We start from the raw sequence: 56,178 nt of genomic DNA, 5'->3' as shown, positions 1-56,178 counted from the left end.
GCGAAGGCGTAGCCCATCACCAGCACACTGCCCAGGATCGAAAACAGCCAGAACACCGGCGGCGGTCGCTCGCCGCCGCGCAGGACGCCAAAGACCGCCGTGGCCAGCGGTAGCAAGCCGATGAACACGATGGAGTGCGCGGAAGTCACGTATTGCAGCGCCAGGGCGGTAAGCAGCGGGAAGCCGATCACCACGCCCAAGGCCACCATTACCAGAGGCACCCACTGGTTGCGCGCGGGGCGTTGCTCCTTGAACAGCCACAACAGGAGCAACCCCAGCACAGCGGCAATGGCGGCGCGAAGCATGGTGAGGAACACGGGGTCGAACTCCATCACGGCCAGGCGCGTGGCGGGCAGTGAGCCGCTGAAAATCAATACGCCGATAAAACCGTTGATCCAACCCTGGGTGCTGCTGCCCAGGCTGCCGAGCGGTGAGGTGCGTTCCATGGAGGTGGTCCGAGAAAAGGAGGCGTTGCGTGCGAGCCATCCTAGGGACCAAGATTGAGACAATCAAAAAATTGTCATGGATACATCGCCGATGCCGCGCGCCCGCTACAAGTCGTTGGTCGACACCTTTGCCTGCGCGATTCGCTGCGGGGAAATGCCCCCCGGCACGCGTCTGCCCACTCACCGCCAATTGGCCGTCGACCATGGCCTTGCTCTGGCCACCGCAAGCCGTGTGTACGCCGAGCTTGAGGCCATGGGCCTGGTCAGCGGCGAAACCGGGCGTGGCACCTTTGTGCGCGAGGTCGGGTTGCCGCCGGGGCAGGGCAGTGGGCAGATGACGGTCGCGCCGGGCATGGTTGACCTCAATTTCAACTACCCGTCGTTGCCGGGCCAGGCCGACTTGCTGCGCACTGCGTTGCGCCAGTTGGCGCTGTCTGGCGACCTGGAGGCGTTGTTGCGTTATCAGCCCCATGCCGGTCGCCTGCATGAGCGCGCTGCGGTTGCACGCCATCTTCTGAGCCGAGGGCTGACGGTCGCGGCCGACCAGGTGCTGGTGGTCAGCGGCGCCCAGCACGGCCTGGCAGTGACCCTGATGGCGCTGCTCAAGCCGGGGGACGTGATCGCCGTGGACGCATTGACCTACTCGGGCTTCAAGGTGCTGGCCGAAACCCTGCACCTGGAGATGGTCGCGATCCCGGTCACGGCGGTTGGCCCGGACCTGGATGACCTGCACACCCTGTGCCGCAAGCGCCCGGTGCGCGCGGTATACAGCATGCCGACCCTGCACAATCCGTTGGGCTGGGTGATGGACCTGGCCCAGCGCGAGCAACTGGTGGCCATTGCCCGTCAGCACAACCTGATGATCATCGAAGACGCGGCCTACGCGTTTCTGGCCGAACACGCGCCAGCGCCCGTGGCAAGCCTGGCGCCGGAACGCACGGTGTATGTGGGTGGTTTGTCGAAGAGTGTCGCCACCGGGCTGCGCGTAGGGTTCATTGCCGCGCCCGTGGCCTGGGTGAAGGTGTTGGAACGCACGATCATGGCCACCACCTGGAACGTTCCCGGCGTGATGAGTGCCATTGCGGTGGCCTGGCTCGAAGATGGCACGGTGGCGCAGCTGGAGGCGCAAAAGCGTCAGGACGCCCAGGCGCGGCAAGCCTTGGCCGCTCGGGTACTGAAGGGCCTCGCGTATACCAGCCACCCGTCATCGTACTTTTTGTGGTTGCCGCTGGCTGAGGATGCCCGGGCCGACCAGGTCGCCATGGCCTTGCAGCGCGAGGGTATTTCGGTGTCCACCGCCGAACCATTTGCCGTGTCGGCCCATGTGCCCCACGCGCTGCGCCTGGCCTTGGGCTCGGTGGACATGCCGGCCCTGCGCGACGCATTGACGAAGGTGCGCAGGGCGGTGGCGTGGTGAGCCAGGACGTCCAGCCAGCAGCCTTTGCGCTTCCTGCGCCACCGGTACATCGCTATGCTGGCGGCAAGCCCCCAAACCGTGCGAGCGACAAAAATGGTTATTGACTGGCACAGCCACCCGATCACCCGCGCCACCCCTGTGACCCCACACTACAAAAACACCCAGAACGTGCGCCGCTTCATGCTTGCACAGTGCGGCCCCAGGTTTAAATTCGACCGCCCCTTCATGGCCTGGATACGCAACGAAACGCCCAAGACCCTGGGCGATGTGGTGGATGAGTGGTTACGTCGCAACCCTGTCTGATCTGAATGCACTAAAAAATGTGAGAGGCCTCACTACCTCTGTGGGAGCGGGCTTGCTCGCGAAAAACCCGAGAACGCCGCGGGGGGATCAGGTTTCCCGCGTTATCGTTGAGGTTCTTCGCGAGCAAGAACTAGGCGTCCCCCTCGCTCCTACACTTCGATTGCAGTGACTCAGTTAGTGTTGGGCCAATGGCGGCGTACGCGGCGGAATCAGGCGCTTGTTACCGGTCGCCTCGTAAGCCGAAGCAAAGCGCAGCAACGCCGAGTCATCATAGGCCCGCCCGGCAAACGTCAGCCCCACCGGCATGCCGATGTCCGCCATCACGCCCATCGGCACGGTAACGGTGGGCACGCCCAGGTGGCGGATGGCGAGGTTGCCGTTGGCTACCCAGATGCCGTTGCTCCAGGCGATGTCGGCGCTGACTTCGTTCACATCGGCGTCCGCCGGACCTACGTCGGCGACGGTGGGGAACAACACGGCGTCGAGGCCGAGCTTATCCATCCACTCTTCCAGGTCGATGCGCCGGGTTTGCTCCAGGCCGCGCAGGCCATCAGGAACAGTGTCGATCTCGTCCCACGGCTTGATGCCACGCTGGGCCATGCGCACGTATTCGTCCATGCCGGCGGCCAGGTCGTCTTCGCGGTTGGGCAGAGTGCCGGGGTCGTGGGGGAAGATGTTCGGGCCGTCCACATCCGCCAGGCAGTTGAGCGCCGGGTCGTTGTTGGCGCGCAGGAAGTCATCGAAGGCCCACGCAGAAAGCTCCCACAACTCGTCGTGCAGGAATTCCTTGGACACCAGGCCACGGGTAAACACCGTCGGCGCGCCGGGGCGGTCGCCTTCGCAGTTGGACACCAGTGGGAAGTCCACTTCGATGACTTCGGCGCCGGCGGCTTCCAGGGCCTGGCGGGCGGCGTTCCAGAGGTCGATCACACTGGCGCGGGTGTTGATCTTTTGCCCGGTCGGACCGCCGATACCAGGTTTTTCACTGGTGCCGGCGTCGGGATCGGCGTTGATGTACATGCGTGGCACGCCAAAGCGTTTGCCGGCAAGGTCGCTGGCGTCGACAGCCAGTTCAGCGTAAGACGCGGGGCGCACCGAGGCGACGCTGGGGATCGGCACCCAGGGTTGCAGGCGCCACAGGTCGCCACGGGTGTTGGGGTCTTCGGCGACCACCACGTCAAGCACTTCCAACAGGTCGGCCATGGTGCGCGCATAGGGCACCACCACGTCCATGGTCGGGGTTAATGGCCAGTTGCCGCGCACCGAAATCACCCCACGGGACGGGGTATAGGCGCACAAGCCATTGTTGGACGCCGGGCCGCGCCCGCTTGACCAGGTTTCTTCCGCCAGGCCAAACGCAGCGAAGCTGGCGGCCGTGGCGGTGCCGGCGCCGTTGGACGAGCCGGAGGCAAACGGCGCGGTGAGGTAGTGGGCGTTGTAGGGGCTTTCGGCGCGGCCATACACGCCACGCTGCATGCCGCCATTGGCCATCGGCGGCATATTGGTCTTGCCCAGGCAGATCGCGCCACCGGCCCGCAGGCGTTCGATAGTGAAGGCGTCGCGCTGGGCGACAAGCCTGGCAAACGCCGGGCTGCCGGAGGCCGCGGTCAGGCCCTTGACCAGGTAACTGTCCTTGGCGGTATAGGGAATGCCATCCAGTGGCCCCAACGTTTCGCCCTTGGCGCGACGCGCATCGGATGCCTCGGCTTCAGCGAGGGCGGCGGGGTTGCGCACCACCACGGCATTCAACGCCGTAGCAGTCTGCGGGCCGTCGTAGGCATCGATACGTGCGAGGTAAGCCTTGACCAGTTCAACGGCAGTGGTCTGGCCGGATTCAAGCGCAGCGCGCAATTGGGCAATGGAGACTTCGGTAACTTGCATGACGTTTTCTTCGCCGCCTTCAGTTGAGGTATCGCCGCAGTCTACGTACAGATATTTCACAAAACCAGCGCTGAATAATCGGCGAAAGCGGCGCGCATCACTTGCCAGGTCGCGCCGTCGGCGGGAACGGTGGAGCGGCTAGAGGTTGGCCAATCGAGCAAAGCCTGGGCGACTGATCTGGAAAATATCCCGCTGTTCTTTGTGCTGGGCGGGCTGTGTGTGGCGCTGGAAACCTCAACCGTGGCGATGGCCTGGTGGCTCGGCGGCTTCACCTTGGCCAGGCTGGTATGAAAGCCCCCACCAGCCGCCACGCCAAGCGTCATTGGGTAACCATTAGCCAGGCATGGCCCTGTTCGTCCGATCCACCACACGAAGGCTATCGCGCCCCCCACGCTTGGACTCATACAACGTCGAATCCCCTTGCTCAATCAAGGCCGCCAGGCTCGCCGGCGCCTGGTCGAACAGGTTCGCGCCAATACTCAAGGTCACCGGCGCCGGGGTGCTGAAGCTCTGCGCGGCCAGTTGTTGAAACTGCTCGCGCAAGCTGCTGCCCAGTTCGACAATCTGCTCGGTTGACGCCGGGCACAGCAGGATCACGAACTCATCGCCACCCAAGCGTGCCGCCAGTGCGCCTCGGGGCACGACGCTGCGAATCATTTCGCTCAAGGCGATCAGCAGACGGTCGCCGGCGGTGTGGCCGTGGAGGTCGTTGACCCCTTTGAAATGGTCGATGTCGATCAGCAGCAGGGCGCCGGGTTGGGCCGGGGAGACCTGGGCCAGCAGGCGCGGCGCGCGCAGGTCGAGGGCGCGACGGTTGTAGAGGGCGGTGAGTGGGTCGCGGGCGGCGAGGCGGGCGATCTGTTGCTCGCGGCGGTAGCGCTCGGAGCCGGTCATGGACAGTGCAATCAACATGATCGCCATCGCGCCTTCCACCAGGGAAATCTGGATGATTTCGCCCTTGAACGCGGCGAGGTCGATCAGGGTGCCGGGAATGACCACCGACAGCGCCTTGGCCAGGTAAAAGATGCCGTGGATCAGCAGCACATAACGCAGTTGCACGGCGCCCACACTCAATGAACTGCCATGGGGCCGCAGCAGGAAACTGGCGCGCAAGGTGGGCAGCGCGACCAACAGGGACTGCACCGCCAGCATGGCTTTGGACCATGACGGGTCGGCCGGCAATGCCAGCATGCCGAACCAGGCGACGAGTACCAGGTACCAGCCTCGCGATACTCGCACCTGGGTAAACCGCACCACACCGAGCAAAAACAGCAAATGTGCGGTCACCAGCAAGCCGTTGGCGAACCAGATGCCGATCACTAAAAAGCCGTGGATGCGCAGCAGCGCCAGGAAGGAACCGAGCGTGATGGTGGCGAAACCGGTGCTCCACAGCAGCAGCGATGGTTCCCGTACGCTGCGCCATTCAATCAGCAGGTAAAGGGCGGCAGCGGCGGCCAAGGCAACGGTCAGTGCCAGAATCGTAGGTGGGTCGAGCGTCATGTCTGCCTGGTGTGCGTCTAAAACCGGGATTGTAAGCGCACACGCAGGTTTTTCAGAGCATAAAGGGTGGTGGCATACGGCCAGCTGGTAATCGGCAGGTCACACGCCTTTGGTCGACGGCAGCAAGATCGTCAGGATGCCCACCAACGGCAGGAACGAGCACAGCGTGTAGACATACTCGATGCCATGGCTATCGGCGAGCAAACCGAGCAACGCCGCGCCAATCCCGCTGAAACCGAACATCAGGCCGAAGAATACGCCGGCGATCATGCCCACATTGCCCGGCACCAATTCCTGGGCAAAGACCACGATGGCCGAGAATGCCGAGGCCAGGATAAACCCGATCACCACGCTGAGGATGGCGGTCCAGAACAGGTCGACGTAGGGCAGGGCCAGGGTGAACGGTGCGGCCCCGAGGATCGAGAACCAGATGACTTTCTTGCGGCCGATCCTGTCGCCAATCGGGCCACCGAAGAAGGTGCCGGCGGCCACCGCGCCGAGGAACAGGAACAGGTAGAGCTGCGAGCTGGCCACCGACAGGTTGAATTTTTCGATCAGGTAGAAGGTGAAGTAGCTGGTCAGGCTCGACATGTAGAAGTACTTGGAAAATACCAGCACGGCCAGCACCACCAGGGCAAAGGTCACCCGGCCTTTTGAAAGACCATGGGTGGCCTGGCTGCCTTGCTTGAGCTTGAACAGGTTGAGGTGGTTGCGGTACCAGCGGCTCAAGCCGTAGAGCACCAGGATCGCAAACACGGCAAACAGCCCGAACCAGGCGATATGGCCCTGGCCGTAGGGAATGATGATCGCCGCCGCGAGCAGCGGGCCCAGGGCACTGCCGGTGTTGCCACCGACCTGGAAGGTCGACTGCGCCAGGCCGTAGCGCCCGCCGGAGGCCAGGCGCGCGACGCGGGAGGTTTCCGGGTGGAAGGTCGACGAGCCCACGCCGACCAGCGCTGCCGCGAGCAGGATCGCCGGAAAGCTGCCGACAAATGCCAGCATCAGGATGCCCACCAGGGTGCACACCATGCCCGCCGGCAACAGCCACGGCTTGGGGTGGCGGTCGGTGTGGTAGCCGATCCACGGTTGCAGCAGCGAGGCGGTCAGTTGGAAGGTCAGGGTGATCAGGCCGACCTGGGTAAACGTCAGCCCGTAGTTGGCCTTGAGCATCGGGTAGATCGACGGCAGCACGGCCTGGATCAGGTCATTGATCAGGTGCGCCAGGGCGCAGGCGCCGAGGATGCGCATGACCAGCGGGCTTATTTGGGGCGTAGTGCTTGCAGCAGCGGGTGACGCGGTGAGTGTCGACATGCAGGCATTCCATACAAGGCAGCGAACAGAGGCAGCCAGTACTTGAGCCGGCTGCCATTTCAAATTGTTTCGATGTTTATGCTAGATTCACGAAAAATGCCTGTCTCGCGTAATTCGGGAGCCAACCCTCGCAAAAAGGGCGAAATGATCAAATCCCTGGATAAATTCCTGCAAGAGATCGACGAGGGCGAATGGGCCGTCATCAGTTCGGCCACCGACTACCCGGAAAACTGGGTGATCCCCGCGCACAGCCACGAGAAGCATCAACTGTTGTACGCCACCGAAGGCGTGATGGTCGTGCAGTGTGCGCATAAACAGTGGACGGTGCCACCCAATCGCGGCTTCTGGATGCCCAGCGGGCACGTGCATTCGCTGCGTTGTGTGGGGCCATTGAAAATGCGCAGCGTGTTTGTGCGCGCCGACAGCTTCCCCAACCTGCCTACCGAGACCAAGGCGGTGAGTATCTCGCCGCTGTTGAGTGAACTGATCAAGGCCTCGGTCAGCCTGAAACCGCCGTATGCCGAGGACTCGCGGGACGCGCGGATCATGCACCTGATCCTCGATGAACTGGCCATCTTGCCAGCCCTGCCGTTATCCCTGCCGCAGCCCGCCGACCCGCGCATCAGGCGGGTTTGCCAGGCGTTGCAAGCCGACCCCGGCGACGCCTCGACCGTGGCGGATTGGAGTGGGCGGTTGGCGCTGGATCAAAAAACCATCCAGCGCCTGTTCCGCAAGGACACCGGCCTGACGTTCGGCCAATGGCGCCAGCAAGCGCGGTTGCTGCTGGCGCTCGAGCGCATTGCGGTGGGAGAGAAGATTATCGACGTGGCCCTGGAGCTGGGCTATGAAAGCCCGAGCGCTTTTACCAGTATGTTCAAGAAACAGTTTGGCAAGACGCCGAGTCATTTCTTCAAATAGGCCGGAGGCGCTGGCGATCGGCAACCAACAGCTCGTTGAAGGCGTTGATATCCAAGGGCCGACTGAGGAAATAGCCCTGGCCCTCATCACAGGCCACGGCTTTGAGCAGGGTCAGGTGCTCGGCGGTTTCGATGCCTTCGGCGGTTACGGTCAGTGCCAGGGCGCGTCCGAGGCCGACGATGGCCTGAATGATGGCTTTGTCGTCTTCGCTGTCCTCCAGTCGGGTGAGGAAGCTGCGGTCTATCTTCAACCCGTCGAACGGGAACGCGCGCAGGTAGCTCAGGGATGAATAGCCGGTGCCGAAATCATCCATGGCAATGCGCAGGCCCAGTTGTTTGAGGGTGTGCATCACCTCCAGGGCGCCGACGGCGTCTTCGAGCATGACGCTTTCGGTAATTTCCAGCTCCACCCGCGCCGCGTCGATCCCCGAGGCACTCAGGGCATGGCGTACGCGTTGCACCAGGTGGCCGCGCTTGAACTCGATGGGCGACAGGTTGACCGACACAAACAGGTTCTCCGGCCAGTCGGCGGCACAGGCGCAGGCGGTTGCGAGCACCCAGTCGCTCAACGACAGGATCAACCCCGACTCTTCGGCAATCGGAATAAAGGTGTCCGGGGCGATCAGGCCGCGCACCGGGTGTTGCCAGCGTACCAGCGCTTCAGCCCCGACCATCTGCCCGTCGACAATGCGATAGCGCGGCTGGAAGTGCAGGCGCAACTCCCCATGTTTGATCGCGTAACGCAGGTCGCTCTCCAGGCGGCGACGTTCGATGATCCGCGCATTCATTTCACCGGAATAGAAGCGCCAGGTATTACGCCCGGCGGCCTTGGCCTCGTACAGGGCGATATCGGCGTAGCGCAGCAGTTCGGTGACGTCGCGGGCGTCATTGGGCGCCAGGGCAATGCCGATGCTGGCGCTGATAAACACTTCCTGCTCATCGATGCGGATGGCCCGCTCGACCGATGCAATCAAGCGCCGGCACAGGTTCTCGACTTCGTCCTGGGCGCCCGCATCGGTGAGGATCAGCATAAATTCATCGCCGCCGACGCGCGCCACCAGGTCACCATGGCGCACACAATCGGTCAGGCGGTTCGACACTTCATTGAGCACGCGGTCGCCGGCGGCATGCCCGAGCAAGTCGTTGACCGGCTTGAAGCGGTCCAGGTCCAGGCTGAGCATGGCCAGCGGGCGTTCCGGTGTGGGCAACGTCTTGAGTTTGCCGTCGAGGAAGGCTTGCAGGCGCGTGCGGTTGGGCAGCCCGGTCAGGGCGTCATGCTGGGACAGGAATTCAATGCGGCGGCGTGCCTCGACTTCTTCCGTGACGTCGGTGGCCGTGCCGCGAAAACCGCCACAAGACATTTGTCGCGCCGACAACCGCGTGGTGCGCTCTTGCCCCTGGCCATCGACATACACGCACTGCACGCTGAGGTCCGGGCGGCGTCCGGGGGTGCACAGCCACTGTGACAACAACCCGGCGTCGGTGCCCAGCAGGTCGTTCATGGCCGCGCCTATCCAGGCATCACGGGTCAACCCGGTGACGCTTTCGAAGCGCTCCGACAAGTAGGTGAAGCGCCAATCGGCATCGATTTCCCAGACCCAGTCGGAACTGGCCTCCACCACATCACGAAAGCGCGCTTCGCTGGTGGCCAGGGCGCTCTGGCTGTGTTGCAGCGATTCATGGCTGGCATCCAGAGCGAGCGCGGCGGCAGTGGTGCGGCGCAAAATCACCCAGGTCATCAGGCACACCAGCAGCGCGGCCAGGCCCAACAGCGGCAGGCCCACGCCCATCAAGCGCAAGCCGGGCCGTGCCGGCTCCCAGTACAGGTTGCCGGCGGCACCCCGATCGCCAAGGGGGAATACAACGGTCTTGTCGATTTCATCGTGGCTGGCGACATGCAGGTTGCCCACGCCGAAGTCGTCGCCAATTGCCGCCAGTTTGGTGCTGTTGAGGATGTCGATGAAGATCAGCACCGAGGCCTGCCGGTCGTCCGGTACCACCGTGGGGTCGGTGCCGGGGGTAATCGCGGCGGCGGCCACGAGGGCTGGGCTGCCGCGCACATTGATAAAGGCGGTGACCGGTGTTTCGTTTTCAGCGCCTGCGCGCGCCTGTTCGATGAGTTCGGTGATGGGTTGGTCGAGCCACTGCGCCAACTCGGCAGTGTACAGCTCGCCCTTGACCACCGAGTAAGCCGTGCGGTTGTTGTCGTCGACCACAAACAGCCCCTGAAAGCCGAAGTCTTGATACAGCGTGGCCCCGACATTGCCCCGTGCGTAGGCCCAATCGGTGTCGACTTGCATGTGCAGGTGCTTGTAGGCATCGCTCCAGAATGCGTAGTCCTTGACGGTGACACGCAGCGACTTCTCCAGCGATTGCATGGCCTTGCGGGTGTAGAACGCGCTTTCAGTCTGCTCGGAGCGGTCCAGTTCCTGGGCGAGGTAGATCAAGGAGTAGGTCGCTGTTGCAAACACCAGGGCCAGCAAGGCCATGAATTTGAACAGTGAGGTACGCGCCAGCGATAGGCTGGTGCGCTCGGAGAATGTGCGCAGGGTCGGGGTGAGAGCGTTCGGCATGGTTTCCAGCAGGGTGTCGCTGCAAGTCAGGGGTATAAAGGGTTATCGGCGCCGCCGGTAAAACAATTAGTCGTTCGAAGGCTGCGTGCGCTGTGCCCTCGGGAGGACGGCCGCTGTCTTCGCCCCGCCATCGGCGTCGCCCCAGTGCGCGGGCCTTTGCAGTCACTGCGCAGACGGCCCGCGGTGGGACTTCTACGAACCCTGTCATTACCGGCTACAGCCTCACCCCGGACTTCGGCAGATCATCGACAGCGCACGCTGACCGGCGCGTGCGGCGAGCCACGCAAGCACTGCGGCAACGCAAAGCAGCGCAGCGCTGAGCCCAAACGTCGCCGGGTAACCCGAAAGATCAACCACCACACCCCCCACCATGGCTCCCGCAGCGATGGCCAGTTGGATGATAGCGACCATCAAGCCGCCCCCTGCCTCGGTATCGTCGGGCAGGGTTTTGGCCAGCCAGGTCCACCAGCCTACTGGTGCGGCAGTGGCCACCAGACCCCACGCAGCCAACAGCACGCCGGTGATAACGCTGGAGGCGCCGAACGCAATCAATGCCAAGGCAAGCACTGCCATCAGCAAGGGAATGCCAATCAACGTCATGAACAGGCTGTTCTTCAACAAGCGCTCGATCAGCAGCGTGCCCACCAGGCCGGCAAGGCCCAGCACCAGCAGCATCAACGACAACAGCGATACACTGACCTGCGTGACGCCTTCCAGAAACGGCCGCAGGTAAGTGAACAGCATGAACTGGCCCATGAAAAACACACTGACGGCGAGCATGCCCAGCGCTACTGGCGCGCGCCTCATCAGGTGCAGCACATCGCGGCTGCCTGCCGGGCTGTGCCTGCTGATCGGTGGCAGGCTGAGCAACAGCCAGGCTGCCGCGATTACGGCGACGGGCACCACGCAGAAAAACGCCCCGCGCCAGCCGATCAAACCGCCGAGAAAACTGCCCAGTGGTGCCGCGATGACCGTTGCCAGGGCATTACCGCCGTTGACGATTGCCAAGGCGCGCGGCACCTGGGGCTCGGGCACCAGGCGCATGGCGGTCGCCGCCGACAGCGACCAGAAGCCACCAATGGCCATGCCGATCATCGCGCGGCCCAGCATGAATACCGGGTAGCTCGGCGCAAAAGCCACCACGCTCCCGGAGACAATCATCAGCAGCGTCAGCGCCACCAGCAGGCGCTTGCGCTCCACACGTGCCGCCACGGCTGCAATCACCAGGCTGGTCAGCAACGCGAACAGGCCGGACACCGAAATGCTCTGGCCGGCCTGACCCGGGCTGACACCCAGGTCAGCGGCCAGCGGTGTCAGCAGGCTCACCGGCATGAACTCGGAGGCGACCAGCGCGAACGCCGCCAGGGCCAGGGCGAATACCGCGCCCCAACGGGGCGCCTGAAGGGCTTGCGAGATCATTTCAAGTAACTTTTGAAAAAGTGGGTGAGCTTGGCGAACGGGATCAGGTCGGCCCGATCGTACAGGTCCACATGACCGGCGTTCGGGATGATCAGCAACTCCTTGGGTTCGGCCGCACGCTGGTAAGCGTCCTCGCTGAACTCAAGGGAGTGCGCATCAGCGCCGGCGATCAGCAGCAGCGGGCGTGGCGACAGCGTCTCGATGGCATTGAACGGGTAGAAGTTCATGAACTTCACGTTGCTGGTCAGTGTCGGCATGGTGGTGGTTTGCGCCGACGCACCGGCCGGTGTGAATTCGCCGCGCGGGGTGCGATAGAAGTCGAAAAACTCATCGCCAATGGGGTCGCCGCTCAACTGGAGCGGCGTGCCGCCGGTGTACAGGGTTTCACCGCCCTGGAATTCCACGTAACGCTGGTTGGCCGCCTGCATCAGCACGTGCTGGCGTTGCTCGACGGTCATGCTGTGCTTGAGGCCGTTGCGGTTGGCGGCGCCCATGTCGTACATGCTGACGGTGGCGATAGCCTTCAGGCGTGGGTCGATCTTGGCCGCCGCGATGGCGAAGCTGCCACTGCCGCAGATACCGATCACACCGATGCGCTCACGGTCGACCAGCGGCCGGGTGCCGAGGAAGTCCACTGCGGCACTGAAGTCCTCGGTGTAGAGATCAGGCAGCACTGCATTGCGCGGCGTACCGGCGCTTGCTCCCCAAAATGACAGGTCCAGCGACAAGGTGACAAAGCCTTGCTCGGCCATTTTTGTGGCATAGAGGTTGGCGCTCTGTTCCTTGACCGCCCCCATCGGGTGGCCTACTACCAGGGCGGCATTTTTCGAGGCTTTGGCGAGGTGCTTGGGGATGAACAGGTTGCCTGCCACCGGCATGCCGTATTGATTGTTGAAGGTGACCTTTTCGACAGTCACCTGACTGCTTGTGTAGAAATTATTGGCACCGTTGGACATGTCGGCTCCCAGTGAAGAAAAAGAAGTCACCAGCAAACCCAGGGTGAGCAAGAGGCGTTTCATCGGTTGATCCTTATTGAGTTGGGCCTGTGCATTTTCCCCGCCAGGGGCTAGCTTCTGTAGTGCGTTCCAGTGGATTACTTGCCTGATCCTCTGAGTCTTGACCGTTGCCGCATACACTCAGGTGTCGGCCGAGATACAGTCCACTCATCAGAGGAAAGAACCGGTTATGACGATCAATCAAACGCCCCTGCACGCGTTGGTGCAGGCGATCGAGTCGCGCCTATCGACGCCCGGCGACTGGCCCATGCCGATCCCGGGCTTAGGTTTTTATCGGCGTGAACAGCCTGCGACACCCGTGGTGTGCATGGTTGAACCGAGCGTGGTGCTTGTGGTGCAGGGCGAGAAGCAGTTGTGGGTGGGCGGCGAGGGGTACGCCTACGACACCTCGCGCTTTCTGCTGACTTCGCTGGACATCCCGGCCAATTCCCAAGTACTGGTCGCCAGCCCCGGGCGGCCGTGCCTTGGGCTCACGTTCAAACTGGACCTGCGCATCCTGGCCGAATTGATCGCCCAGAGTGAGTTGCCGCCCACCCGTGAGCGGTCCGTGATGAAAGGTGTGGGTATCGGTACGGTCACCGAGGGTTTGCTCGCCTCGTTTGCACGGTTGGTGGCGTTGCTGGATGAGCCTGAGGCGATCGCGATACTCGCGCCGTTGATTCAACGCGAGGTCCACTACCGCTTATTAATGAGTGACCAGGCCGGGCGCCTGCGGCAGATTTGCGCCGTGGACGGGCAGGGCTATCGGATCGCCAAGGCGATTGACTGGCTCAAGCTCAATTACAATGCGGCGCTGCGCGTGGATGAATTGGCGGCGCGGGTACAGATGAGCGCAGCGACGTTTCACCATCACTTCCGCCAACTGACGGCAATGAGTCCCTTGCAGTACCAGAAGTGGCTGCGCTTGAACGAAGCGCGCCGTTTGATGTTGAACGAGCACCAGGATGTGTCCAGTGCTGCGTTCAAAGTCGGTTATGAAAGCCCATCGCAGTTCAGTCGTGAGTACAGCCGCCTGTTTGGCGTGCCGCCCAAACGCGATATTGCCGGGTTACGGGGCAAGGCGGTGCTCAGCGATCGTTCGTCGTGAGGTTAGCGAAGAAGATGCAGCCGATCAGCCGCGCGAACAGGCTCAGAGTTTCCGGCAGGTTGGGGTCGTCAAACAGCATCGCCCTGGAGTCCAGCGCGCACAATGCGCCGAACAGGCGACCGTCAGGCAGGAAGATCGGCGCCCCGGCGTAGCTCTCGATGGCGAACTGCTTGACCACCGGGCGCGCGGCGAAACGGCCGTTTGCGCTGACCTGCGGAATAAACAGGGTGTGGGGGTTGATGCAGAACTCGCTGCACAGGGTGGTTTCCAGGTCGAGTACATCGTCGACGTGAATGCCCATGTCGATGGTGTCGTGCACTGAACACACGATCCATTCCTGGTCGGTGAACTTGGCGATGCCGGCAAAGCGCATGCCGGTGAGGCGGGTAACCAGTTGCAGGATACTGGTGGTGGCTTCTATTTCGGCGATAGCGGCGCGTTCATCGGCGCTGAGTAACGAATGGGCTGCGGTGACGCTGGGAAACATGCTGAACACTCCAAAGGCGTGGTGGCGGGGGCCACCACGCGCGGTCGGTCTTAGTTGATTCGTGGGTGCTGCTGCACCAGGTTCTGGCGCTTGGCCTCAAGCTCGGCAATCTCGGCGTCGATGTCTTCGATCTTCTGCTCGATATTGTCGTGATGCTCCTGCAGCAGTTCCTTGGCTTCTTCCATGTCGGAAGCCGCCGGTGCCGCGCCGCGCAAGGGTTTGTTGGCGGTTTCCTTCATGGTCAGGCCGGTGACCAGGCCGACGACCGCGAACACCATCAGGTAGTAGGCGGGCATGTACAGGTCGTTCGTGCTTTCCACCAGCCAGGCCACCACGGTCGGGGTCACGCCCGCGATCAGTACTGAGACGTTGAACGCGCTGGCCAACGCACTGTAGCGCAGGTGAGTGGGGAACATTGCGGGCAGGGTCGAGGCCATGACACCGATGAAAAAGTTAAGCACGATGGCCAGGATCAGCAAGCCGGCGAAGATCAGGCCGATCTTGCCGCTGGTGATCAGCATGAATGCCGGGATCGACAGCAACAGCAGGCCGATGCTGCCGGCGATGATAAAGGGCTTGCGGCCGATCTTGTCGCTGACAAAACCAATGAACGGCTGCACGAACAGCATGCCGACCATGATCGCGATGATGATCAGCACGCCGCTGTTTTCTTTGTAATGCAGGTTATGCGACAGGTAGCTGGGCATGTAGGTGAGCAGCATGTAGTACGTCACGTTGGTGGCCGCGACGATGCCGATGCAGGTCAGCAGGCTGCGCCAGTGCTGGGTGGCGACCTCCTTGAATGACACTTTGGGGCCGTGGGTCAGGCCTTCGCGGTCGCCTTGTTCGAGCGCGTCCATGTGCTGCTGGAACGCCGGGGTTTCTTCCAGCGCATGGCGCAGGTACAGGCCGATGATGCCCAGGGGCAGGGCGAGGAAGAACGGCAGGCGCCAGCCCCACGCTTCAAACTGCTGCTCACCGAGGATGCTGGAAATCAGCACCACTACCCCCGCACCCAGCACGAAACCGGCGATGGAGCCGAAGTCCAGCCAACTGCCGAGGAAGCCGCGCTTGCGATCCGGAGCGTATTCGGCGACGAAGATCGACGCGCCGGTGTACTCGCCGCCCACCGAGAAACCTTGGGCCATCTTGCACAGCAACAGCAGGATCGGCGCCCAGATGCCAATCGACGCATACCCGGGGATCAGGCCGATGGCGAAGGTGCTGAGCGACATGATCACGATGGTCGCCGCGAGGACTTTCTGTCGCCCGTACTTATCGCCGAGCGCCCCGAAGAACAGGCCGCCAAGGGGGCGGATCAGGAACGGCACGGAGAACGTACCGAGCGCGGCGATCATTTGGATGCTGGGGGAGGCGTCCGGGAAGAACACCTTGCCCAGCACATAGGCGACAAACCCGTACACACCAAAGTCGAACCATTCCATGGCGTTACCCAGGGCGGCGGCGGTAATGGCTTTGCGCACCTTGGTGTCGTCGACAATGGTGATGTCATTCAACCCGATGGGTTTGACGCTCTTCTTACGTAATTTCATGCGGACCACTCTAAAGCTGAACAGGGGAGGTGCTATCACTGCGATAGCACCGCTCTGTCAGTTCAGATACGAGCGGATACGAAATAATTCACCCTTTGGTGTATTTTTTCGCGATTGGCGCAAAACCACGGGTCGCAAACCGGGGGGCTGCTTCGCAGCCCAGCGCAATGCTCAGCGCAACGGCGATCCGCTGTGGCCGCGGCGGCGCGTGCTCGCTCCCACAGCGGCGCTGCGCTTAACACGCCTCAAGTCCAGTGCTGTGCATCTGTCATCCTACAACTGCTCGCGCCTGACATTGTTTATAACTGCCTGAGAGCAAGAAATACGGCAATCTTTTCGATTGACACCGTGTAGGCCTCTCGATATAAAAGCCACAGTTGTACGACGACATATGACGTTACATATGTCCTACCTAACAAAAATAAAAGTGATGCCATGAATCTGAACGAGCCCATCAGTGCCCATCGTGTTGGCCAGGCGGTCGGCAACTATCGCTGGACCATCTGCGCGATGCTGTTTTTCGCTACTACCGTCAACTACCTCGATCGCCAGGTGCTCAGCCTGTTGGCGCCGCAATTGTCGACACAGTTTGGCTGGAGCAACACCGACTACGCCAATATCGCGGCGGTGTTCCAGTTTGTGTACGCGATCTCGATGTTGTTCGCCGGGCGCTTCGTCGACAAGATCGGCACCAAGGCGGCCTACGTAATAGCGATCGCCATCTGGTCCACCGGCGCCATCATGCATGCGTTTTCGGTGCCGATGGGCGAGGGGATCGCCGCCGTCAGCGGTGCCATCGGGTTGGCGGTGATTCCGGTATCGATTGCCGGTTTCATGCTGTCCCGCGCGGTGCTGGCGATTGGCGAGGCGGGTAACTTCCCGATTGCGATCAAGGCCACGGCCGAATATTTCCCGAAGAAAGAACGCTCCCTGGCCACCGGTATCTTTAACTCCGGCGCCAACGTCGGTGCCGTCCTGGCGCCGATCTGCGTGCCACTGATTGCCGGGATGTGGGGCTGGGAAGCCGCCTTTATGGTTATCGGCATGCTCGGCTTCGTGTGGGTGGCGGTATGGGCCGCGGTCTATGAAAAGCCCGAGCAGCAAAAACGCCTGTCGGCGGACGAGCTGGCCTATATCCGCAGTGACCAGACGGTGCAGCCGTTTGCCACGGCGCCAGCCGGCACAGCGGAGAAAAAAGTCGCCTGGTTCAAACTGCTGAGCTACCGCCAGACCTGGGCCTTTGCCTTCGGCAAGTTCATGACGGACGGCGTGTGGTGGTTCTTCCTGTTCTGGCTGCCCACCTACCTGTCGGCACAATACGGCATGAAAGGCGCCGACATCGTGTTGCCACTGGCCGTGCTGTACAGCATGACGATGGTCGGCAGCATCGGTGGCGGCTGGTTCCCCAGCTACTTCATGGCCCGTGGCGACGCACCCTACGATGGCCGCATGAAAGCCATGCTGGTGATTGCGCTGTTCCCACTGGTGGTGCTGTTGGCGCAGCCGCTGGGCTATATCAGCTTCTGGGTGCCGGTGTTGCTGATCGGCGTGGGCGCGTCTGCGCACCAGGCGTGGTCGTGCAATATCTTCACCACCGTGTCCGACATGTTCCCGCAGAAAACCGTGGCCTCGGTGGTGGGGATCGGCGGCATGGCCGGCGGCATCGGCGGGGTAGTGATGACCAAGATCGGTGGGTGGGTGTTCGACTATTACAAGTCCGTCAATGACATCCACACCGGCTACATGATCATGTTCGCCATCTGCGCACTGGCCTACCTGGTGGCGTGGAGCGTGATGAAGATGCTGGTACCGCGCCACAAGGAAATCACTGACCTGTAGGGTCGCCTGATCAGCGTTGAACTCGCCGCAAGGTGTGCGGCCTTGCGGCGGGCCGTGCTCCCGTCAGGATAATTCGCACCGCCATCACCACGCCCGCCAGCACGGCCGTCAGGCCTGCCGCTTCCATGGGGGTTGGCCAGCGCCCTTGAAACCACAGGCCGAGCAGGGTGGCGAAGAGTGATTCGAGGGCGATCAACTGGCCGCTCAGCACCATGGGCAGGCGACGGGTCGCCGCGTTCCAGGCCCAGGCGCCGACCACGGTGGACATCACCGCGATGACCAGGCTCCAGGCATACAGCGGCCCCGCACGCGCGATGCAAAAGCCCAGTGTCGGCAGTTTGAGCAGGCCTAGGCCCAGCAGCAGGGGGAGCACGCACAGCGTGGCGATGCCTGCACCGAGCAGCATCAACGCGCTCCAGAGGCCGATGGCCTGTGCGGGAAGGGTCATCAACTGCTGTTGATTGATCACACTGAAGCCGATCCACAAGGCCACCGCGCTCAACGAAAACAACAGCCCCGCCAGCCAGGACGCGATACCCAATGAAGGCTGATGCACGCTGCTGAGGTTCGACAGCAACAGCCCCACTGTCAGGCAGGCCAACGGCGCCGCGAGTCGGCGCCACTGTACGGTCTTGTCCCGAGCGTTGCCGAGCAGGGCCAGTAACACCGGCACCATCCCCACCAGCGCTGGCGTCAGGACCGGGCCGCCGAACAGGACCCCGGCAGCGATGCACGCTCCATAACCCAGGCAACCCAACGCGCCGAGTGTTGCGCCGAGACAGAGCTGGCCTGGCCGCAGCCAACGCAGTTGCGCACGGTACAGGATGACCCCCACGACCCCCAGCGCCCCCGCGATCAGAAACCGCACCAGCATCAAGTCGTACAGGCTGTAGTCGCCGCTGACATAAGGCGTGATGAAATTCAGCGCCCAGCCCAGGGTCGCCACCACTGCCAGGGTCACGCCGACGAGCATCGAGGTAGGTGGTGTGTTCATTGAGGTTATCCATCAGGTCTTGGACACATGGTGCCGAACCCCATGGCTGTGCTACAAACAAGTCCTCGGCCTTGGATGCATAACTCCAGATTATGAATACACTCGGAAAAACCCTGCCGCCCCTTGCCAGCTTGTTGCCGTTCGAAGCAGCCGCGCGCCTGGGCAGTTTTTCCAAGGCGGGTGATGAGCTGCATATCACCCAAGCCGCCATCAGCCGACAGATACGCGGGCTGGAAGACAACCTCGGGGTGAAGCTGTTTTATCGACGCAACCGCGCGGTGTTCCTCACGCAAGAGGGGTGTGATTTGGCCCGGGTAGTCAGCGGCGCACTGCACAGCATCAGTGACAGCGCCGCCAGCCTGCGGGCCTTATCGCACAGCAACCGGGTGGTGTTGCTCTGCCAGTTGTGCGAAGCGTTTTATTGGCTGATGCCGCGTCTGTCGGCCTTTCACCAGCAATACCCGCATATCGAAATCCAGGTGGTGACCTCCACCCGGCCCCTGGCGGAATTCAACAGCCACTTCGACGTCGCCCTGCAAAGCACGCGACGCGCCAGTGGCGCCCATCCCCTGATGTTCACCGCCTCCGATGAGGTGTTTCCGGTGTGCAGCCCCGCTTATCTGGATACAACACAACCGTTGGCGCTCAGCGAGTTGCAGGCCTGCACTTTCTTGCATCACGGTGCCGAGCCGCCGCATCTGATGGAGTGGGACAGCTGGTTGCAGGTGTTCGGCCAGGCATTGGCCGCGGATGCACGCAGTGCCACGTTCGACAGCTACCCGCTGATGCTGCAGGCAGCGGTGGAAGGGCACGGCCTCGCCATGGGCTGGCAGCGTACAGCGAGCGGGCTGATCGAGAGCGGGGCGCTGGTGCGGCCCTGTGTGGAGAGCGTGTACTTGCCAGAGGCGATTTCGATTTACCGCCATCAGGACATCAGCCCCCGGTCGGAGGTGACGGCCCTGCTGGGTTGGCTGCAAGCACAATTGCAAGACGAAGCCTGAGCGTGTGGTGAACACGCTTGCTCTAATGCCGTTCAGTTAAGCGAACGCAACGAAGATCAAATGTAGGCGCGAGGGGGACGCCTACAAAAGTGACCGGTCAGTGCCCATGCCGAGCGGGTGGCGCGACGATTCGACAAGCCCGCTCGCCACACTGTTTCAACGGTTACGCGTCACCCGCCACACGGTATTGGCCAGGTCATCGGCAATGATCAACGCCCCCTTCGGGTCCACCGTCACGCCTACGGGGCGTCCGCGGGTCTTGCCGTCGTCATCGCGAAAGCCGGTGGCGAAATCGACCGGCTCGCCTGCCGGTTTGCCATTGCTGAACGGCACGAAGATCACCTTGTAGCCCACTGGGTTGTCGCGGTTCCAGCTGCCGTGCTCGCCGACGAACACGCCATCGGCAAATTTCTCGCCCATGGCCGGGATGGAAAAGTCCACGCCCAAGGCGGCCACGTGCGAGCCCAGGCTGTAATCCGGTTTGATCGCGGCGGCGACTTTGGCCGGGTTCTGCGGTTGCGCCCGCGGGTCGACGTTCTGCCCCCAGTAGCTGTACGGCCAGCCGTAGAACGCGCCTTCGCGTACCGAGGTCAGGTAGTCCGGCACCAGGTCGGGGCCGAGTTCGTCGCGTTCGTTGACCACCGTCCACAGTTGCCCCGAATCGGGCTGGATGGTCAGCGCGGTCGGGTTGCGCAGACCAGTGGCGTAAGGCTTGTGCGCGCCGGTGGCGGCATCGATCTGCCAGACCATGGCGCGGTCGATTTCCACTTCCATGCCGCGTTCGGTGACGTTGCTGTTGGAACCAATGCCCACATACAGCTGGCGCCCGTCGGCGCTGACGGCCAGGGATTTGGTCCAGTGGTGGTTGATCTGCGCCGGCAGGTCGGTGACCTTGACCGGCGCGCCAGTGGCCTTGGTCTGCCCGTCGGTGTAGTCGAAGCGCACCAGGGCATCCTGGTTGGCCACGTACAGTTTGCCGTCGGCGAACGCCAGGCCGTAGGGCGCATTGAGGTTGTCGGCGAACACCGTTTTCAGTTCATAGGTGCCATCACCGTCAGCATCGCGCAGCAGGGTCAGGCGGTTACCGCCCTTGACCTTGGTATTGCCTTGGGCCTTGATCACGCTGGCGATCACATCCTTGGGCTTGAGCTTGGCCGCGCTGCCGCCACGGCCTTCGGCGACCAGAATGTCACCGTTGGGCAGCACCAGGGTCTGGCGCGGGATGGCCAGGTCGGTGGCGATTGCCGTCACGCTGTAGCCTTGCGGCACTGTGGGCTTCTGCTCGCCCCAGGGCGTGGGCTCGGCGATCTTCATGCTTGGCAGCAGGCTGCTTTGCTGTTCCGGCAACTTCGGGTCGGGCCCGCGGGCCTGGGTCTTGTCGCCTTCGCCGCCACAGGCACTCAGCAACAGGGCAGCGCTGAGCAGGGTCAAGGTGCGGGACGTGTTCATTTGCCACCTCCCGCGCGCAGGCCGGTCCAGGTTGCCGCAATTGCCAGCACGGTCACGATCACCGACAGCACCAGGCCGGTGGGCATCATGGCGTAGGCGTCCTTGGCATGCTGGAAGGCGTTGACGAGCCCAAGCACCCAGGTCGCCAATAACAGCAGAAAATAGGCGAGGGGCTGCCCGCCCTTGCGTTCGGCGCGCACCAGGTTGACCAGCGCAAACAACAGAGCAAAGCCTGCAAACACCAGCGCCCCGGCGATCAGCCAGGAGGCGAAGTTGGCCCATTGGATCTGGTAGGTCTGGCCGTAGGCAATGTCGCTGAGCAAGGCGCCGAGAAACAGCGGCACGGTGCCGGCGAGCAAGGTCGCGTGCAGCGGGCCTGGCGCATATCGGTAGAGGGGGAGGGTAGTCATGTCGGTGGCGGCTCCTTATCGTTCAGCGCACCTGCGGTCAGGGGCGCGATGACTTCGCATAGGAAAGGAGCGCGACGCTTGTAAGAAAGTTCATCAAGGTTTCGTGTCGAGATGTTTTTCAAACCAAGCCGCATACGGCGTATTGGCGACCTGAAAACAGTTGAAGTCCGGACTGCCGTCGTCGCACCACACTGGCCCGCGCTCGCCGAGTGCGACGTTGGCGCAGTGCACCTGCTGGCGGGCGGCCTTGAGCTGTTGCGGGACCAACGACAACGCACTGCAGTTTTTTGATCACTTCGACATCATGCTGGAAGCCAAGGACAAAAATGTGGCAGCGTTGGCGTTCTACGAGCATTTCAAGCGTCATTTACGCTAGAAGAGGGACCTTATCCATGCCCACCCTGCACCTGCTGTGCGGCAAGATCGCTTCGGGCAAGTCAACCCTTGCCAGCGCCCTCAGCGCTGAACACGGCGCCCTGCTGTTGAGTGAAGACCATTGGCTGGCGCAGCTGTACCCTGGCGAAATTCTGTCGCTGGCGGATTATCTGCGCTGCGCCCAACGCATTCGTGGCGTCATGGGGCCGCTGGTCATCAGCCTGCTGGCGTCAGGCAACGACGTGGTGCTGGATTTTCCGGCCAACACTCTGAGCCAACGGCAATGGCTGCTGGGCTTGGCCCAGGCGGCCCAGGTGCCGCACCGCCTGCACTACCTCGAACTCGACGACGACACGTGTCGCGCGCGACTGCATGCGCGCAATGCTCGGGGGGACCACGACTTCGCTGCGACGGATGCCGAGTTTGAGTTGATCACGCGCCATTTTTGTGTGCCGAGTGAGGAGGAGGGGCTGGTGATCGAGGTGCATCGCGCATGAGTAGATCCTCCGCGGGCATCGATGCCGAGGGCTTTATCCTCACTGTTGCCGATATTCCTTTGCAGCCCGAATACTTGCCCTTGCTCGCGGATGTCCGCGCTTCACTCTCACGTCCGGCTCTGAACCTGGACAGCCTGTACCTGTACGGCAGTGTCGCAAGAGGGGACGCCATTGCGGGGGCTTGCGACCTCGACCTCACGGTGGTGGTGCGCGAGCCGCCAACGGCGGATTTATTGTCGCGGCTGGAGACGGTGCGCTGTGCGTTGGAGCAGCGGCATCCGGAGGTCACCAAAGTTGATTTCGATATAGGCAGCCGTGTGCAAGTAGTGGCCGCTGAAAACAAAAACAGTTGGGGCTTCTGGCTTAAGCACCATTGCCGTTGCGTGTGGGGCAATGACCTGTCGTTGCACTTGGAGCGTTTTCGGCCGAGTCGCGAAATCGCCGTGGCGGTGAATGGTGAATTTGAACAGGTGTTGGCCGGGTACCTCAAACGTATTGCACACGCCGATACCGAGCAGGCACGACTGTGTTTGCAGCGTGAGGCATCGCGCAAGTTGGTGCGGGCTACCCATGTATTACGTTCGGAAGAGGAATCAGCATGGCCACAAACTCTCGAAGAGTATGTGGAGATGTTCGTCCGGCGTTATCCGGCGATGGTCGCGCAGGTGGCGTTCTTTCTGTTTGAAGCTCGAAATCCGCAAGCGCAAGTCGACAACTTCACGATCCGGCTGCATACCTTTCTGGGCTGGATGGCTTCACAACAGAGATAGTGCAGGTGCGGTCCCTCGAGCTTCAGCGAGGCTGCGAATGGCGCCAGGCAGCGCCAAATCGCCGTGTTTATCAGGACTTGAAGCGTCCGACCAGGCCGTTGAGTTCATCCGACAGGTCCGACAAGCGCCCCGAGTCGTCCTGCGCCGAGCTGGCCAGGCTTTCCACCAGCTGCGCTTCGTCGTAGATCTGCTGGATGTGCCGATTGATCTCTTCGGCCACGCTGTGTTGTTCCTCGGCGGCGGCGGAGATCTGCAGGTTCTGGTCGCGGATCTCGTTGACCGACAGTTCGATCCCCTCAAAGCTGCCCCGGGCGCTTTCGATGGACGTCACACTGGCCCGCGACAGGTCCAGGCAACTGTCCATTTTTTGCGTGACTTCCTCGGTCTTGCTGCCCAGCGTGCCTAACAGTTGTTCAATTTCACCGGTTGAGTCGGAGGTGCGCTTGGCCAGCGCGCGTACCTCGTCCGCCACTACCGCGAAGCCACGGCCTTGATCGCCCGCGCGGGCTGCCTCGATGGCGGCATTGAGCGCCAGCAGGTTGGTCTGTTCGGCAATTGCGCGGATGGTGCCGATGATCTGGTTGATGCTGCGGCTGCCAGCTTGCAACTCGACCATGGCCTCGGACGACTCGGTCAGGCGGCGACCCAGGCGGTTGACGTTATCAGTGGTCAGTTCGATCTGCTGCTTGCCCTCGGCCACGCGGCGATGGCCGTTCTCGGCGGACTCCGCCGCGCCGCTGCACGAGCGCGCGACCTCGTTGGCGGTGGCGACCATCTCGTTGAACGCAGTGGACACCAGTTCAACCGCCTCGCGCTGACGCCCGGCCGCTTCGTTCATGTTATGGGCCACTTCGCTGTTGACCTTCGACGCGTTCTGCAAGTTGGCCGACGCCGCGCCGATGTGTTGGATCAACTGGCGAATGGCGGCCAGAAACTTGTTGAACCAGCCGGCCAGTTCGGCGGTTTCATCCTTGCCCTGCACGTGCAATTCGTGGCGCAGGTCGCCTTCGCCCTGGGCGATCGACTGCAAGCCGGTACTCACCTGGCCGATGGGCTTGACGATGACCTTGGAAAACGCCGCCGCGATCAGACCGAAGATCAACACCAGTACACCGACGATGACGGCGGTGATGTAGGTCATGCGCGTGGCTTCGGCCATGACTTCGTTGTGTTCGATCAGCCCGATATAGCGCCAGCCCAGGCCGGGGGAGGTCCACACGTTGGCCATATAGCGCACGCCGTCGATCACCACGTCGGTGTAACCTTGCGGCGTATCGGCCAGGTGCGCATAGGGCGCGCCGAGGTCCTTGAGCGGCTTGAAGTTGTGGGCGGCGTCGCGCGGGTCGACCAGCACCACGCCGTCTTCGATCAGCATCACGTAGCCGCTGTCGCCGAGCTTGATGCTCTTGACCAGTTCGGTGAGGTTCTTCAGTGACACGCTGACCACGAACACCCCCTTGGCCTTGCCGGCGTTGTCCAACAGCGCCCGCGCGGTGCCCACCAGGGCCACGTCGTCTTTGTCGTAGTAATACGCCGGGGTGCGCACGGTTTTGCCGGGGCTGGCCATCGCCGCCTTGTACCAGGGGCGTGCGCGTGGGTCGTACTTGGCCAGTTGCGGGTCATCCGGCCATTTGACGTAGGTGCCGTCTTCCAGGCCAATGGACAGGATCGCCGCCGCCGGGTGGGTCTTGCCAAAGCGTGCGAAGCGGTCGATGACTTCCTGCGCCGCCGCTGGCATCGGCTGGCTGGCGGCGTCGGCGGGCTGGTAGTTCTTGAGGGTGTTCACGGAGGTGTATACAGGATCGGTGGCCATTTGATCGACGTTCTGCAGCGTGCCATCGAAGAACTGGCGGATGTTGCCATCGATCTGGCGGATTTCCCGGGTGCTGCCGTCGATAAACTGGTCGACCGCCTGGGTCCGTGTGTTCATCACGGAGATCACGGCCACCAGGCTTACCGGGATGAACGCGACAGAGACAAACGCCAGCACAAGCTTATTTTTTATTTTCATCGAGACGACCATCAGCGTGGGGGGCGGCCAAGCCGTCGCGCCCGAAAAGGGCGCGGCGAATTGCTATCACCGCTGTTTCGGCCCGGTCCCGAAGAATCTTTAGGGTTTTTTGTACACAATACAATCCACGATTGTTCTGTATCCAATCAGTACACATCACGCAGGTAACGCTTCTGCTCGCTCAGGTGCCGCCAGTACTCGGTGGCGCCTTCTACGTCCAGCCCGCCGTGGGTGCGCGCGACCTGGCGCAGGGCCTGGTCGACATCCTTGGCCATGTGGCTGGCATCCCCGCAGATGTACAGCTTGGCGCCGTCCTGCAGCCAGCGCCAGAGCTCGGCGCCGTGTTCGTGGATGCGGTCCTGCACGTAGATCTTTTGCGCCTGGTCGCGGGAAAACGCCAGGCTCAGATGAGTGAGCAAACCGTCGCGCTGCATACCTTGCAGTTCGTCCTGGTAATAGAAGTCGCTGGCGGCATGCTGTTCGCCAAAGAACAGCCAATTGCGCCCCCGATGCCCCAGGGCCCGGCGCTCCTGCAAGAACGCGCGAAACGGTGCCACGCCGGTACCGGGGCCGATCATGATCATCGGCACATCGCCGTCGCCGGGCGTGCGAAAGTGTTTGGACGGCTGCACGAAGATCGGCACCTCACCGTCGCCGACGCGGTCGGCAAGGAAGGTCGACGACACCCCTTTGCGCTTGCCGTAACGCACGGTCGCCACGGTGAGGTGCACTTCCCGAGGGTAGGCCTTGGCGCTGGAGGCGATCGAATACAAGCGCGGCTGCAGGCGCCGCAGGGTGCCCAGCAGTTCGTCCGCCGAGCAGTCGATGGGGTACTCGTGCAGCACATCCACCAGTTGCCGGCCCCATAGCCAGTCGTTCAGTTCGGCCTTGTGCTCGGGCCGCAGCAATTGTTCCAGGGCGGCGTTGGCGCTGCGCTCGGCGATAAAGGCCAGGGTCTCGCTGCTTGGCCGGGCGATTTCGAAGTGCTGGGTCAGGGCCTGTTGCAGCGGCACATCACCGAAGGTGTCGATGTTCACCGAGGTGCTGGCGTCGAGGCGGGTGAGGTCGAGCAGCTCGTCCACCAGCTCGGGGCAGTTGCGCGGGCGTACGCCGAGGGCGTCGCCGGCTTCATAGGTCAGCCCGGAGTCGGCCAGGTCGAGGGCGAACTGGCGGGTTTCCTTGTGGCGGCTGTGCGGGTTCAGGTGCCGGTTGAGCAACAGCCGCGACCCATGCAGCTTGGTTTTGCCGGCGGGCGTGGCGGGGGCGGCGGTCGGTAGCGGCTTGGCCGGGTTCAGGCTTTGCTGGAAGCGGGCCAGCCAGGCATCGGCACGCTCTTCGAATTCGGTATCGCAGTCCACGCGTTCTAACAGGCGGGTGGCGCCCAACTCCAACAGGCGCTGGTCGAGGCGCTTGCCGTGTTTGCAGAACTGATCGTAATTGGGGTCGCCCAAGGCCAGTACGGCAAAGCGCAGCGACTCCAGGCGTGTCTCGACGGTGCTGAGGCTCTGCCAGAAACCTTCGCCGTTGTCCGGCGGGTCGCCGTCGCCAAAGGTGCTGCTGATCAGCGCCAGGTTTTGCGTGCGCGCCAGTTGGCTGGCCGGGAAGTCCGCCATCGCGCTCAGCTCCACGCTGATGCCCGACTCGCGCAGGCGTGCGGCGAACCGCTCGGCCAGGGCTTCGGCGTTACCGGTTTGCGAGGCCCACAACAACGTCACCGTCGGGGCGGGCGCGGCGCTCGCAGCGGTGGTTTCTGTGCGGCTGAACAGCCCACCGAGCAAGCCGTCGAGCCAGAGGCGTGCGTCCCTGGCCAACGGTGCATTCGCCGGCATCACCGGTACCCCGTCGGCCTGGCGCCCGGCGCTGGATTGCAGGCCACTGAGGAAGCCGGCGAGGTAGGTGCGTTCGCTGTCGCTCAGTGGTGGCGCCGGCACGTTACGGATGCCGGTGATGTCGGCGAAGGCGTCGAGGCGCGACATGGCAAGCTCCTCAGGCAGGGGGAAAAGGTCGTTCGTGACCGGGGCGTCCAGAAACTGGTGGTCGATCAGTTCGACCCGGGCCAGGGCGACCGCGCAGAATTTGAACTCCGGTTGCAGGGAGATCGGGTCGACGGCGTCGTGGGTCACGGCGTTGATCGCCAGGTGTTCGCCAAATACATCGTTCCAGTGGAAGGGCGCAAAACAGTTGCCCTGGCGTACCCGGTCGGTAACCACCGCGGGCAGTACGGCGCGGCCACGCGAGGAGCGCACTTCAACCCGGTCCTGGGCCTTGATGCCCAGGCGCGCCGCGTCGGCGGGGTGGATTTCCACGAACGGCCCTGGGTTGAGCTTGTTCAGCGTTGCGACCTTGCCGGTCTTGGTCAGGGTGTGCCACTGGTGCTGCAAGCGGCCGGTGTTGAGCACGAAGGGGAAGGCGTCGTCGGGCATCTCGGCGGGCAGCCTATGCGGGCGTGGGTAGAACTGGCCCTTGCCGGTTGCAGTTGCGAAGGTGATCGAGCCGTTATGCACATAGCGGATCGGGTTGCGGTCCGGCGCCTCGTTCGACGCGCAGGGCCATTGCAATGGCTGTTCGCGCAGGCGTGGGTAGCTGGCGCCGCGAATGTCATAACCGGTGGCGGGGTTCCAGGCCTGCTTGATTTCTTCAAACACCTCGCTGGCGCAGGCATAGGTGAAGGCCTCGGCGTAGCCCATCGCGCAGGCGACCTGCGCGATGATTTGCCAGTCCGGCAACGTTTCGCCGGGGGCCTCCACGGCTTTTTGCATCAGGGTCAGGTTGCGCTCGGAGTTGATCATCACCCCTTCGGCCTCGGCCCACAGCGCGCCGGGCAGCAGGATATCGGCGTAGCGGTTGGTTTCGGTGTCGAGGAAGGCGTCTTGGGTGATCACCAGTTCGGCGGCCTGCAGGCCGTCGATGACGGTCTGGCGATTCGGCACGCTGGCTACCGGGTTGGTGCAGATGATCCAGCAGGCCTTGATCTGCCCGGCGGCCATTTGTTCGAACATCGCCACGGTGCCATTGCCGGCCTGGCGCGGCAGGCTGTCGTGGGGGATCTGCCACAGGTCTTCGATGAACGTACGGTCGGCCTCGACCAGCACCGAGCGCTGCCCCGGCAGGCCTGGGCCCATGTAGCCCATCTCGCGACCGCCCATGGCATTGGGTTGGCCCGTGAGGGAAAACGGCCCGCTGCCGGGGCGGCAGATGGCGCCAGTGGCCAGGTGCAGGTTGCACAGGGCGTTGGTGTTCCACGTACCGTGGGTGCTCTGGTTGAGGCCCATGGTCCAGCAGCTCATCCATTCGGCGGCCTGGCCGATCCAGTCGGCGGCTTGGCGGATCTGCGCTTCGGCCAGGCCGGTTATCTGTGCGACGGTGTGCGGCGGGTAATCCTCGAGAAACCCGGGCATGGCCTCCCAGCCCTCGGTGAACGCCGCGATGAAGGCCGGGTCGGTGTGGCCATTTTTGACCAGCAGGTGCAGCAGGCCATTGAGCAAGGCGAGGTCGGTGCCCGGTTCGATCGGCAGGTAAAGGTCGGCCTTGTCGGCGGTGGCGCTGCGCCGTGGGTCGACCACGATCAGCTTCGCGCCGGCCTTGACCCGGTCCATCATGCGCAGGAACAGGATCGGGTGACAGTCGGCCATGTTCGCGCCGATCACGAAGAACAGGTCGGCGCGGTCGAAGTCTTCATAGGAGCCCGGCGGGCCGTCGGCCCCCAGCGAGAGCTTGTAGCCGCTGCCCGCGCTGGCCATGCACAGGCGCGAGTTGGATTCGATGTTGGCGGTGCGCACAAAACCCTTGGCCAATTTGTTGATCAGGTATTGGGCTTCCAGCGACATCTGCCCGGACACGTAGAACGCCAGCGCATCGGGGCCATCGCGCTCGAGAATGTGGCGCAGGCGGCCGGCGGTCTCGCTGATGGCCTTGTCCATGGCGATGCGCACCGGGTCGTGGTCGCGGGCCTGGCGCAGGTAGGCGTTCTCCATGCGGCCGGACTCGGCGATGGCTTGCCCGCAGGTGGTGCCCTTGGTGCACAGGCGGCCGAAGTTGGTGGGGTGGGCCTTGTCGCCGATCACCTTGACCACCTTATTGTCCTCGACCTGCATGACGATGCCGCAGCCCACGCCACAATAAGGACATACGCTGCGTACGTTCTGGCTTGCCATCCGTAACCCTCGAACCTTTTTTCTTTCCAACAAAAAAGCGCCCTGCAGACCCCCCGTTTGAAACGGAGGGCTGCACGGCGCCTTTGTCGTGTGTGGGCAATCAGCGTTGATTGCTCTTGAGGTGTTCCTAGCAAGTCACGCGCCAATTTCTCAAGCACAGGCAAATTGGGGGCGGGCGGGGTTGTTGTGGCGAGCGGGCTTGCCCCGCGTTGGGCTGCGCAGCAGCCCCAATAAAAGCGCCGCAGTGTGCCAGGCAGGTCCGGGGCTATGTTTTGGGGCTGCTGCGCAGCCCAACGCGGGGCAAGCCCGCTCGCCACAGGTACCGGTGGCCCGTTCTGTCTCTTAACTGACCGGCATTGGGGGGAGCCCGGTTGCCACACAGACCTCTGTGAACCTTGGGTTTTTATCCGGGGGATGCACTTTTATGTCGCGGGATGCACCAGTTGGAGGCGCCGGATTGAGCATTCTTACTCGATGAGTTCCGCTCAAAGGCGTCGCTGTAAGGCTTGCGGCTAATTGGCACAGAGCCTGCAAGCTCCCCCTCAACCCCACTCGGTCAACGACGATCGACAGGCCATAAAGGTCATGGGCATAACGCGATGGATCCGGCGAAGTCGTCCGAACCGATCCCGCATAAGAACAGGCAAAGACGCCTGGAACCGCAAGGTTTCAGGCGTTTTTTTTTGCTTTTTTTAACCGTGATGAGCGTTGTCGGGTGCTGATATGAATTCCAAGATCGCCAATCTGAAAGAGCTGAAAACCCTGATCGTCGTCGGCAATGGCATGGTCGGCCACCATTGCGTGGAGCAGCTGATCGAGCGCGGCGCGCTGGAGCATTACCAGTTGCATGTGTTCAGCGAAGAGCCGATGCGCGCTTACGACCGTGTGCATCTGTCCGAGTATTTCACCGGCCGCGATGCCGAGTCGCTGGCGCTGTCCGACGCCTCGCTGTACCACATGCCAGGGGTCACCTTGCACCTCGGCGTGCCGGTGCTGGAGATCGACCGCGACCGCCAGGAGGTGATCACCGCAAACGGCTGCGTGGCATACGACACGTTGGTGCTGGCCACCGGTTCTTACCCGTTCGTGCCGCCGATTGAAGGCGCCGAAGGCGATTCGCGGCTGGTGTACCGCACCCTGCAGGACCTCGATGCGATTCGTGCGGCGGCGGGCAATGCCCGGCGTGGGGTGGTGGTCGGCGGTGGCCTGCTGGGCCTGGAAGCCGCCAACGCCCTCAAGAGCCTTGGCCTGGAAGCCCATGTAGTGGAATTCGCGCCGCGCTTGATGCCGGTGCAACTGGACGATTTCGGTGGCCTGGCACTCAAGGCCCAGATCGAGCGGCTGGGCGTCGGTGTGCACCTGTCCCGCGCCACCCAGTCGATCAGCGCGGGTGAGCAGTACCGCTACCGCATGAACTTTGCCAATGACGAATACCTCGAAACCGACCTGATCGTGTTCTCCGCCGGTATCCGCGCCCAGGACGCCCTGGCGCGTCAGGCCGGCCTCGAGATCGGCCCGCGCGGCGGCGTGGTGATCAACGATGAATGCTTGAGCTGCGACCCGCACATCTACGCAATCGGCGAGTGTGCCTCCTGGAACGGCAGCCTGTTCGGCCTGGTCGCCCCGGGCTACCAGATGGCTCGTGGGGTTGCCGCGCTGCTTTGCGGGCAAACCGCCGAGCCCTTCGTGGGCGCCGATATGTCGACCAAGCTCAAATTGCTGGGGGTGGACGTAGGTTCCATCGGCGATGCCCATGCCCACACGCCGGGCGCACGCAGCTACCAGTTCATCGACGAAGCCAGCGCCAGCTACCGGCGCCTGGTGGTGGATGCGAGCGGCAAACATGTGATCGGCGCGGTGCTGGTCGGTGACAACAGCTACTACGACACCTTGCTGCAATACATGCAGAACGCCATTGCGTTGCCGGCCGAACCGGCCAGCCTGATTCTGCCATCGTCCGCCGGTGCCCCGACCCTCGGTCCAGGTGCCTTGCCCGAGTCGGCCACCGTGTGCTCGTGCCACAACGTCAACAAGGGCGCGATCTGCTCGGCGATTGACGCCGGTTGCAGTGACCTCGGCCTGCTCAAGTCGCAGACCAAGGCCTGCACCGGCTGCGGTGGTTGTGCCGGCTTGCTCAAGCAGGTGTTCGAGCACGAGCTGATCGCCCGCGGCGTCAGCGTCGACAAGAGCCTGTGCGAGCACTTTGCCTATACCCGTCAGGAGTTGTATGCCCTGGTGCGTGTGGAAGGGGTGCTGACCTTTGAAGAACTGCTGGCCAAACACGGCCGTGGCCATACCGGTTGCGATGTGTGCAAGCCGGCGGTGGGCTCGATCCTGGCTTCGTGCTGGAACCAGCCGATCATGGACGCCTCGCTGGTGCCGTTGCAGGACACCAACGATACCTTCATGGCCAACATGCAAAAGAACGGCACCTACTCGGTGGTGCCACGGATTCCGGGTGGCGAGATCACGGCCGAGAAGCTGATCGTGATCGGCGAGGTGGCGAAGAAATACGACCTTTACACCAAGATCACCGGCGGCCAGCGCATCGACCTGTTCGGCGCGCAACTGCATGAGCTGCCGGATATCTGGGCCGAACTGATCGCCGCCGGTTTCGAAACCGGGCATGCCTATGGCAAGTCCACGCGCACGGTGAAGTCCTGCGTGGGCAGCACCTGGTGCCGTTATGGCGTGCAGGACAGCGTGAAAATGGCGCTGCTGATCGAAGACCGCTACAAGGGCCTGCGTTCGCCGCACAAGCTCAAGTTCGCGGTGTCCGGCTGCACCCGTGAGTGCGCCGAGGCGCAGAGCAAGGACGTTGGCGTGATCGCCACCGAGAAGGGTTGGAACCTCTATATCGCCGGCAATGGCGGCATGCGTCCACGCCATGCCGAACTGTTCGCCACCGACCTCGACGACGCCATGCTGATCCGCTACATCGACCGCTTCCTGATGTTCTACATCCGCACCGCCGACAAACTGCAGCGCACCTCGGTGTGGCGCGAAAGCCTCGAAGGCGGCCTGGACTTCCTCAAGGACGTGATCCTGCACGACAGCCTGGGCCTGGGCGCCGAGCTCGAAGCGCAGATGCAACTGGTGGTGGATCGCTACGAATGCGAATGGGCCAACGCCCTCAAAGATCCGGAAAAACTCAAGCGCTTCCGCACCTTCGTCAACGACAAACGCCCCGACCCGGATATCCATTTTGTCCAGGAACGCGGCCAGCGTCGGCCGATCATGGCCGCCGAACTCAACCTGATTCCCGTCACCGAGGAGATTGCCTGATGAGCCAGTCCAACACCCAGCGCCAGCTTGCCACCTGGAAAAGCGTGTGCAACGAAACCGACCTGGTGAGCAACTCCGGCGTCGTAGCATGGCTCGACGGCGCGCAAGTGGCGCTGTTCTACCTGCCCGATGCGCCGGACCAGACGTTGTACGCCATCGACAACCATGACCCGGAGTCCGGCGCGAATGTCATCGGCCGTGGTTTGGTCGGCAATCTCAAGGGCGATGTGGTGGTGGCGGCGCCGATCTACAAACAGCATTACCGTTTGCAGGACGGCCAGTGCCTGGAGGCGCCGCACCAGCGCTTGCGGGTGTGGCCGGTGCGGTTGAACGGTGGGGTGGTGGAACTGGGAGTGGACTGACAGTTAAGCCGCATGACTTCCGACATGCCGCACCGCTCCGTGCGGCAGTCGGTTGGTTCATTTCGGCTCAAGGCTAAGCCAGGATTTCCTCGGTCCCGAGCACCCTGGCGTAGTCCATCGCCAGGGTGCTCAGCGACAACGCATGCACGTCCTCTGCCGGCCACAGGCGCCCGGACAGATCGGTTTGATCAAAGGTGTAGCAGGCGTCGGCAGCCACCATCACGTCAAACCCCAGGTTACCGCCCGAGCGCGCGGTGGCCTCCACCGAGTTATTGGTGATCACCCCGACGATCACCAGTTGCCTGATTGAGCGCACATGCAGCCAGCGCTCCAGCCCGGTGTGGGTGAACGCATCCGGGACGTTTTTTTCCACCACGTGCTCATGTGCCATTGGTTGCAGCGCGGCCTGGAACTCACAGCCTGGCTGACCGGGCCAGAATACTGAGCCTGGGGTGCGGGATATATGCCGCACATGCACAACCGGCCTATCCGCCTGGCGCCATGCGCTCAGCAGGCGTTGCATGTGCCGCTCGGCGTCGGGGTTGTTGCGTCGCCCAAGTGCCGGCTGGTTCATGCCTTGCTGCATGTCGATGATCAGCAATGTGGCGTTTGTGGCTAATGGTTGCATGGCACATCCCTTGAATGGCTAGGCACGAAACATAGCAGCCAAAGTATGCAGCCAAACAGGGATTTGTTCGAAGACAGGCAAGTGGACGCAGAGCACCTACCCATTCGTAGGTGCTGTCGCGCTTCAGCGGTTGAAACGTTCTACCAACGCATATTGGGTGGCGGCGGTATTGGTCAGTTCCTTGCTGAGGTCCGTGGATTGATGGGCTTGGATCGAGGTCTGGTCGGCCAGGCCAGCAATGGTGGTGATGTTGCGGCTGATCTCTTCGGCGACGGCGCTTTGTTCTTCGGTGGCGGCGGCGATCTGGGTGGTCATCTCGGTGATGTGCGATACCGCTTCGCTGATGCCGACCAGTGCCTGGTCTGCTTCCAGTACCCGGGCCACGCCTTCCTGGGCCTGGCGATGACCGTTTTCCATGCTCTGCACGGCGTTGTTGGACGACGTTTGAAGCTGGGTGATCAGGGCATGGATCTGGGTGGTCGATTGCGAGGTGCGTTGTGCCAGTTGGCGTACTTCATCGGCCACCACGGCAAAGCCTCGGCCTTGTTCGCCGGCGCGGGCGGCTTCGATGGCGGCGTTGAGCGCCAGCAGGTTGGTTTGATCGGCGATGCCTTTGATCACATCGACCACGCTGCCGATTTCATCGCTGTCCCGGGCCAACTGCGCCACGGTGCTGCCGGTTTCGCCAACCACGGCGGACAAGCGCTCAATGGCTTCGCGGGTATCGCGCGCCACCTCGCGACCGCGCCCTGTCAGTACGTTGGCCTGCTGGGTGGCGTCGGCGGTGCGCTGCACATGGCTGGCGACTTCCTGGGTGGTGGCCGCCATCTGGTTGACGGCGGCCGAAACCTGTTCGGTTTCCACACGCTGGCGGTCCAGGCCTTTGGAGCTGGCGGTGGCCAGTTGATCGCATTGCCCGGCCAGGGCGCTGAGTTGTTCGGCACTGTCCTGCAGGCGGGTGAGGCAGGTTTTCAGGCGCGCATTCTGGCTGAGAAACGCGGTTTCCAGACGCCCCTGGGGGCCGCGTGCGTCGCTGTACATCTGGGCGATCAAGGCGTCCGACGTCGAGGGCTCGACACCCGCCAACAGGCGCAAGGTGCTGCCTTGGCGCCAGCGCGAGCAGAGCACGCCCACCGGCACCGCGACCGCCACGGCGACCGCAACGGCTGCCGGAACGCTGAGAAACAGCCCGCCAAGGACACCGGTAAGTCCAGTGGCTACATACGGCACGCAACCGAGCAGGGTCGGCAGCCAGGAGTCCTGGCGCGGTATGGCGGCCTTGCCCTGGCTGAGGCGTTGGTACAGGGCCTGGGCGCGACGAATCTGATCGGCCGTAGGCTTGACCCGCACCGACTCGAAGCCCACCACCTGGCTGCCTTCGAAGATCGGTGTGACGTAGGCGTTGACCCAATAATGATCGCCGTTTTTTGCGCGGTTCTTGACGATGCCCATCCACGGCAGGCCTTGCTTGAGGGCGCGCCACATGTGCGCAAAAACGGCCGGGGGCACATCGGGGTGACGCACGATGTTCTGCGGCGCGCCAATCAGGTCGCTGCGCTCAAAACCGCTGATTTCGACAAAGGCGTCGTTGCAATAACTGATATTTCCTTGAGTGTCCGTGGCGGAGATGAGTTTTTGCGACGGGGCGAGTGAAATCTCGCGCTGTGTTACGGGTTGGTTGTTACGCATTCCGACTACTCCCTGGTTGCTAACAGTCCATCGGCGTGATCTGCGAAAAGGTTAATGCACTTTCGCTATTTCTCCAGCCATTGGTCAAAAGCCTGAAACTTCCCGATGAAAAACCCCATAATGGCGGCCATTTTTTGTTTAGCTCGTTATTCTGGTGTGCCCGCATGGAAATTAAGGTCAACTTTCTCGATAACCTTCGACTTGAAGCCAAGTTCGACGACTTCACGGTAATTGCCGACCAGCCTATTCGCTATAAAGGCGATGGCTCGGCGCCGGGGCCGTTCGATTACTTCCTGGCTTCGTCGGCGTTATGCGCGGCGTACTTTGTGAAGCTGTACTGCCAGACCCGCAATATCCCCACCGAACATATTCGCCTGTCGCAGAACAATATTGTCGACCCGGAAAACCGCTATAACCAGATCTTCAAGATCCAGGTGGAGTTGCCGGCGGATATTTCCGAGAAGGACCGCCAGGGCATCTTGCGTTCCATCGACCGGTGCACTGTCAAGAAAGTTGTGCAGGCCGGGCCTGAGTTCGTCATTGAAGAAGTGGAAAACCTCGACGCCGATGCCCAGGCTTTGTTGATGCCCGGCAGCACTTCGCAAGGGGGCACTTACATTGCGGGCAAGGACCTGCCGCTGGAGCAGACCATTGCCAATATGTCGGGGATTCTCGCCGACCTGGGGATGAAGATCGAGATCGCCTCCTGGCGCAATATCGTGCCCAACGTGTGGTCGTTGCATATCCGCGATGCGCACTCGCCCATGTGTTTTACCAACGGCAAGGGCGCGACCAAGGAGGGCGCATTGGCGTCGGCACTGGGCGAGTTTATCGAGCGGCTCAATTGCAATTTCTTCTACAACGACCAGTTCTGGGGCGAGGAACTGGCCAATGCGCCGTTTGTGCATTACCCGGACGAGCGCTGGTTCCAGCCGGGCCCTAACGACGAGTTGCCGGCTGAAATCCTCGACGCCTACTGCCTCAAGGTCTACAACCGCGACGGCGAGCTGCGTGGTTCGCATCTGTTCGACACCAACTCGGGCAATGAAGAGCGCGGCATCGTTTCGCTGCCGTTCGTGCGCCAGTCGGATGGCGAGGTGGTGTATTTCCCGTCCAACCTGATCGAAAACCTCTACCTGAGCAACGGCATGAGCGCCGGCAACACCCTGGCCGAAGCCCAGGTGCAGTGCCTGTCGGAGATATTTGAGCGCGCGGTCAAGCGCGAAATCATCGAAGGCGAGTTCGCCCTGCCGGACGTACCGGCCGAGGTGCTGGCCAAGTACCCTGGCATTGTGGCGGGCATTGAGGGCCTGGAGGCCCAGGGCTTTCCGGTGCTGGTCAAGGATGCCTCGCTGGGCGGCGAATTCCCGGTGATGTGCGTGACCCTGATGAACCCGCGCACCGGCGGCGTGTTCGCCTCGTTCGGCGCCCACCCGAGTCTGGAAGTGGCACTGGAGCGCAGCCTGACCGAACTGCTCCAGGGCCGCAGCTTCGAAGGCTTGAATGACCTGCCGCAACCGACGTTCGAAGGCCAGGCGGTGACCGAGCCGAACAACTTCGTCGAGCACTTTATCGACTCCAGCGGCGTGGTGTCGTGGCGCTTCTTCAGCGCGCAATCGGACTACGAATTTGTCGAGTGGGACTTCTCGGGCGAAGGCGCGGACTCCAACGCCCAGGAGGCCGCGACCTTATTCGGCATTCTCGAAGGCATGGGTAAAGAGTCCTATATGGCGGTGTACGAACACCTCGGTGCAACCGCCTGCCGCATCCTGGTGCCGGACTACTCGGAAATTTATCCGGTGGACGATTTGATCTGGGATAACACCAACAAGGCGCTGTTCTTCCGCGCCGATATCCTCAACCTGCACAGCCTCGACGAGGATGAACTGCAGGCGCTGGTCGAGCGCCTGATCGAAAGCGAGCTGGACGACTACACCGATATCACCACCCTGATCGGCATCGAGTTCGACGACAACACCGCCTGGGGCCAGTTGACCATTCTGGAGTTGAAGCTGCTGATCTTCCTGGCCTTGCAGCAATATGAGGAGGCCAAGGAGTGCGTGGAGATGTTCCTGCAGTACAACGACAACACTGCTGAGCGTGGCCTGTTTTACCAGGCCATGAATGCGGTGCTGGAGATGGAACTGGACGAGGACCTGGAACTGGCGGATTACGAGGCCAACTTCCGGCGCATGTTCGGCGATGAGCGGATGGACGCAGTGATTGGCTCGGTCAACGGCAGTGTGCGGTTTTATGGCTTGACGCCGACCAGCATCAAGCTGGAAGGGCTGGACCGGCATTTGCGCTTGATCGAGAGCTACAAGAAGCTGCACAGCGCGCGGGCCAGCATCACTTCAGCCTGAGGCTGAGACCTGTGGGAGGGACTTGCATCGGTTGCATAGGGCCATAACGGCCGATCCCTCCCCAGGGGCGTCTAACCTTTCACGGCGGCTTCGATCGCTGCGATGTCGATTTTGGTCATGGTCATCATCGCCTCGAACGCACGCTTGGCGATGGCCGGGTCGGGATGGGCCACGGCGTCCGTCAACACCCTGGGCGTGATCTGCCACGACAGCCCCCACTTGTCCTTGCACCAGCCGCACACGCTGGCCTGGCCGCCGTTGTCGATGATGGCGTTCCAGTAGCGGTCGGTTTCGGCCTGATCGTCGGTAGCCACCTGGAATGAAAACGCCTCGGTATGGGGGTAGATCGGGCCGCCGTTCAAGCCGACGCACGGAATGCCCAGTACGGTGAATTCAACGGTTAATACGTCGCCCTGTTTACCTGAAGGGTAATCGCCAGGCGCCCGGCGCACGGCGGTCACCGCGCTGTCGGGGAAGGTGTTGGCGTAGAAGTGGGCGGCCTCTTCGGCGGTGCCGTTGTACCAGAGGCAGAGGGTATTTTTAGGGGCCATGTTGGTCTCCACGGAGTCAGTGGTTCATGGAGTTTAGCTGCTGTTCGATGGCGGACTTATCGATTACCGACCAGACGTGGGCGATTTTTCCGTCGGCGTATTCATAAAAAACATTCTCGGAAAATTCGACGTTGCGGCCATTGACTGGTAGCCCCAGGAACTCACCCCTGGGGGTGACGTTGAAGTTCAGGCGGCTGGCGATGGTCGGTGGATCGGCGATCAGCAACTGGATGTGAAACACCAGGTCTGGGATCTCGCGAACGTCCCGCTCCAGCATCGCACGATAGCCCGCGAGGCCGACCCGCGTTGCGTTGTAGGTTACGTCCGGGTGAACGAGTGCGCCCAACCGGTCCCAGTCCCGATGGTTGAGGCAGGCGATGTAGTCTCGGTAACGGGTGACGAGTTCATCGTGGGTCATCTGATGTTCCTCCGGTTCTATGTGCCGTCAATACAGATAATGATTGTCTGACTCCAATTTTCCTGCCAGTTTTCTGAACCCCGACTTTCGCAAAGAAGGCGTACATCCATGATCCGCAGGGCCTTACCCTCCGATGCAAAGGCGATTGCCCAGGTGCATGTCAGCAGTTGGCAAGAGGCCTATCGTGACCTGATGCCGGCCGAGTACCTGAACTCATTGAACGCAACGCTACCTCGGCGTGAAGCATTTTGGGGGCGCTCGATTGAGTCGGGCGAGTCTAATGTGTGGGTCGCGCAGTTGAACCAGCAGGTTGTCGGCTGGATATCAGTCGGTGCCAGTCGTGACGAAGATGCCGCCGGGGGCGGCGTCGGCGAGGTCATGGCCATCTATGTCCTAGCCGGGTATTGGCAAACCGGCGTCGGGCTGGCCTTGTGGAAGGCAGGTGTGCAGGACTTGCTGGCACAGGGGTATCAGCGTTTGACGCTGTGGGTCTTGAGCCGTAATGAAAGAGCCATCCGGTTTTATCGCAGGGCAGGGTGTGTTGTTGAAACAGGCAGTGAGCGCATGCTTGAGAGGGGAGGTGTAGGCCTGGCTGAGGTGAGGTATGGCTTGCCTTTAACCGTGTAAGCCAGTTACGGACACGCCGAGCCTGGGTGAGGTTAAATAATTAATTTCTTACTTGAACGCCCCTGTTTTTGTGGCGAGCGGGCTTGCCCACGTGCCCCCCTCGGCATGGGACTTTTGTAGGAGCGAGGGGGACGCCTGCGCGGGGACTCTTATCAAACCTTCATTTATGCAGAATCGCCTGGTGGATATCCTCCAGCGCCATGATGCGCTGGGCGGCGTTGAGCTTGATGGCTTCCTTGGGCATGCCGAACACCACGCAACTGGCTTCGTCCTGGGCCACCGTGGCCGCGCCGGCTTCGAGCATCTCCTTGAGCCCGCGTGCGCCGTCGTCGCCCATGCCGGTCATGATGATGCCGGTGGCGTTCTTGCCGGCGAACTTGGCCACCGAGCGAAACAGCACGTCCACCGAAGGCCGATGGCGGTTGACCAGCGGCCCATCGATCACCTGGGCGTGATAATAGGCGCCGCTGCGGGTGACCATCAGGTGTTTGCCGCCAGGGGCGATCAGGGCCAGGCCCGGCAGGATGCGGTCGTTGTTGCGCGCTTCGCGCACTTCGATCTCGCAGACGCTGTTGAGGCGTTCGGCAAAGGAGGCGGTGAACTTCTCCGGCATGTGCTGCACGATCACCATGCCTGGGCACACCCTCGGCAGGGCCGTCAGCACCGCCTCCAGCGCCTGGGTACCGCCGGTGGAAGTGCCGATGGCGACGATGCGCTCGGTGGTCTGTGCCATGGCATGGCCATTGGCGGCGGGCAGGATTGCATCCGCGCTGAGCTTGCTGGCCGGGGCAAGCGCCGGCACCGGGCTGGCGCTGCGTTTGCCCAGGTTCCTGACGTTGGAGTTCGCCGCGGCGCGAATCGCCGCCACCAACTCGGCTGCCGACTCGATCAGGAAATTCTTCAAGCCGGTCGTGGGTTTGGTGATGATTTCCACCGCACCCGCCGACAGCGCCTGCAGGGAGGTTTCCGCGCCTTTCTGGGTCAGCGAGGAACAGATCACCACCGGCGTCGGCCGTTCGCTCATGATTTTCTTGAGAAAGGTGATGCCGTCCATGCGCGGCATTTCCACATCCAGCACGATCACGTCCGGCCATTCGCGGGCGAGTTTGTCCATGGCGAAAATCGGGTCGGAAGCGGCGCCCATGACATGGATATCCGGCGTATCACCGAGAATCGCCAGCAGGACCTGGCGTACTACGGCCGAGTCATCGACCAGCAGCACACTGATTTTTTTGGTAGGCATCTTGTTGAAGTGTTCCCATTGGTTGGTGCCGAACCCAGACGTTGCCGTTCCACAGATCGAACATGATCGTGCGGTAACCGGTACTGCCCATGTCCTGGGCCGTCAGGTGCAGGTGATAGTGCTCGGCCAGGGCCAGCGCCGCGCGAATATTCAGGCTGGCCACATCGTGCATCGGCAGGTGGCGCTGCTGCTCGGGAAACATTTTGCCGCCGCCGAACAGCTTGACCTGGTAATCCCGTGCATGTGTGCCATTGACCTGCGCGTGGCGCAGCAGCAGTTCCATGGCTTCGTCGGCATATTTGCCGTCCAGGGGCTGGTGGGTGCGCAGGCGCCCCGGCAGCATGAAGTGACACATGCCGCCGATCAGCTGTTGCGGGTGCCAAAAGGTGATCGCTACGCAGGAGCCGAGCAAGGTCCGCAGGCGCGTCGGCCGCGTAGCAAAGCTGACCTGACCAGGCGCCAATACCACTTCGGCCGCATCGACGGGCTTTTTCATGGCTTGCGGTAAATCGACGGCGCCACCAGTTTCAAGGTGTCGTTGACACCGTTCAGGCTTTCCGAGTGACTGATGATGAAGTAACCGCCGGGTTTGAGCAGCGGCAACAGACGCGCGACTACCTGGCTCTTGGTCTGCTGGTCGAAATAAATCATCACGTTGCGCAGGAAGATCACCTCGAACTCGCCCAGGGCAGGCAGTGCTTCGTTGAGGTTGACCTGGACGAAGTTGACACGGCTGCGCAAGCTCTTGTCGATCAGGAAGGTGCCCTCCTGGCGGCCAATGCCCTTGAGGCAGTACTTGGTCAGCAGCGGCTGGGGCAGGGTCCCGGCGCGCTCCATGGCGTAATGACCGCTGCGCGCCTTGGCCAGCACCTGGGTGCTGATGTCCGAGCCGATCACCTCCCAGGGGGTGGTGCCCAGGCTTTCGGCCAGGGTCATTGCCAGGCTGTAGGGCTCTTCGCCCGAGGAGCTGGCCGCGCTCCACACGCGAAATACCTTGCCCGGCGCGGCCTGCGGCAGCACCTGCTGGCGCAGGAAATCGAAGTGCTTGGGCTCACGGAAAAAATAGGTTTCGTTGGTGGTCAGCAAATCCAGCGCCACCTGCAGTTCGCCCTTGCGCTGGTCATTCATGATCAGCTTGAAATACTCACCATAGCTTTGCAGCTCATAGTGCTTGAGGCGCTTGAACAGGCGCCCGGCCACCAGGGCCTTCTTGGCGGGCGACAGGTTGATGCCTGCCGCGCGGTACAGCCAGGCCTGGAACTGACCGAATTCACGATCATCGATGGCGGCGTTGTCTGGCATGGTCGGGCCTCAACGCGGGTCGACGTCGAGGGCCGGCGCCTGGCCGCCCTCGGCGAGGCTGGACATCTCATCGATGGACAGCACCTTGTCCACCTCCAGCACGATTACGAACTTGTCGTCGACCTTGGCCATGCCGCTGATGAAGTCAGCGCGAATCCGTGCACCGAAACTCGGCGGCGGCTCGATCTGCGTGGCCGGGATCTCCTGTACGGCAGACACCGTATCAACCAGCAGCCCGATGTCCTGGGGCTGGCCATCTTCGGTACTCGCCTCGATGATGACCACGCAGGAACGCCGGGTGATCGCCGAATTGGCTCGTCCAAAGCGCGCCGACAGGTCGACCACCGGCACCACCGCGCCGCGCAGGTTGATCACCCCGCGCACGAACGCGGGCATCATCGGCACCACGGTCAGGCTGCCGTATTCGATAATTTCCTTGATCCCCAGAATGCCGATGGCGAACATCTCGCCGCCGAGCATGAAGGTCAGGTATTGCGCATCCTCATCTACCGCCACCGCGGTATGCCGAGTTGTCATCACTGCGCCCATGTCACTCTCCCTTGTAGGCCCGCATCGATCGTGTGATCAGAAGCGGGTGAATTCCGATTCGTCCGGGGCGCTGGCCATGTTGTAGGCGAACGCCTTGCGCGGTGCCTGTGGTTTCGGGCGTGGCGGCTGACGGTTGGGCTTGTTGCCGGGGCTGTCCGCGCTGCTGCTCTGCACCGCGGCCTTGGGGGTTGAATCCAGTACGAAGAAGCTCATGGCCTGTTGCAGTTGCTCGGCCTGGCTGCTCATTTCTTCGGCGGTGGCGGCCAGTTCCTCGCTGCTCGAGGCATTCTGCTGGGTGACCTGGTTGAGCTGGGTCATCGCCGTGTTGATCTGCGCGACACCGGCGGCCTGTTCTTCGGAGGCGGCACTGATTTCCTGCACAAGATCGGAAGTCTTGTTGATGGACGGCACCATTTCGTCGAGCAACTTGCCGGCTTTCTCGGCCATGTCCACGCTGCTGGAGGACAATTCGCCGATTTCCTGGGCGGCTACCTGGCTGCGTTCGGCCAGTTTGCGCACTTCGGCGGCCACCACCGCAAACCCCTTGCCATGCTCACCGGCACGGGCGGCCTCGATGGCGGCATTGAGCGCGAGCAGGTTGGTCTGGTAGGCGATGTCATCGATGATGCTGATGCGCTGGGCGATTTTTTTCATCGCCACCACGGTCTGCTGTACCGATTCGCCGCCTTCGGTGGCTTCCTTGGCAGCCTTGCTGGCCATGCCATCGGTGACCTTGGCGTTTTCGGTGTTCTGGTTGATGCTGGCGCTCATTTGCTCGACCGAGGCGCTGGTTTCTTCGACGCTGGCGGCCTGTTCACTGGTGGCCTGGCTCATCGATTGCGCGGTGGCGCTGACCTGCTCGGAGGCGCTGGCCAGGTTATCGGCGGCGTTGCGCACTTCGCCGATGATATGCGCCAGTTTGCCGACCATATTGCGCATGGCGTTGAGCACCATGCCGGTTTCATCTTTCGCACCCGAGTCGATGTGGGCATTGAGGTTGCCTTCGGCCAATTGCTCGGCGGCGGTCGCGGCTTGCCTCAAGGGGCGGGAAATGATGCGTGCGATGAACACCGCCAGGCCCAGGCCGATCAACAGGGCTGCGATCAATACCGCGATGATCGACAGCCGTGCGCTTTCGTACAGCGCCGAGCCCTTATCCCCCGCGACCGTCGCACCAGCGTCATTGAGCTCGACCATTTTCTGCAGGCGGGTGGTCACCTCATCGAAATGTGCCTTGGACTCACCTCGCAGCAGGGCGCGCGCCTGGGCTTCCTGGTTCTGCCGGGAAAGCTCGAACAACTGATTGCTGCTCACCAGGTACGAGGTCCAGGCGCTTTTCACGCTGGCCAGGAGCTTACGGTCCTCATCGTTTGACAGCATCTGCTCGTAGGTACCCATGCGAGTTTCGAACTCTTGGCGCGCGTCGGCGGCTTCACGTTCGGCCTGGGCTTTTTCTTCGGCGAGATCGGTACTGATGTGGCGGTTTTCTTTCAGGCGATAGTTGGCGGCGTAATAACGCATGCCTGCCGCAGCGCGCATGGAGGGCATCCAGTTGCCCCTGATGTCCTGGGCCGCCTGGTTGACCTCCCCGAGCTGGAGGACGGCGAAGCCACCCATGGCCGCAGTAAGGGCCAGGACCACCAGGAACGAGCTGATCAACTTGGTGGAAATTTTAAGATCGTAGAACCATTTCATCGGGGGAACCTCCATGGAGTTGCAAATACGTCAGCGAGCGACGACCGGTGGCGATTGAGGGGCCGGGGTCGTGCGGGCTTCCAGTTGTACGATTTGATTGAGCAATGCCGGCACATCCAGGATCAGGGCCACGGCGCCGCTGCCCAAAATGGTTGAGCCGCTGATGCCGCGCAGTGCGCCGAACAACTTGCCCAGGGGTTTGATCACGGTCTGGAACTCGCCGAGCAGGTCATCCACCACCAGCCCGGCCTTGTACTCGGCGTAGCGCACCACCACCACGTTCTGGCGCCGGGCGGCAGGGCCTTCGTGGCTGAAGTGGTCGCGCAGGTCCACCAGCGGCAATACCTCGCCACGCAGGTCCAGATAGCCCTTGTCGCGGCTGGACTGGCGCTGGTGCTCATCCAGTTCGATACATTCCTGGACCATGTCCAGCGGAATTACATAGGTGGACTGGTCGATGCCGACCAGGAACCCGTTGATGATCGCCAGGGTCAGCGGCAGGCGAATGCGCACCACGGTGCCCTGGCCGGGGCGGCTGTCGAGGTCGACGGTGCCGCGCAACAAAGTGATATTGCGCTTGACCACGTCCATGCCGACGCCACGCCCGGACAGGTTGGTCACCGCCTCGGCGGTAGAGAACCCCGCTTCGAAGATCAGGTTGTAGATCTCCTGGTCGGTGAGCACCGCACCGCTGGCCACCAGCCCGCGTTCCTGAGCCTTTTCCAGGATGCGTTCGCGGTTGAGCCCGGCGCCATCGTCGGCGATTTCAATGACGATGCTCCCCGAGTCATGGTAGGCATTGAGGCTCAGATGCCCCTTGGTCGGCTTGCCGGCGGCACGCCGCGCGTCGGCGCTTTCGATGCCGTGGTCCATGGCGTTGCGCAGCAGGTGCATCAGTGGGTCGCCGATCTTCTCGACCACGGTCTTGTCCAGTTCGGTTTCCGCGCCGCTGATGATCAGTTCGATGTCCTTGCCCAGTTCCTGGCTGATATCGCGCACCACGCGGCGGAAGCGGTTGAACGTGTCGCCGATGGGGATCATGCGCAGGTGCAGGGCGCCGTCGAGGATCTCTTCCACCAGGCCCGATACCGTCGAGGTGGCTTCTTGCAGGGGATCGTTGTTGCAGGAGCGCGCCAGCAGGCTCGCGCCGGCGCTGGCGATCACCAGCTCGCCGACCAGATTGATCAACTCGTCGAGCTTGTCGGCGTTGACCCGCACGTAATTGCCGTCGCGGCTTTTCGTGTCGCTGGCTGCCGGCGTGCGCTGCGGCGAGGCCGTCATGAGGCCCTGCTCGGTCTGCGTGACCACGTCGCTGGCGATGGCCGCCGTGCTGTCGGGCGCCTCGTCGACGGCACTGATGTGCACCTCACAGTCGTCACGCACGAAGTCGAACACTTCATTGAGGGTGGCGTGGCTGGCGCTGGAGCGCAGCTCGATCTCGAAACCCAGGTAGCAGCTTTCCGGGTCCCAGCTGTCCAGGGCAGGGATGCGATCGGTCAAGGTGGTGACCTGCAGGATGTGCCCCAAGGTCTCCAGGTAGCGCAGGAATGACAGCGGGTCCATACCGTTACGGAACACGTCCGCGCCAAACCGCAGGGAGATGCGCCACAGCGCATCGGCGGGCGTGTCCGCGCAGGCCGCCACGGCCTGGGTGCTTTGCGCGGGGTGGTCAGGCGCCTGATAGGCACCCAGCGCCTCGCGCAATGCCGCTTCACGTTCCAGGGCCGCGGGCTGGAGCGTTTCACCGCGATTGGCGACCACGTCGATCAACTCGAGCATATGGTCGCCGCACTGCAGCAGCACCGCGATCAGCGTGGCATCCACGGCCACGGCGCCGTCGCGCAGGCGGTCGAGTACGTCCTCCACGATATGCGTAAAGCTCACCACAGGCTCCAGGCCGAACAGGCCGGCGGAGCCCTTGATGGTATGTGCGGCGCGGAAAATCGCGCCGATGGCATCCTGGTCGCCGGGCTCGCTTTCCAATTGCAGCAGGGATTGCTCCATGGCCTGCAACAGCTCGCGCGCCTCGACGATGAATGTCTGTTGTGCCTGATCGAGATTGATGCTCACCTGGACCTTCCTTGTCGATCAATAAACGTGGGCAGCGCTGGCTATGAGGCCGCGCTGCGACAGAGTTGGAGTGCCTGTGTGACCGCCTGGCTCTGGCCGATCACGCTCAACACCGTACCGGCGATGCCGGCTTCACGCTGGATGACCGCGAGCAACTGCAGGCCGGCGCCATCCATCTCGGTGACCTGTGACAGGTCCAGTTCCAGGTGTGGCGCCGCGCTTATCTGCGGCAGCAGTGCACCCGCCAGCTCGGCTACGGTGTAGATCGTGAGCTCGCCGTCAATGCACACGCGGGCGGTGTCGTCGATGACTTCAGTGGATATCGGCATGGGGGCCTCCCTGGCGCCGGGTGTCAGGGCAGGATCAGTTTTGACACCGCTGCCAGCATCTGCGCCGGCTGGAACGGCTTGACCACCCACGCCTTGGCGCCGGCAGCCTGACCCTCGGCCTTCTTCGATTCCTGGGACTCGGTGGTCAGCATGATGATCGGGGTGAATTTGTAGTTGGCCAGCTTCTTGACCTCCTTGACGAAGGTGATGCCGTCCATGTTGGGCATGTTCACGTCGCTGATGATCAGGTGCACCTTCTGCCCGGTCAGCTTGCCCAGGGCATCCTTGCCGTCGCTGGCCTCGATAACGTCGTAACCGGCGCTTTTCAAGGCAATGCCAACCACTTGCCGCACGCTGCTGGAGTCGTCGACCACTAATACATTCTTCGCCATGAGGTGCTCCTAAAAGAAGGTGATGTCTTGAGAATTCTGCTGCACGGCCGCCTCTCCATGATGGAGGCGCCGTTGTTCGTCGGTGGCATAGGTGGCCTCCATGCGCGCCAGCCACTGCCGGGCGTCAACGGCCACCGCCTGGTCCGGGGCCTGGTTGACCTGCAGGAGATGGTCATGCAAAGCGTGCATGTTGTCGCGCACGTGGCTGAGGATCTGGCTCACCCGGTCCTGGAATTGCAGGTTGACCAGCACCTCGGTCATCTCATCACGGATGCCATAGCTTTCCTGCTTGAGCAGGTCGGCCGAGTCGGCCAGGCGCCCGGTGATGTTCTGGAAGCGCTCGAGCACCACTTGAATACTGTTTTCGGACTCGGCCACCGAGTGGCTGTCCTGGTCGGCACTGCTGGACGCGGCCTGCACCAATTGAGTAATGGCGTTATTGATGATGTCGACCTTGGCCGACATCTGCTGGCCGGTTTCGCTGGATTTGCTCGACAGGCTGCGCACTGCGTCGGCGACGACCGCGAAGCCGCGACCGGCCTCACCGGCACGCGCTGCCTCGATGGCCGCGTTGAGGGCCAGCAGGTTGGTTTGTGCGGCAATCGCCGCCACGTCGGCGGCCATGGTGCGCAGCTCGCCGGTATAGGCAGTGAGGCTGCGGACCTGGACCAGGGTCTGGTCACGGCTGGTTTGAGTGGCCTTGAGCGAATTGATCACCTGGCTCAACTCGGTGTCGCTGCGCGCCAGTACCTCAAGCGCGCCGTCGGCGGCCTGGCCATCCAGTTCGCCGGCGGCGTGCTGCGAGGCTTGTACCGTTTCCTGCAAGCGCGCGGCGATCCCGGTGAAACGGTTGGCCAGGCTCACAATCGCCTCTTCGGTCTGTTGACGCGAGCTTTCCACTTGCTTGGCCCAGATCGGCATGGCGCCCAGCAACACCTCATCGAGCTGTGCCCGCGAGGCCAGGCCGGGGTGCGCCGCGTCCGCTTCTGACTGATCCGCCTGCGCTCGCGCGAGGGCTCGCAGCAGCGTATTACGCTGCGAACCCGCGCTCCAGGCGCAGGCCCCCAGGCCAATCAGCACCAGTGCCGCGCAGGCCCCCAGGTTCGCCGCCGAGGTCGACTGCATGAGTATCCATGACACGGCAGGCACGACCGGGATAAAAGCGAACCAGCGAAAACGTGGATGAACAGGAAGGGGAGTGCGGCTGGGTTGACGCTGGGCCATGAGTTCGATCCTTGAGCATGTTGCGGACATAAACGACATAGAGGTTATCTGCGCCATGCCTGGCAACTTTAGGTCGTGTAGGCGCCTTCCGTCAGGTTTATGACAGGCGGGTGACCGAACCGCGTGTTCAGGCCCCGGATCCAGCCCGTTCTGGCGTCTGAAAAAGAACGGCGCGGCCAGGCGGGCAGCGGTTGCGTTGTGGGCTGTAGCTGCTCCGTGAAGGGCGGCCGCTGCCAAACCTGCTTGGGGCAAACATGGCTATGATGCTCCTGGCACCGGCCGCAGCGGTTCAACCTGACGGAGGAAGCACATTGTTGAGTATCGGGATTCTGGGCGTCGGCGAACTGACGGAAAAAGTCGTGATCGGCCTGCGCCGCAGTGGTTTTACCGGCCGTGTGCTGCTTGCTCCGCGAAACCGGGAGCGCGCGGAGCAGCTGGGCAGTTCCTGGGCCTGTGAAGTCATGGCCAGCAATCAGGCCGTCGTCGAGGCCGCGGAGCTGCTGGTGCTGGGGGTTCGTCCCGAGGGGGTCGAGCAACTGGCACACGAGGTGCGGCTCAAGCCTTGGCAAACCCTGGTATCGCTGGTGGCTGGCCTGACACTGGGCGAACTGAAAGGCCATTTCCCACACGCGCGTCTTGTGCGGGCAATGCTTTCCTATGCCGCGCAGATCAACCAGTCGACCGTGGTGATCACGCCGGGAGGGCAACCCCACGAAAGCGTGCTGGGCGCGCTGGGATCGCTGGTGGTACTGGACGACGAGCAGGCGTTCGAGCTTGCCACCGTGGCGGCGTGCATGAACGGGTGGTTCTATTTCTTTCTGAACGACCTTCAGCAATGGTTTACCGATAAGGGCTTGTCCCAGGAACAGGCGCGCCAACTGGTGCTGGGCAACCTGCAGGATTGCCTGGCCAGCGCGCGTCATCGGCCGCTGGCCAGCCTGGAAGCGTTGGGCAACGCCATCGCAACCCCCGGGACGTTCACGGCCGCCGGGTTAGACGTGCTCCGGGATAAAGCGGCGGCGCAACCCTGGAAGCAGGCGTGTGATGAGGTGTATGCGCGCTTGCTGAAGAAACCTTGAGCGCCGCGCGTTACTTTTTAACCAGGCGCGAGCGCAACGGGGCTGCACTTTTTCCCGGAGTGCCCACGTCATGCAGGGCGATTCTGGACGTCTCCGGCAACGCCAACCCTCCCGCCAACGCCAGCAACGCCACGGCTATCAGATAAAACGCCGGCGACAGATTGCTGCCGGTGGTACTGATCAACCACGTCGCCATCAGCGGCGCGGTGCCGCCGAAGATCGTGTACGCCATGTTGTAAGTGATGGCCGAGGCGGTATAGCGCGTGCGGGTCGGAAAGGTCTCCGACAGCAGCGCCGCGGTGACCACGCCACACAACACGGCCCCGACCGCGAGCAACATCACCCCGACAATCGACGCCGCGAACGAACCGGAACTGGCCATCAGGAACGATGGATACACCACCACCATCAACAACACACACGCGGTCATCACGGTGACGCGACGCCCCACCCGATCCGAATACAGCCCCGCCAGCGGGCAGATCGCCGCGGCAAAAATCAACGCAATCAGCGACACCAGCAACGCCACCGCTCGGCTCAGGCCTCCCGCCACTTGCAGGTAGGTCGCGAAGTAGGTGGTGAACATATAAAACGACAGCGCCGTCAGCGACACAAAAGCGCCCAGGCAGATGATCGCCGCGCCGTGGCTGCGCAAGGTGTCCTTGAGCGGGGAGTGGGCCACTGCGTGTTCCTGTTTCACCGCCTGGAAGGCCGGCGTTTCATCCAGCTTCCAGCGCAGGTAAAGCCCTACCAGCCCCAGCGGCGCGGCGATCAGGAACGGCAACCGCCAGCCCCAACTGCCCATCGCTTCGGCGGATAACGACGCCTCCAGTGCGTACGCCACCACCGCGGCGGCGGCGAAGGCAGAGAACGTCGACACCGGTACGAAGCTGCCGTACCAGGCCCGTTTGTCACTCGGTGCGTGCTCCATCAGGTAGGCGCAGGCACCGGCGTATTCGCCGCCGGCGGAGAAGCCCTGGGCGCAGCGGATCAGCGAGAGAAGAATCGGCGCCGTGACGCCAATGGCGGCGTAGGTAGGCAGCAGGCCGATCAAGGTGGTAGCGCCGGCCATCAGCAGGATCGTCATCGCCAGGGTGCGTTTGCGGCCGATCCGGTCGCCGAGCATGCCAAAAAAGATCCCGCCCAAGGGCCGGAAAGCGAACGCCACGGCGAATACGGCAAAGGTCTTGAGCAACGCCACGCTGGCGTCGCCGCTGGGGAAGAATTGCTGGGCGATGGTGGTGGCGAGGAAGCCGTAGACGGCGAAGTCAAACCACTCCACGAAGTTGCCGATGCCGGCGGCGATGATGACCTTGCGCAGGGTTTGGGGGCTGACCTGTTCGGTGGATGGGCTCGTCATGGGGGGGAGGGCCTCGGCGTTGGAAGGGATGATGGATTATCCGAGGCGCGGGTTGGACGGCGGGGTTCAAAAGAGTCGTCTGCGTAGTCAGTAGCGACCTTCATTTCATCTCACCTGTGTGGTTTGGACTAAAACGTGTGTGGATGTCAGCGTTCGCAACGCGGTTGTACTGGTCGAGCAACCCGGCCAGATCCCGATAGCAAGCGGCCAGATCGTGCGCACCAAGCCGGATCAATGACCTCGACGTTCGACGCGCCTGGGCCGCACTGATCGCCGCATGGGCGGCATACCGTGAAATACGCCGATCACCCGTTTGCGCACACTTGGCGATCAATGAATCAGGTGGCAGGCCGCGTGTTTTACGTTGCAGAAAACCCAACTGCCGACTCAATTGAAGGGACACCGCGCCGGCCTGGCCGGTCTGGTGGTTATCCGCGCCCAAGAGCGCCTGTAACGCAACCAATCGGTGTTGTTGCTTCGCCTGCCACTTGAGCAGGTCCATCCGGCGCCCGTGACGAAGCAGTCGCCGTGTGTCCTGGTGAAGCGCCTTCCTCAACACGTGCAAGTGGTTGTGCGATTTTCCCGGCAGCAGTTGGAAGGCCAGCAGGCAAATAGCGAGCGCTACCAGCCAGGCGAGCGCCTGATTGGCGAAATCGGTGAAATCGTATTGAGCTGTGCCGCCTGTGCCGACGAGCGTGTTAAAGGCAATCAGGTAGGCGATGCCTTGCAAGGCATGACGCGGCCGGGTCGTGGCATGAATCCCGATGGCCCAGAACGTCATCAGCGACGCCGTGAGCAGCGCGAACCCGCTGATGTGTGGCAACCACAGAAACTTGCACACTGCCGCTGCCAATATTCCGTAGAGGGTGCCCTTGAAGAAGCGGGCAAGGCCTGGAACGGGCGCCGTGCTGGTGGCCAGCAAGGTGCAGCAGGGGCCTATCACCGCCAACAGGGTGGGTCCCTGATCCCAGGCGGTCAGGTACCAGACCGCGGCGGTTGCCAGCGTGGCTGTCAGGGCTCGCAGGCCGTTACGCAGCGCGTCGCCATAGTGTCGATGGAAACCCACGGCGCGGGCCCGCGTCTGGGGCGCACGCTCAAGGCAGGCAAAGCTCAGTAAGGCGCTGGCCAGGTCGTCCAATTGTTCATTCAGGCGTTGCCGGCCTGGACTGCTGTCAGGGTTTTGCGCAAGGCTGTGCTGGATCTCCCGGACGCGATCGGCCGCCACGGAAAAGCCAGGCATTGCGTCGGCCAGCTGTCGCAGGTCTGCGCCAACTTTTGCCAGCGAAGGCAAGACATACCGCTGGGTCGCACAGACTTGCAGGACCACCGCGTGCAAATACCCAAGCCCCGCCTGCAGGTGCGCAAGCCTGGAGCGAATCCGGTATGACTCACCTCGTCCGATCCCGAGCAGCTCGTCCACCTTGCTGATGTCGATGGCGAGCGTGCCCTGCGCGACAGGGGCGCCCTCAAACCGCGTAGCCAGCCAGCGCAGGGTGCGCGAGCAGACGTCCTGAAGCGCCTGGTTCAGCTGGCGTTCGACGGTTTTTCGGCTGAACAGCGTGGCCACAAGACTCAGGCTCAGCACCCCCAGTACGACTGCCGTGCCTCGCCCCACGATATGATCGAAACGTTGCTGCGGGTCGACAATGGCGGGGCCCAGGGCAAGGCAAACAGTGTAGCCGGCGACGACTGCCGCCGTGGCGTGGTAATGCCTGAGCAACGTCATGGCCGCCACACAGACGCCGAGCCACAGCCCGACCCCGAGGATGAACAGCAGCATTTTCTGGGCGAACAGGCCGGTCAGGAGCAAGGCCGCGATCAACCCGACCACTGTCCCCAGCACCCGGTTGAAGCCTTTTCCGACCACCGCTCCCTGTATCGGATGAATCAGCAGCAACACGGTCGATGCCGCCGAAAACGGCGCTTCCAGGTGCAATTGGAACCCCAGCCACAGGGCCAATGAAGCCGCCGCCAGACTGCGTAGCACGTAGCCCGATACCGCGGGTTGCCATGCCCCAGGCAGTGCGCCCAGCATTCGCAGTGCGCGGACCATCACATGAACGCCTGAAGCCACTGCGCAAGCCTCCAATGCGACGCGCGCCCCTCTTGCGCCACCTCGATGCTGGCGGTCATTCCCGCAGCCAGCTCCACGCCCGCCGGCACCTTATCCAGTTCAATCCGCACGGGTACACGTTGGGCGAGGCGTATCCAGCTGAACGTGGGAGCCACTTGCGGCAAACCACTATGGCTGCGCAGTTCGTTGCCGTCGGCAATGCCTCTGCCCATGCTTGCGACATGCCCTTCGAGCAGCGCGGAAAAGCCCATGAGCTTGATGGATGCCGGGGCGCCCACGCGCACACCGGCCAGCTTGGTCTCCTCGAAGTAACCGGTAACCCAGAAGCTATGGCTATCCACCACAAAAATATTGGTCTCGCCCGCGGCGGCGTAATCCCCCGGTTGAAGCCGTAACTGGGTGACGTACCCGTCGACCGGCGAACGCATGGTCGTGCGGGCCAAATCAAGCCGTGCATGAGCCAACTGGCTCTGGGCAGCGTCCAGGCGCGCCCTGGCCACGGCCAGGTCCCGGGCCGCATTGTCGGTCTCTTCCCGTGCAATGGCATCGCCGAGTTGCTTTCGGCGCTTGAGCTGTGCGCTGCGCTGCTCGAAGACACTGCGCGCCTCGGCAAGCTCGGCCGCTCGCTGTTGCTGGGCAAGCAGATAGGCGCTGCGGTCGATTTGATACAGCAAAGCGCCCATGGCGACCCACTGATTGTCGCCCACGTGCAATTGTTCAACCTGGCCGGATACCTCGGGTGCAATACGGATGACGTGCGCGCTGACGCGTCCGTCCCGTGTCCAGGGTGCCAGTTCATAGGCTCGCCACAACTGCGTACAGAACAGCAGTGCCGCGAGCCCGAGCATCAGGGTTACGAGTGTCTTGAGGAGCTGGATGAGGGTCATCGTGCCACCCTCAAAACTTCAGGATCAGGATCGAGAGAACGATCACTGACACACAGAACCGGGCCATGCTGGGATGCCAGGTCCAGTCCAGCCAACGCCGCGTGATTCGCTCGATCAGACCGTATACCAGGGCCGTAACACCCAGGTAGAGCAAAATGGGGGGAATGTAGAGGTGGGCAATCGTGATTTCGCTCTGCATGGGTTCAATCTCGCAATCGGCAATCCCCTTGATGGCCTTGATGGCTATGCTAGGAAATGCAGAGTTATGCCGATATTGAGTATGCTGCCAAAATATAATCAATTTCAGACAGTCGAGAAGGGCACGGCATGCAGGAGACGAACCTCTACGCGGTGGATCAATTCGAACTGGACCGTTTCGACCAGGCCGCCGTTGCGTTGATGCTGGAGAGCCATCGAAACGACACCGAATTCCCTGTACACACGCATCGTAAAGGCCAACTGGTGGTCGCGTATCACGGCGGCATCGTGTGCACCGTGGAGGATGGTGTGTGGATGGTGCCGTCGGGATTCGGCGTGTGGATTCCGGGCGGTATTGCCCACAGCAACCGGGTTACCGCCAATGGCCGGATCGGCTATCTGTTTGTCGAGCCTGGCGCCGCCGCTTTACCGGAAAAATGCTGCACGCTGGTGCTTTCTCCGCTGGTCCTGGAGTTGATCCTGCACCTGAGTGCCCAGGCTCAGAACTACCCACCGGCCTGTGCCAATGCGCGCGTGGCGAGTGTGCTCCTGGAACAACTGGAACTGGCGCCCTCAGAGCAGTTGTACCTGCCGCTTCCCGCCACAACGGCGTTGCGCTTCATCGCGCGCGGCTTGGCCCAGGACCCTTCGAATCGCTGCACCATGGCCCAATGGGCACGCCAGGTCGCCATGAGCGAGCGGTCCCTGGCGCGCCTGGTCAAGCGCGAAACCGGGCTGAGTTTTGGTCAGTGGCGCAAGCAGTGGCAAATCATCGTGGCATTGCAGAGCCTGGCCGAGGGAGAGTCAGTGCAACGCACTGCCGAGGCGCTGGGGTACGAGTCGGTCAGTTCGTTCATCAGTATGTTTCGCAAGACACTGGGCTCGCCGCCGGCTCGCTACATGCGCAGTACCGCAAAGCGGTAGCCGGCAGCCCGCCAGCGTGCAACTGCAAACACCTGCCCGCACGCCACTTCTGCCGGAAGCGACAAGCCCAAAGCAACCCCGGGCGATGGGCTCTAACGTTTGAGTACTGGCAGCGGCGGGGTCAAAGCGACCGATCTCGCAGCGAGTGGTCAGTTCTTTCACCACAGCAATTTATCAATGATTCTCGGTATGCCACTTGTGCCTGGCACCGGGTCAATAGCAAGGAATGCCTGCAAGCCTGGAGTTCCATTTTGGTGCTGCCATATCTCATAGATATGTTGGTTAACTGCCATTGCGGCCAAAAACCTTGCAGCATCCCAGCTGTGTCGGCCAGCCCCCCTCGGGCTCGGATTGGGTGGGCCCGGCAGCAACGTACCCAACCAGCCAGCCCAGGTTTTTATGCTCAAGGGAGGAGTGTATGTGTTTCGCAGGATATGAAAGTAGGAAAGTCCCGAATGACGGCCATCAATCATGGGTGCGAGATTTGGAAAAAGACAATGCAAGGTTTTGCTTGCTGCAACAAAGCCGCCGCTCTTAGTAACGGCGCCGGGAGCGGACAGCAGCGTATAAAGCGTACCAAGCTCAACTGATAAGTTTTGACCTGTATGGGGGTTTATGGTTTTGCAGGGTGCACCGATCGGTAATGTGATGCGCTCAATCCACTGGATAGACGCTTTTTGAATACTTTGAAGTGTGTGCGCAAGTGTAAAAGGTGTTACGAGCTTTGAACCTTGTATATTCATTCCAAAATCAGTCAGCAGAGCATGGATGGTCGTAGCGGCGTTTCCAGAATGAACCCAGCCATGAACACCGCCGTATTTAACAACGCCATGGTGTCTTGTATTTATGAATGTGTTGTAGGTGTGGTTGTAACTTGCCGTTCTGTTGCCAGCGTTGTAGGCAATAATTGCCGCAGGAATCATTGCTGCCAAAGCACTTAATGACGTGTTCTGAGGAATTGGCATTGCTACTCTCCATGCTTGCCGGAAAAAGGGTCCAGTACGTCAATAATCAGCGCGGATTTTCTGCATTTGGCGCCTGTAAAGTTTTAAGTTATTGGGGTTTTCAGGTATTTAAGATCAACTGCTCGTAGTCGCTTGCACTTAGTTTGACTATTTCAGCAAGAACTCTAGTTGCTTCAGATTTTTCTACCCACCCCGACAGAGATAGAATTTGCACGGCGCTACCAGGAATGGATATCTTGTTTCCACTGTAATCGGCCATTATGTATTGGCTTCCGACTCTTTCATTAACCTGCTTGTCTGGATTGATGGAAAAAGTTGAATTTATATGGTTGATGTTGAATCGGGCCAATAGCCTGCCATAGCAACCAAAGCAGCCCAGTACCTTGACGGCGGAATCTAAGGTGCTCATGCCGAATAGAAGTTGAACGCTCTGGCCTGCTTTGATTTTTTCTTTCACAGGCTCATTCCATGTGAAATCTCTGTTGTTTCCACACTCTTGCGAGGTGTAGAACTCAATGTCGTTATTGATCTCCGAAGGGTGCAGTTGATTTACT

The 56,178-nt window shown here is 62.2% G+C and carries 48 protein-coding genes and 2 pseudogenes (2 of these 50 running past the window's edge); 16 read left to right on the top strand and 34 right to left on the bottom strand.

Going from position 1 to position 56,178, the window contains the following annotated elements:
* Positions 1-446, bottom strand: partial view of a DMT family transporter gene (locus AB4O05_RS19745; RefSeq protein WP_460135808.1) — the 5' portion only. It extends 445 nt beyond the left edge of the window; 446 of the gene's 891 nt are visible here — the first part of the coding sequence; it begins with the start codon at positions 444-446; its stop codon lies off the left edge, out of view.
* Positions 447-537: 91 nt separating this feature from the next.
* On the opposite strand from AB4O05_RS19745, the gene AB4O05_RS19740 reads away from it, so the two are divergent.
* Together AB4O05_RS19740 and AB4O05_RS19735 are read left to right on the top strand one after the other, a co-directional pair.
* Positions 538-1,863: an aminotransferase-like domain-containing protein gene (locus tag AB4O05_RS19740; RefSeq protein WP_460135810.1), complete on the top strand. Its 1,326-nt coding sequence runs from the start codon at positions 538-540 to the stop codon at positions 1,861-1,863.
* A gap of 93 nt (positions 1,864-1,956) precedes the next feature.
* Positions 1,957-2,166: a DUF6434 domain-containing protein gene (locus tag AB4O05_RS19735; protein WP_460135811.1), complete on the top strand. Its 210-nt coding sequence runs from the start codon at positions 1,957-1,959 to the stop codon at positions 2,164-2,166.
* A gap of 174 nt (positions 2,167-2,340) precedes the next feature.
* Here AB4O05_RS19735 and AB4O05_RS19730 read toward each other — a convergent pair whose 3' ends face one another.
* On the bottom strand, positions 2,341-4,047 hold the full coding sequence (locus AB4O05_RS19730) for an amidase (RefSeq protein ID WP_460135813.1): 1,707 nt from the start codon (positions 4,045-4,047) through the stop codon (positions 2,341-2,343).
* A gap of 129 nt (positions 4,048-4,176) precedes the next feature.
* Here AB4O05_RS19730 and AB4O05_RS19725 point away from each other — a divergent pair, with 129 nt between their 5' ends.
* On the top strand, positions 4,177-4,338 hold the full coding sequence (locus AB4O05_RS19725; RefSeq protein ID WP_460135815.1) for a hypothetical protein: 162 nt from the start codon (positions 4,177-4,179) through the stop codon (positions 4,336-4,338).
* 42 nt (positions 4,339-4,380) lie between these two features.
* Here AB4O05_RS19725 and AB4O05_RS19720 read toward each other — a convergent pair whose 3' ends face one another.
* Together AB4O05_RS19720 and AB4O05_RS19715 are read right to left on the bottom strand one after the other, a co-directional pair.
* Complete coding sequence (locus AB4O05_RS19720; RefSeq protein ID WP_460135817.1) at positions 4,381-5,547, bottom strand: GGDEF domain-containing protein; 1,167 nt, start codon at positions 5,545-5,547, stop codon at positions 4,381-4,383.
* Positions 5,548-5,646: 99 nt separating this feature from the next.
* The gene (locus AB4O05_RS19715; RefSeq protein WP_460135818.1) at positions 5,647-6,858 is read right to left on the bottom strand and encodes an MFS transporter; all 1,212 of its coding nucleotides are present in this window, start codon (positions 6,856-6,858) and stop codon (positions 5,647-5,649) included.
* 96 nt (positions 6,859-6,954) lie between these two features.
* Here AB4O05_RS19715 and AB4O05_RS19710 point away from each other — a divergent pair, with 96 nt between their 5' ends.
* Entirely contained in the window at positions 6,955-7,776 is an 822-nt protein-coding gene (locus AB4O05_RS19710; protein WP_460135820.1) for an AraC family transcriptional regulator, read from the top strand.
* On the opposite strand, the gene AB4O05_RS19705 is transcribed toward AB4O05_RS19710, so the two are convergent.
* The 3 genes from AB4O05_RS19705 to AB4O05_RS19695 all read right to left on the bottom strand — a co-directional run bounded on the left by AB4O05_RS19705 (position 7,769) and on the right by AB4O05_RS19695 (position 12,786).
* Entirely contained in the window at positions 7,769-10,348 is a 2,580-nt protein-coding gene (locus tag AB4O05_RS19705; protein WP_460135822.1) for a bifunctional diguanylate cyclase/phosphodiesterase, read from the bottom strand. The two genes, AB4O05_RS19710 and AB4O05_RS19705, sit on opposite strands and share 8 nt — an antisense overlap.
* 222 nt (positions 10,349-10,570) lie before the next feature.
* Positions 10,571-11,767 carry an MFS transporter gene (locus AB4O05_RS19700; RefSeq protein ID WP_460135824.1) on the bottom strand — a complete coding sequence of 399 codons (1,197 nt, stop codon included), beginning with the start codon at positions 11,765-11,767 and terminating at the stop codon, positions 10,571-10,573.
* The gene (locus AB4O05_RS19695) at positions 11,764-12,786 is read right to left on the bottom strand and encodes an alpha/beta hydrolase (RefSeq protein WP_460135826.1); all 1,023 of its coding nucleotides are present in this window, start codon (positions 12,784-12,786) and stop codon (positions 11,764-11,766) included. The genes AB4O05_RS19700 and AB4O05_RS19695 overlap by 4 nt, the downstream gene beginning before the upstream one ends.
* A 166-nt stretch (positions 12,787-12,952) precedes the next feature.
* Here AB4O05_RS19695 and AB4O05_RS19690 point away from each other — a divergent pair, with 166 nt between their 5' ends.
* Positions 12,953-13,870: an AraC family transcriptional regulator gene (locus AB4O05_RS19690; protein WP_460135828.1), complete on the top strand. Its 918-nt coding sequence runs from the start codon at positions 12,953-12,955 to the stop codon at positions 13,868-13,870.
* Here the strand turns inward: AB4O05_RS19690 and AB4O05_RS19685 are convergent.
* Entirely contained in the window at positions 13,851-14,357 is a 507-nt protein-coding gene (locus AB4O05_RS19685; protein WP_460135829.1) for a GAF domain-containing protein, read from the bottom strand. The two genes, AB4O05_RS19690 and AB4O05_RS19685, sit on opposite strands and share 20 nt — an antisense overlap.
* A gap of 50 nt (positions 14,358-14,407) precedes the next feature.
* Positions 14,408-15,910 (bottom strand): glycine betaine/L-proline transporter ProP, encoded by a 1,503-nt coding sequence (gene proP / locus AB4O05_RS19680; protein ID WP_460135831.1) that lies wholly within the window; start codon positions 15,908-15,910, stop codon positions 14,408-14,410.
* Between the two features lie 435 nt (positions 15,911-16,345).
* Here proP and AB4O05_RS19675 point away from each other — a divergent pair, with 435 nt between their 5' ends.
* Entirely contained in the window at positions 16,346-17,749 is a 1,404-nt protein-coding gene (locus AB4O05_RS19675) for an MFS transporter (protein WP_460135833.1), read from the top strand.
* Between the two features lie 10 nt (positions 17,750-17,759).
* On the opposite strand, the gene AB4O05_RS19670 is transcribed toward AB4O05_RS19675, so the two are convergent.
* A complete protein-coding gene (locus tag AB4O05_RS19670) occupies positions 17,760-18,743 on the bottom strand; it encodes a DMT family transporter (RefSeq protein ID WP_460135834.1) in 984 nt (327 codons plus the stop codon).
* A gap of 92 nt (positions 18,744-18,835) precedes the next feature.
* Between AB4O05_RS19670 and AB4O05_RS19665 the strand changes: the two genes are divergently transcribed.
* Positions 18,836-19,744, top strand: coding sequence for a LysR substrate-binding domain-containing protein (locus AB4O05_RS19665; RefSeq protein ID WP_460135836.1), 909 nt, complete (start codon positions 18,836-18,838; stop codon positions 19,742-19,744).
* 156 nt (positions 19,745-19,900) lie between these two features.
* On the opposite strand, the gene AB4O05_RS19660 is transcribed toward AB4O05_RS19665, so the two are convergent.
* Both AB4O05_RS19660 and AB4O05_RS19655 read right to left on the bottom strand, forming a co-directional pair.
* Positions 19,901-21,193, bottom strand: a complete 1,293-nt coding sequence (locus AB4O05_RS19660) for a PQQ-dependent sugar dehydrogenase (protein WP_460135838.1) — start codon at positions 21,191-21,193, stop codon at positions 19,901-19,903.
* A complete protein-coding gene (locus tag AB4O05_RS19655) occupies positions 21,190-21,603 on the bottom strand; it encodes a DUF2231 domain-containing protein (RefSeq protein WP_460135839.1) in 414 nt (137 codons plus the stop codon). Before AB4O05_RS19655 ends, AB4O05_RS19660 begins: the two co-directional genes overlap by 4 nt.
* A 262-nt stretch (positions 21,604-21,865) precedes the next feature.
* Here AB4O05_RS19655 and AB4O05_RS19650 point away from each other — a divergent pair.
* The 3 genes and pseudogenes from AB4O05_RS19650 to AB4O05_RS19640 all read left to right on the top strand — a co-directional run.
* Positions 21,866-21,979: pseudogene (locus AB4O05_RS19650) on the top strand (UV damage endonuclease UvsE); the annotation flags it as partial.
* A 16-nt stretch (positions 21,980-21,995) separates the two neighbouring features.
* Positions 21,996-22,475 (top strand): AAA family ATPase, encoded by a 480-nt coding sequence (locus AB4O05_RS19645; protein ID WP_460135841.1) that lies wholly within the window; start codon positions 21,996-21,998, stop codon positions 22,473-22,475.
* A complete protein-coding gene (locus tag AB4O05_RS19640) occupies positions 22,472-23,245 on the top strand; it encodes a nucleotidyltransferase domain-containing protein (RefSeq protein WP_460135843.1) in 774 nt (257 codons plus the stop codon). The genes AB4O05_RS19645 and AB4O05_RS19640 overlap by 4 nt, the downstream gene beginning before the upstream one ends.
* 70 nt (positions 23,246-23,315) lie before the next feature.
* Here the strand turns inward: AB4O05_RS19640 and AB4O05_RS19635 are convergent, their stop codons facing one another.
* The 3 genes and pseudogenes from AB4O05_RS19635 to AB4O05_RS19625 form a co-directional block, all read right to left on the bottom strand.
* Complete coding sequence (locus tag AB4O05_RS19635; RefSeq protein ID WP_460137538.1) at positions 23,316-24,083, bottom strand: methyl-accepting chemotaxis protein; 768 nt, start codon at positions 24,081-24,083, stop codon at positions 23,316-23,318.
* A gap of 87 nt (positions 24,084-24,170) precedes the next feature.
* Positions 24,171-25,175 (bottom strand): annotated as a pseudogene (locus AB4O05_RS19630) (cache domain-containing protein); the annotation flags it as partial.
* A gap of 227 nt (positions 25,176-25,402) precedes the next feature.
* Positions 25,403-29,410, bottom strand: a complete 4,008-nt coding sequence (locus AB4O05_RS19625) for a molybdopterin-dependent oxidoreductase (RefSeq protein WP_460164784.1) — start codon at positions 29,408-29,410, stop codon at positions 25,403-25,405.
* Between the two features lie 723 nt (positions 29,411-30,133).
* Between AB4O05_RS19625 and nirB the strand changes: the two genes are divergently transcribed.
* Complete coding sequence (nirB, locus tag AB4O05_RS19620; RefSeq protein ID WP_460135844.1) at positions 30,134-32,695, top strand: nitrite reductase large subunit NirB; 2,562 nt, start codon at positions 30,134-30,136, stop codon at positions 32,693-32,695.
* Complete coding sequence (gene nirD / locus AB4O05_RS19615; RefSeq protein ID WP_460135846.1) at positions 32,695-33,057, top strand: nitrite reductase small subunit NirD; 363 nt, start codon at positions 32,695-32,697, stop codon at positions 33,055-33,057. Before nirB ends, nirD begins: the two co-directional genes overlap by 1 nt.
* Positions 33,058-33,130: 73 nt before the next feature.
* On the opposite strand, the gene AB4O05_RS19610 is transcribed toward nirD, so the two are convergent.
* The gene (locus AB4O05_RS19610; RefSeq protein ID WP_460135848.1) at positions 33,131-33,685 is read right to left on the bottom strand and encodes a cysteine hydrolase family protein; all 555 of its coding nucleotides are present in this window, start codon (positions 33,683-33,685) and stop codon (positions 33,131-33,133) included.
* A gap of 123 nt (positions 33,686-33,808) precedes the next feature.
* On the bottom strand, positions 33,809-35,374 hold the full coding sequence (locus AB4O05_RS19605) for a methyl-accepting chemotaxis protein (RefSeq protein WP_460135850.1): 1,566 nt from the start codon (positions 35,372-35,374) through the stop codon (positions 33,809-33,811).
* A 164-nt stretch (positions 35,375-35,538) separates the two neighbouring features.
* On the opposite strand from AB4O05_RS19605, the gene AB4O05_RS19600 reads away from it, so the two are divergent.
* Entirely contained in the window at positions 35,539-37,737 is a 2,199-nt protein-coding gene (locus tag AB4O05_RS19600; RefSeq protein WP_460135852.1) for an OsmC domain/YcaO domain-containing protein, read from the top strand.
* A 71-nt stretch (positions 37,738-37,808) separates the two neighbouring features.
* Here the strand turns inward: AB4O05_RS19600 and AB4O05_RS19595 are convergent, their stop codons facing one another.
* Together AB4O05_RS19595 and AB4O05_RS19590 are read right to left on the bottom strand one after the other, a co-directional pair.
* Complete coding sequence (locus tag AB4O05_RS19595; RefSeq protein ID WP_460135854.1) at positions 37,809-38,288, bottom strand: VOC family protein; 480 nt, start codon at positions 38,286-38,288, stop codon at positions 37,809-37,811.
* 16 nt (positions 38,289-38,304) lie between these two features.
* On the bottom strand, positions 38,305-38,706 hold the full coding sequence (locus tag AB4O05_RS19590) for an ester cyclase (protein WP_460135856.1): 402 nt from the start codon (positions 38,704-38,706) through the stop codon (positions 38,305-38,307).
* 108 nt (positions 38,707-38,814) lie between these two features.
* On the opposite strand from AB4O05_RS19590, the gene AB4O05_RS19585 reads away from it, so the two are divergent.
* Entirely contained in the window at positions 38,815-39,333 is a 519-nt protein-coding gene (locus AB4O05_RS19585) for an N-acetyltransferase family protein (protein ID WP_460135858.1), read from the top strand.
* Between the two features lie 160 nt (positions 39,334-39,493).
* Here AB4O05_RS19585 and AB4O05_RS19580 read toward each other — a convergent pair whose 3' ends face one another.
* Genes AB4O05_RS19580 through AB4O05_RS19540 form a run of 9 tightly spaced genes read right to left on the bottom strand, consistent with a single transcriptional unit; the run spans position 39,494 to position 47,834 of the window.
* Complete coding sequence (locus tag AB4O05_RS19580) at positions 39,494-40,576, bottom strand: protein-glutamate methylesterase/protein-glutamine glutaminase (RefSeq protein WP_460135860.1); 1,083 nt, start codon at positions 40,574-40,576, stop codon at positions 39,494-39,496.
* Positions 40,539-41,072, bottom strand: coding sequence for a chemoreceptor glutamine deamidase CheD (cheD, locus tag AB4O05_RS19575; protein WP_460135862.1), 534 nt, complete (start codon positions 41,070-41,072; stop codon positions 40,539-40,541). The genes AB4O05_RS19580 and cheD overlap by 38 nt, the downstream gene beginning before the upstream one ends.
* Positions 41,069-41,878 carry a CheR family methyltransferase gene (locus AB4O05_RS19570; protein ID WP_460164783.1) on the bottom strand — a complete coding sequence of 270 codons (810 nt, stop codon included), beginning with the start codon at positions 41,876-41,878 and terminating at the stop codon, positions 41,069-41,071. The genes cheD and AB4O05_RS19570 overlap by 4 nt, the downstream gene beginning before the upstream one ends.
* A gap of 9 nt (positions 41,879-41,887) precedes the next feature.
* Positions 41,888-42,427 carry a chemotaxis protein CheW gene (locus AB4O05_RS19565; RefSeq protein ID WP_460135866.1) on the bottom strand — a complete coding sequence of 180 codons (540 nt, stop codon included), beginning with the start codon at positions 42,425-42,427 and terminating at the stop codon, positions 41,888-41,890.
* A gap of 36 nt (positions 42,428-42,463) precedes the next feature.
* Positions 42,464-44,122, bottom strand: a complete 1,659-nt coding sequence (locus tag AB4O05_RS19560) for a methyl-accepting chemotaxis protein (protein WP_460135868.1) — start codon at positions 44,120-44,122, stop codon at positions 42,464-42,466.
* A gap of 30 nt (positions 44,123-44,152) precedes the next feature.
* The gene (locus AB4O05_RS19555; RefSeq protein ID WP_460135870.1) at positions 44,153-46,192 is read right to left on the bottom strand and encodes a chemotaxis protein CheA; all 2,040 of its coding nucleotides are present in this window, start codon (positions 46,190-46,192) and stop codon (positions 44,153-44,155) included.
* Between the two features lie 41 nt (positions 46,193-46,233).
* Positions 46,234-46,521, bottom strand: coding sequence for an STAS domain-containing protein (locus AB4O05_RS19550; RefSeq protein WP_460135872.1), 288 nt, complete (start codon positions 46,519-46,521; stop codon positions 46,234-46,236).
* Between the two features lie 23 nt (positions 46,522-46,544).
* Complete coding sequence (locus AB4O05_RS19545; RefSeq protein WP_065873103.1) at positions 46,545-46,913, bottom strand: response regulator; 369 nt, start codon at positions 46,911-46,913, stop codon at positions 46,545-46,547.
* Between the two features lie 9 nt (positions 46,914-46,922).
* Positions 46,923-47,834: a methyl-accepting chemotaxis protein gene (locus AB4O05_RS19540; protein WP_460164920.1), complete on the bottom strand. Its 912-nt coding sequence runs from the start codon at positions 47,832-47,834 to the stop codon at positions 46,923-46,925.
* A gap of 614 nt (positions 47,835-48,448) precedes the next feature.
* Here AB4O05_RS19540 and AB4O05_RS19535 point away from each other — a divergent pair.
* Entirely contained in the window at positions 48,449-49,216 is a 768-nt protein-coding gene (locus tag AB4O05_RS19535; protein ID WP_460137540.1) for a pyrroline-5-carboxylate reductase family protein, read from the top strand.
* A gap of 10 nt (positions 49,217-49,226) precedes the next feature.
* On the opposite strand, the gene AB4O05_RS19530 is transcribed toward AB4O05_RS19535, so the two are convergent.
* The 4 genes from AB4O05_RS19530 to AB4O05_RS19515 all read right to left on the bottom strand — a co-directional run bounded on the left by AB4O05_RS19530 (position 49,227) and on the right by AB4O05_RS19515 (position 53,736).
* Positions 49,227-50,576, bottom strand: coding sequence for an MFS transporter (locus AB4O05_RS19530; RefSeq protein WP_460135876.1), 1,350 nt, complete (start codon positions 50,574-50,576; stop codon positions 49,227-49,229).
* A gap of 100 nt (positions 50,577-50,676) precedes the next feature.
* Positions 50,677-52,629 (bottom strand): FUSC family protein, encoded by a 1,953-nt coding sequence (locus AB4O05_RS19525; protein WP_460135878.1) that lies wholly within the window; start codon positions 52,627-52,629, stop codon positions 50,677-50,679.
* Complete coding sequence (locus AB4O05_RS19520; protein WP_460135880.1) at positions 52,629-53,537, bottom strand: efflux RND transporter periplasmic adaptor subunit; 909 nt, start codon at positions 53,535-53,537, stop codon at positions 52,629-52,631. Before AB4O05_RS19520 ends, AB4O05_RS19525 begins: the two co-directional genes overlap by 1 nt.
* Positions 53,538-53,547: 10 nt before the next feature.
* Positions 53,548-53,736 (bottom strand): DUF1656 domain-containing protein, encoded by a 189-nt coding sequence (locus AB4O05_RS19515; RefSeq protein ID WP_460135881.1) that lies wholly within the window; start codon positions 53,734-53,736, stop codon positions 53,548-53,550.
* A 128-nt stretch (positions 53,737-53,864) separates the two neighbouring features.
* Between AB4O05_RS19515 and AB4O05_RS19510 the strand changes: the two genes are divergently transcribed.
* A complete protein-coding gene (locus AB4O05_RS19510) occupies positions 53,865-54,659 on the top strand; it encodes an AraC family transcriptional regulator (protein ID WP_460135882.1) in 795 nt (264 codons plus the stop codon).
* A gap of 158 nt (positions 54,660-54,817) precedes the next feature.
* Here the strand turns inward: AB4O05_RS19510 and AB4O05_RS19505 are convergent, their stop codons facing one another.
* Positions 54,818-55,624, bottom strand: a complete 807-nt coding sequence (locus AB4O05_RS19505; RefSeq protein WP_460135884.1) for a hypothetical protein — start codon at positions 55,622-55,624, stop codon at positions 54,818-54,820.
* Positions 55,625-55,724: 100 nt separating this feature from the next.
* Positions 55,725-56,178: the 3' portion of a hypothetical protein gene (locus AB4O05_RS19500; RefSeq protein WP_460135885.1), read on the bottom strand. Its footprint extends 29 nt past the window's final position; only the last 454 of its 483 coding nucleotides appear in the window; its start codon lies beyond the right edge, outside the window — the gene reads right to left on this strand; it ends in the stop codon at positions 55,725-55,727.

The organism is Pseudomonas sp. S1_G07, assembly GCF_054668565.1.
This window is presented reverse-complemented; position numbering and strand designations above follow the sequence as displayed.

What these genes read in the sequence shown, in the direction of transcription:
- AB4O05_RS19560 (WP_460135868.1), bottom strand. Translation starts at nt 44,122, where the DNA reads ATGAAATGGTTCTACGATCTTAAAATTTCCACCAAGTTGATCAGCTCG.
- AB4O05_RS19550 (WP_460135872.1), bottom strand. Translation starts at nt 46,521, where the DNA reads ATGCCGATATCCACTGAAGTCATCGACGACACCGCCCGCGTGTGCATT.
- AB4O05_RS19740 (WP_460135810.1), top strand. Translation starts at nt 538, where the DNA reads ATGCCGCGCGCCCGCTACAAGTCGTTGGTCGACACCTTTGCCTGCGCG.
- AB4O05_RS19505 (WP_460135884.1), bottom strand. Translation starts at nt 55,624, where the DNA reads ATGCCAATTCCTCAGAACACGTCATTAAGTGCTTTGGCAGCAATGATT.
- cheD (WP_460135862.1), bottom strand. Translation starts at nt 41,072, where the DNA reads ATGAAAAAGCCCGTCGATGCGGCCGAAGTGGTATTGGCGCCTGGTCAG.
- AB4O05_RS19515 (WP_460135881.1), bottom strand. Translation starts at nt 53,736, where the DNA reads ATGCAGAGCGAAATCACGATTGCCCACCTCTACATTCCCCCCATTTTG.
- AB4O05_RS19530 (WP_460135876.1), bottom strand. Translation starts at nt 50,576, where the DNA reads ATGACGAGCCCATCCACCGAACAGGTCAGCCCCCAAACCCTGCGCAAG.
- AB4O05_RS19670 (WP_460135834.1), bottom strand. Translation starts at nt 18,743, where the DNA reads ATGAACACACCACCTACCTCGATGCTCGTCGGCGTGACCCTGGCAGTG.
- AB4O05_RS19600 (WP_460135852.1), top strand. Translation starts at nt 35,539, where the DNA reads ATGGAAATTAAGGTCAACTTTCTCGATAACCTTCGACTTGAAGCCAAG.
- AB4O05_RS19710 (WP_460135820.1), top strand. Translation starts at nt 6,955, where the DNA reads ATGCCTGTCTCGCGTAATTCGGGAGCCAACCCTCGCAAAAAGGGCGAA.
- AB4O05_RS19580 (WP_460135860.1), bottom strand. Translation starts at nt 40,576, where the DNA reads ATGCCTACCAAAAAAATCAGTGTGCTGCTGGTCGATGACTCGGCCGTA.
- AB4O05_RS19625 (WP_460164784.1), bottom strand. Translation starts at nt 29,410, where the DNA reads ATGGCAAGCCAGAACGTACGCAGCGTATGTCCTTATTGTGGCGTGGGC.
- AB4O05_RS19610 (WP_460135848.1), bottom strand. Translation starts at nt 33,685, where the DNA reads ATGCAACCATTAGCCACAAACGCCACATTGCTGATCATCGACATGCAG.
- AB4O05_RS19595 (WP_460135854.1), bottom strand. Translation starts at nt 38,288, where the DNA reads ATGGCCCCTAAAAATACCCTCTGCCTCTGGTACAACGGCACCGCCGAA.
- AB4O05_RS19655 (WP_460135839.1), bottom strand. Translation starts at nt 21,603, where the DNA reads ATGACTACCCTCCCCCTCTACCGATATGCGCCAGGCCCGCTGCACGCG.
- AB4O05_RS19695 (WP_460135826.1), bottom strand. Translation starts at nt 12,786, where the DNA reads ATGAAACGCCTCTTGCTCACCCTGGGTTTGCTGGTGACTTCTTTTTCT.
- AB4O05_RS19675 (WP_460135833.1), top strand. Translation starts at nt 16,346, where the DNA reads ATGAATCTGAACGAGCCCATCAGTGCCCATCGTGTTGGCCAGGCGGTC.
- AB4O05_RS19700 (WP_460135824.1), bottom strand. Translation starts at nt 11,767, where the DNA reads ATGATCTCGCAAGCCCTTCAGGCGCCCCGTTGGGGCGCGGTATTCGCC.
- AB4O05_RS19585 (WP_460135858.1), top strand. Translation starts at nt 38,815, where the DNA reads ATGATCCGCAGGGCCTTACCCTCCGATGCAAAGGCGATTGCCCAGGTG.
- AB4O05_RS19635 (WP_460137538.1), bottom strand. Translation starts at nt 24,083, where the DNA reads ATGAACGAAGCGGCCGGGCGTCAGCGCGAGGCGGTTGAACTGGTGTCC.
- AB4O05_RS19545 (WP_065873103.1), bottom strand. Translation starts at nt 46,913, where the DNA reads ATGGCGAAGAATGTATTAGTGGTCGACGACTCCAGCAGCGTGCGGCAA.
- AB4O05_RS19665 (WP_460135836.1), top strand. Translation starts at nt 18,836, where the DNA reads ATGAATACACTCGGAAAAACCCTGCCGCCCCTTGCCAGCTTGTTGCCG.
- AB4O05_RS19715 (WP_460135818.1), bottom strand. Translation starts at nt 6,858, where the DNA reads ATGTCGACACTCACCGCGTCACCCGCTGCTGCAAGCACTACGCCCCAA.
- AB4O05_RS19720 (WP_460135817.1), bottom strand. Translation starts at nt 5,547, where the DNA reads ATGACGCTCGACCCACCTACGATTCTGGCACTGACCGTTGCCTTGGCC.
- AB4O05_RS19520 (WP_460135880.1), bottom strand. Translation starts at nt 53,537, where the DNA reads ATGACCCTCATCCAGCTCCTCAAGACACTCGTAACCCTGATGCTCGGG.
- AB4O05_RS19525 (WP_460135878.1), bottom strand. Translation starts at nt 52,629, where the DNA reads ATGGTCCGCGCACTGCGAATGCTGGGCGCACTGCCTGGGGCATGGCAA.
- AB4O05_RS19590 (WP_460135856.1), bottom strand. Translation starts at nt 38,706, where the DNA reads ATGACCCACGATGAACTCGTCACCCGTTACCGAGACTACATCGCCTGC.
- AB4O05_RS19640 (WP_460135843.1), top strand. Translation starts at nt 22,472, where the DNA reads ATGAGTAGATCCTCCGCGGGCATCGATGCCGAGGGCTTTATCCTCACT.
- AB4O05_RS19605 (WP_460135850.1), bottom strand. Translation starts at nt 35,374, where the DNA reads ATGCGTAACAACCAACCCGTAACACAGCGCGAGATTTCACTCGCCCCG.
- AB4O05_RS19510 (WP_460135882.1), top strand. Translation starts at nt 53,865, where the DNA reads ATGCAGGAGACGAACCTCTACGCGGTGGATCAATTCGAACTGGACCGT.
- AB4O05_RS19540 (WP_460164920.1), bottom strand. Translation starts at nt 47,834, where the DNA reads ATGCCGATCTGGGCCAAGCAAGTGGAAAGCTCGCGTCAACAGACCGAA.
- nirB (WP_460135844.1), top strand. Translation starts at nt 30,134, where the DNA reads ATGAATTCCAAGATCGCCAATCTGAAAGAGCTGAAAACCCTGATCGTC.
- AB4O05_RS19705 (WP_460135822.1), bottom strand. Translation starts at nt 10,348, where the DNA reads ATGCCGAACGCTCTCACCCCGACCCTGCGCACATTCTCCGAGCGCACC.
- AB4O05_RS19660 (WP_460135838.1), bottom strand. Translation starts at nt 21,193, where the DNA reads ATGAACACGTCCCGCACCTTGACCCTGCTCAGCGCTGCCCTGTTGCTG.
- AB4O05_RS19690 (WP_460135828.1), top strand. Translation starts at nt 12,953, where the DNA reads ATGACGATCAATCAAACGCCCCTGCACGCGTTGGTGCAGGCGATCGAG.
- AB4O05_RS19730 (WP_460135813.1), bottom strand. Translation starts at nt 4,047, where the DNA reads ATGCAAGTTACCGAAGTCTCCATTGCCCAATTGCGCGCTGCGCTTGAA.
- AB4O05_RS19735 (WP_460135811.1), top strand. Translation starts at nt 1,957, where the DNA reads ATGGTTATTGACTGGCACAGCCACCCGATCACCCGCGCCACCCCTGTG.
- nirD (WP_460135846.1), top strand. Translation starts at nt 32,695, where the DNA reads ATGAGCCAGTCCAACACCCAGCGCCAGCTTGCCACCTGGAAAAGCGTG.
- AB4O05_RS19685 (WP_460135829.1), bottom strand. Translation starts at nt 14,357, where the DNA reads ATGTTTCCCAGCGTCACCGCAGCCCATTCGTTACTCAGCGCCGATGAA.
- proP (WP_460135831.1), bottom strand. Translation starts at nt 15,910, where the DNA reads ATGAAATTACGTAAGAAGAGCGTCAAACCCATCGGGTTGAATGACATC.
- AB4O05_RS19565 (WP_460135866.1), bottom strand. Translation starts at nt 42,427, where the DNA reads ATGGGCGCAGTGATGACAACTCGGCATACCGCGGTGGCGGTAGATGAG.
- AB4O05_RS19570 (WP_460164783.1), bottom strand. Translation starts at nt 41,878, where the DNA reads ATGCCAGACAACGCCGCCATCGATGATCGTGAATTCGGTCAGTTCCAG.
- AB4O05_RS19645 (WP_460135841.1), top strand. Translation starts at nt 21,996, where the DNA reads ATGCCCACCCTGCACCTGCTGTGCGGCAAGATCGCTTCGGGCAAGTCA.